General features: G+C 50.5%; 53 protein-coding genes, 1 other RNA gene, 2 pseudogenes and 1 other annotated feature (1 of these 57 only partly in view). Of the genes and pseudogenes, 21 read left to right on the forward strand and 35 right to left on the reverse strand.

The window, feature by feature from the left end; genetic code table 11:
• The 9 genes from sseD to spiC all read right to left on the reverse strand — a co-directional run.
• Positions 1 to 13, reverse strand: partial view of an SPI-2 type III secretion system translocon protein SseD gene (gene sseD / locus AAYN39_RS18440; RefSeq protein ID WP_000388328.1) — the 5' end (the start) only. 575 nt of this gene lie to the left of the window's left edge; 13 of the gene's 588 nt are visible here — the first part of the coding sequence; the start codon lies at positions 11 to 13; its stop codon lies off the left edge, out of view.
• A gap of 15 nt (positions 14 to 28) precedes the next feature.
• Complete coding sequence (gene sseC, locus AAYN39_RS18445) at positions 29 to 1,483, reverse strand: SPI-2 type III secretion system translocon protein SseC (RefSeq protein WP_001079758.1); 1,455 nt, start codon at positions 1,481 to 1,483, stop codon at positions 29 to 31.
• Positions 1,484 to 1,485: 2 nt separating this feature from the next.
• On the reverse strand, positions 1,486 to 1,959 hold the full coding sequence (gene sscA, locus AAYN39_RS18450; RefSeq protein WP_000711030.1) for a SycD/LcrH family type III secretion system chaperone SscA: 474 nt from the start codon (positions 1,957 to 1,959) through the stop codon (positions 1,486 to 1,488).
• Complete coding sequence (gene sseB / locus AAYN39_RS18455) at positions 1,956 to 2,546, reverse strand: SPI-2 type III secretion system translocon protein SseB (RefSeq protein ID WP_000094422.1); 591 nt, start codon at positions 2,544 to 2,546, stop codon at positions 1,956 to 1,958. The genes sscA and sseB overlap by 4 nt, the downstream gene beginning before the upstream one ends.
• Positions 2,547 to 2,552: 6 nt before the next feature.
• A complete protein-coding gene (sseA, locus tag AAYN39_RS18460) occupies positions 2,553 to 2,879 on the reverse strand; it encodes an SPI-2 type III secretion system chaperone SseA (RefSeq protein ID WP_000972855.1) in 327 nt (108 codons plus the stop codon).
• Between the two features lie 202 nt (positions 2,880 to 3,081).
• Positions 3,082 to 3,324, reverse strand: coding sequence for a YscE family type III secretion system co-chaperone SsaE (gene ssaE / locus AAYN39_RS18465; protein ID WP_000210204.1), 243 nt, complete (start codon positions 3,322 to 3,324; stop codon positions 3,082 to 3,084).
• A gap of 7 nt (positions 3,325 to 3,331) precedes the next feature.
• Positions 3,332 to 4,543: a SctD family type III secretion system inner membrane ring subunit SsaD gene (gene ssaD, locus AAYN39_RS18470; RefSeq protein WP_000323784.1), complete on the reverse strand. Its 1,212-nt coding sequence runs from the start codon at positions 4,541 to 4,543 to the stop codon at positions 3,332 to 3,334.
• Positions 4,524 to 6,017: an SPI-2 type III secretion system protein SpiA gene (gene spiA / locus AAYN39_RS18475; RefSeq protein ID WP_000261287.1), complete on the reverse strand. Its 1,494-nt coding sequence runs from the start codon at positions 6,015 to 6,017 to the stop codon at positions 4,524 to 4,526. Before spiA ends, ssaD begins: the two co-directional genes overlap by 20 nt.
• 1 nt (position 6,018) lies before the next feature.
• Positions 6,019 to 6,420 carry an SPI-2 type III secretion system protein SpiC gene (spiC, locus tag AAYN39_RS18480; RefSeq protein ID WP_001738217.1) on the reverse strand — a complete coding sequence of 134 codons (402 nt, stop codon included), beginning with the start codon at positions 6,418 to 6,420 and terminating at the stop codon, positions 6,019 to 6,021.
• 400 nt (positions 6,421 to 6,820) lie between these two features.
• On the opposite strand from spiC, the gene AAYN39_RS18485 reads away from it, so the two are divergent.
• The 4 genes from AAYN39_RS18485 (at position 6,821) to mlrB (ending at position 12,290) form a co-directional block, all read left to right on the forward strand.
• Positions 6,821 to 9,583 carry a two component system sensor kinase gene (locus tag AAYN39_RS18485; protein ID WP_001050755.1) on the forward strand — a complete coding sequence of 921 codons (2,763 nt, stop codon included), beginning with the start codon at positions 6,821 to 6,823 and terminating at the stop codon, positions 9,581 to 9,583.
• Between the two features lie 30 nt (positions 9,584 to 9,613).
• A complete protein-coding gene (locus AAYN39_RS18490; protein ID WP_000666335.1) occupies positions 9,614 to 10,252 on the forward strand; it encodes a two component system response regulator in 639 nt (212 codons plus the stop codon).
• Positions 10,253 to 10,430: 178 nt separating this feature from the next.
• Positions 10,431 to 11,159 carry a MerR family transcriptional regulator gene (locus AAYN39_RS18495; protein ID WP_000122320.1) on the forward strand — a complete coding sequence of 243 codons (729 nt, stop codon included), beginning with the start codon at positions 10,431 to 10,433 and terminating at the stop codon, positions 11,157 to 11,159.
• A 171-nt stretch (positions 11,160 to 11,330) separates the two neighbouring features.
• Positions 11,331 to 12,290, forward strand: a complete 960-nt coding sequence (gene mlrB, locus AAYN39_RS18500; protein ID WP_001060717.1) for a transcriptional regulator MlrB — start codon at positions 11,331 to 11,333, stop codon at positions 12,288 to 12,290.
• 95 nt (positions 12,291 to 12,385) lie between these two features.
• Here mlrB and fumD read toward each other — a convergent pair whose 3' ends face one another.
• The 3 genes from fumD to ttrS form a co-directional block, all read right to left on the reverse strand.
• The gene (gene fumD, locus AAYN39_RS18505; RefSeq protein WP_000165779.1) at positions 12,386 to 12,598 is read right to left on the reverse strand and encodes a fumarate hydratase FumD; all 213 of its coding nucleotides are present in this window, start codon (positions 12,596 to 12,598) and stop codon (positions 12,386 to 12,388) included.
• Positions 12,599 to 12,695: 97 nt separating this feature from the next.
• Complete coding sequence (gene ttrR / locus AAYN39_RS18510; protein ID WP_000190927.1) at positions 12,696 to 13,316, reverse strand: tetrathionate respiration response regulator TtrR; 621 nt, start codon at positions 13,314 to 13,316, stop codon at positions 12,696 to 12,698.
• Positions 13,291 to 15,069, reverse strand: coding sequence for a tetrathionate respiration histidine kinase TtrS (gene ttrS, locus AAYN39_RS18515; RefSeq protein WP_001214403.1), 1,779 nt, complete (start codon positions 15,067 to 15,069; stop codon positions 13,291 to 13,293). The genes ttrR and ttrS overlap by 26 nt, the downstream gene beginning before the upstream one ends.
• A gap of 181 nt (positions 15,070 to 15,250) precedes the next feature.
• Between ttrS and ttrB the strand changes: the two genes are divergently transcribed.
• The 10 genes and pseudogenes from ttrB to AAYN39_RS18565 all read left to right on the forward strand — a co-directional run bounded on the left by ttrB (position 15,251) and on the right by AAYN39_RS18565 (position 27,148).
• Positions 15,251 to 15,985: a tetrathionate reductase subunit TtrB gene (gene ttrB, locus AAYN39_RS18520; RefSeq protein ID WP_001523928.1), complete on the forward strand. Its 735-nt coding sequence runs from the start codon at positions 15,251 to 15,253 to the stop codon at positions 15,983 to 15,985.
• Positions 15,986 to 17,008, forward strand: coding sequence for a tetrathionate reductase subunit TtrC (ttrC, locus tag AAYN39_RS18525; protein ID WP_000149765.1), 1,023 nt, complete (start codon positions 15,986 to 15,988; stop codon positions 17,006 to 17,008).
• Entirely contained in the window at positions 17,001 to 20,063 is a 3,063-nt protein-coding gene (gene ttrA, locus AAYN39_RS18530) for a tetrathionate reductase subunit TtrA (protein WP_000002364.1), read from the forward strand. The genes ttrC and ttrA overlap by 8 nt, the downstream gene beginning before the upstream one ends.
• Positions 20,064 to 20,385: 322 nt before the next feature.
• Positions 20,386 to 21,604: pseudogene (locus tag AAYN39_RS18535) on the forward strand (PfkB family carbohydrate kinase).
• Positions 21,605 to 21,615: 11 nt separating this feature from the next.
• Positions 21,616 to 22,353 (forward strand): glutamine amidotransferase, encoded by a 738-nt coding sequence (locus tag AAYN39_RS18540; protein WP_000697190.1) that lies wholly within the window; start codon positions 21,616 to 21,618, stop codon positions 22,351 to 22,353.
• Between the two features lie 58 nt (positions 22,354 to 22,411).
• A complete protein-coding gene (locus AAYN39_RS18545) occupies positions 22,412 to 23,074 on the forward strand; it encodes an alpha/beta fold hydrolase (RefSeq protein WP_223229645.1) in 663 nt (220 codons plus the stop codon).
• Positions 23,075 to 23,121: 47 nt separating this feature from the next.
• The gene (locus AAYN39_RS18550) at positions 23,122 to 24,465 is read left to right on the forward strand and encodes an APC family permease (protein WP_000756081.1); all 1,344 of its coding nucleotides are present in this window, start codon (positions 23,122 to 23,124) and stop codon (positions 24,463 to 24,465) included.
• A gap of 401 nt (positions 24,466 to 24,866) precedes the next feature.
• Positions 24,867 to 26,279 carry a pyruvate kinase PykF gene (gene pykF / locus AAYN39_RS18555; RefSeq protein ID WP_000751447.1) on the forward strand — a complete coding sequence of 471 codons (1,413 nt, stop codon included), beginning with the start codon at positions 24,867 to 24,869 and terminating at the stop codon, positions 26,277 to 26,279.
• Between the two features lie 310 nt (positions 26,280 to 26,589).
• Entirely contained in the window at positions 26,590 to 26,826 is a 237-nt protein-coding gene (lpp, locus tag AAYN39_RS18560) for a murein lipoprotein Lpp (RefSeq protein WP_001082307.1), read from the forward strand.
• An 82-nt stretch (positions 26,827 to 26,908) separates the two neighbouring features.
• Complete coding sequence (locus AAYN39_RS18565; protein ID WP_001082326.1) at positions 26,909 to 27,148, forward strand: major outer membrane lipoprotein; 240 nt, start codon at positions 26,909 to 26,911, stop codon at positions 27,146 to 27,148.
• Between the two features lie 66 nt (positions 27,149 to 27,214).
• Here AAYN39_RS18565 and AAYN39_RS18570 read toward each other — a convergent pair.
• From AAYN39_RS18570 to sufA, 7 genes and pseudogenes are all read right to left on the reverse strand, one after another.
• Positions 27,215 to 28,215, reverse strand: a pseudogene (locus AAYN39_RS18570) (L,D-transpeptidase family protein).
• A 154-nt stretch (positions 28,216 to 28,369) separates the two neighbouring features.
• A complete protein-coding gene (gene sufE, locus AAYN39_RS18575; protein ID WP_000729470.1) occupies positions 28,370 to 28,786 on the reverse strand; it encodes a cysteine desulfuration protein SufE in 417 nt (138 codons plus the stop codon).
• Positions 28,787 to 28,798: 12 nt separating this feature from the next.
• A complete protein-coding gene (gene sufS / locus AAYN39_RS18580; RefSeq protein WP_000143859.1) occupies positions 28,799 to 30,019 on the reverse strand; it encodes a cysteine desulfurase SufS in 1,221 nt (406 codons plus the stop codon).
• On the reverse strand, positions 30,016 to 31,287 hold the full coding sequence (sufD, locus tag AAYN39_RS18585) for a Fe-S cluster assembly protein SufD (protein WP_000907921.1): 1,272 nt from the start codon (positions 31,285 to 31,287) through the stop codon (positions 30,016 to 30,018). Before sufD ends, sufS begins: the two co-directional genes overlap by 4 nt.
• On the reverse strand, positions 31,262 to 32,008 hold the full coding sequence (gene sufC, locus AAYN39_RS18590) for a Fe-S cluster assembly ATPase SufC (RefSeq protein ID WP_000948895.1): 747 nt from the start codon (positions 32,006 to 32,008) through the stop codon (positions 31,262 to 31,264). Before sufC ends, sufD begins: the two co-directional genes overlap by 26 nt.
• A 16-nt stretch (positions 32,009 to 32,024) precedes the next feature.
• Entirely contained in the window at positions 32,025 to 33,512 is a 1,488-nt protein-coding gene (gene sufB, locus AAYN39_RS18595; RefSeq protein WP_000089371.1) for a Fe-S cluster assembly protein SufB, read from the reverse strand.
• Between the two features lie 8 nt (positions 33,513 to 33,520).
• A complete protein-coding gene (gene sufA, locus AAYN39_RS18600; RefSeq protein WP_000418973.1) occupies positions 33,521 to 33,889 on the reverse strand; it encodes a Fe-S cluster assembly scaffold SufA in 369 nt (122 codons plus the stop codon).
• Positions 33,890 to 34,315: 426 nt separating this feature from the next.
• On the opposite strand from sufA, the gene AAYN39_RS18605 reads away from it, so the two are divergent.
• Positions 34,316 to 35,662 carry an L-cystine transporter gene (locus tag AAYN39_RS18605; protein ID WP_000261850.1) on the forward strand — a complete coding sequence of 449 codons (1,347 nt, stop codon included), beginning with the start codon at positions 34,316 to 34,318 and terminating at the stop codon, positions 35,660 to 35,662.
• A gap of 287 nt (positions 35,663 to 35,949) precedes the next feature.
• Here AAYN39_RS18605 and AAYN39_RS18610 read toward each other — a convergent pair whose 3' ends face one another.
• The 3 genes from AAYN39_RS18610 to AAYN39_RS18620 form a co-directional block, all read right to left on the reverse strand.
• Complete coding sequence (locus AAYN39_RS18610) at positions 35,950 to 36,138, reverse strand: YdiH family protein (RefSeq protein WP_001682019.1); 189 nt, start codon at positions 36,136 to 36,138, stop codon at positions 35,950 to 35,952.
• A gap of 98 nt (positions 36,139 to 36,236) precedes the next feature.
• Complete coding sequence (menI, locus tag AAYN39_RS18615) at positions 36,237 to 36,647, reverse strand: 1,4-dihydroxy-2-naphthoyl-CoA hydrolase (RefSeq protein WP_000637930.1); 411 nt, start codon at positions 36,645 to 36,647, stop codon at positions 36,237 to 36,239.
• Positions 36,644 to 39,700 (reverse strand): FAD-binding and (Fe-S)-binding domain-containing protein, encoded by a 3,057-nt coding sequence (locus AAYN39_RS18620; protein WP_000612899.1) that lies wholly within the window; start codon positions 39,698 to 39,700, stop codon positions 36,644 to 36,646. Before AAYN39_RS18620 ends, menI begins: the two co-directional genes overlap by 4 nt.
• A gap of 264 nt (positions 39,701 to 39,964) precedes the next feature.
• Between AAYN39_RS18620 and ydiK the strand changes: the two genes are divergently transcribed.
• The 3 genes from ydiK to aroD all read left to right on the forward strand — a co-directional run bounded on the left by ydiK (position 39,965) and on the right by aroD (position 42,194).
• Positions 39,965 to 41,083: an AI-2E family transporter YdiK gene (gene ydiK / locus AAYN39_RS18625; protein ID WP_000248612.1), complete on the forward strand. Its 1,119-nt coding sequence runs from the start codon at positions 39,965 to 39,967 to the stop codon at positions 41,081 to 41,083.
• Positions 41,084 to 41,265: 182 nt separating this feature from the next.
• An RNA gene (gene rprA / locus AAYN39_RS18630) (antisense sRNA RprA) lies at positions 41,266 to 41,373 on the forward strand.
• A 62-nt stretch (positions 41,374 to 41,435) separates the two neighbouring features.
• Complete coding sequence (aroD, locus tag AAYN39_RS18635) at positions 41,436 to 42,194, forward strand: type I 3-dehydroquinate dehydratase (protein WP_000860215.1); 759 nt, start codon at positions 41,436 to 41,438, stop codon at positions 42,192 to 42,194.
• A 99-nt stretch (positions 42,195 to 42,293) separates the two neighbouring features.
• Here the strand turns inward: aroD and ppsA are convergent, their stop codons facing one another.
• Complete coding sequence (gene ppsA / locus AAYN39_RS18640; RefSeq protein WP_000069332.1) at positions 42,294 to 44,672, reverse strand: phosphoenolpyruvate synthase; 2,379 nt, start codon at positions 44,670 to 44,672, stop codon at positions 42,294 to 42,296.
• A gap of 336 nt (positions 44,673 to 45,008) precedes the next feature.
• On the opposite strand from ppsA, the gene ppsR reads away from it, so the two are divergent.
• The 3 genes from ppsR (at position 45,009) to hemP (ending at position 47,392) form a co-directional block, all read left to right on the forward strand.
• Positions 45,009 to 45,842 carry a posphoenolpyruvate synthetase regulatory kinase/phosphorylase PpsR gene (ppsR, locus tag AAYN39_RS18645; protein ID WP_000370992.1) on the forward strand — a complete coding sequence of 278 codons (834 nt, stop codon included), beginning with the start codon at positions 45,009 to 45,011 and terminating at the stop codon, positions 45,840 to 45,842.
• 155 nt (positions 45,843 to 45,997) lie between these two features.
• Positions 45,998 to 47,044, forward strand: coding sequence for a 3-deoxy-7-phosphoheptulonate synthase AroH (gene aroH, locus AAYN39_RS18650; protein ID WP_001082192.1), 1,047 nt, complete (start codon positions 45,998 to 46,000; stop codon positions 47,042 to 47,044).
• 156 nt (positions 47,045 to 47,200) lie between these two features.
• Positions 47,201 to 47,392: a hemin uptake protein HemP gene (hemP, locus tag AAYN39_RS18655; protein WP_000089115.1), complete on the forward strand. Its 192-nt coding sequence runs from the start codon at positions 47,201 to 47,203 to the stop codon at positions 47,390 to 47,392.
• Between the two features lie 35 nt (positions 47,393 to 47,427).
• On the opposite strand, the gene selO is transcribed toward hemP, so the two are convergent.
• The 12 genes from selO to rpmI form a co-directional block, all read right to left on the reverse strand.
• Positions 47,428 to 48,870: a protein adenylyltransferase SelO gene (gene selO, locus AAYN39_RS18660; RefSeq protein WP_000175658.1), complete on the reverse strand. Its 1,443-nt coding sequence runs from the start codon at positions 48,868 to 48,870 to the stop codon at positions 47,428 to 47,430.
• A 61-nt stretch (positions 48,871 to 48,931) separates the two neighbouring features.
• Positions 48,932 to 49,645, reverse strand: coding sequence for an anti-FlhDC factor YdiV (gene ydiV / locus AAYN39_RS18665; RefSeq protein ID WP_000561998.1), 714 nt, complete (start codon positions 49,643 to 49,645; stop codon positions 48,932 to 48,934).
• 313 nt (positions 49,646 to 49,958) lie between these two features.
• A complete protein-coding gene (locus AAYN39_RS18670; RefSeq protein WP_001213259.1) occupies positions 49,959 to 50,423 on the reverse strand; it encodes an NlpC/P60 family protein in 465 nt (154 codons plus the stop codon).
• Positions 50,424 to 50,499: 76 nt separating this feature from the next.
• Positions 50,500 to 51,249: a vitamin B12 ABC transporter ATP-binding protein BtuD gene (gene btuD, locus AAYN39_RS18675; protein ID WP_000080607.1), complete on the reverse strand. Its 750-nt coding sequence runs from the start codon at positions 51,247 to 51,249 to the stop codon at positions 50,500 to 50,502.
• The gene (locus AAYN39_RS18680) at positions 51,249 to 51,800 is read right to left on the reverse strand and encodes a glutathione peroxidase (RefSeq protein WP_001181565.1); all 552 of its coding nucleotides are present in this window, start codon (positions 51,798 to 51,800) and stop codon (positions 51,249 to 51,251) included. Before AAYN39_RS18680 ends, btuD begins: the two co-directional genes overlap by 1 nt.
• A gap of 91 nt (positions 51,801 to 51,891) precedes the next feature.
• Positions 51,892 to 52,872, reverse strand: coding sequence for a vitamin B12 ABC transporter permease BtuC (gene btuC, locus AAYN39_RS18685; protein WP_000954986.1), 981 nt, complete (start codon positions 52,870 to 52,872; stop codon positions 51,892 to 51,894).
• Positions 52,873 to 53,074: 202 nt separating this feature from the next.
• Positions 53,075 to 53,374 (reverse strand): integration host factor subunit alpha, encoded by a 300-nt coding sequence (gene ihfA / locus AAYN39_RS18690; protein WP_001229266.1) that lies wholly within the window; start codon positions 53,372 to 53,374, stop codon positions 53,075 to 53,077.
• A gap of 4 nt (positions 53,375 to 53,378) precedes the next feature.
• On the reverse strand, positions 53,379 to 55,766 hold the full coding sequence (gene pheT / locus AAYN39_RS18695) for a phenylalanine--tRNA ligase subunit beta (protein WP_000672399.1): 2,388 nt from the start codon (positions 55,764 to 55,766) through the stop codon (positions 53,379 to 53,381).
• Between the two features lie 15 nt (positions 55,767 to 55,781).
• Complete coding sequence (gene pheS, locus AAYN39_RS18700) at positions 55,782 to 56,765, reverse strand: phenylalanine--tRNA ligase subunit alpha (protein WP_000018570.1); 984 nt, start codon at positions 56,763 to 56,765, stop codon at positions 55,782 to 55,784.
• A 62-nt stretch (positions 56,766 to 56,827) separates the two neighbouring features.
• Positions 56,828 to 56,951 (reverse strand) — a sequence feature (Phe leader region).
• Positions 56,902 to 56,946 (reverse strand): pheST operon leader peptide PheM, encoded by a 45-nt coding sequence (gene pheM, locus AAYN39_RS18705; protein WP_001386830.1) that lies wholly within the window; start codon positions 56,944 to 56,946, stop codon positions 56,902 to 56,904. Its footprint overlaps the feature before it by 45 nt.
• Positions 56,952 to 57,066: 115 nt before the next feature.
• Complete coding sequence (rplT, locus tag AAYN39_RS18710) at positions 57,067 to 57,423, reverse strand: 50S ribosomal protein L20 (RefSeq protein WP_000124850.1); 357 nt, start codon at positions 57,421 to 57,423, stop codon at positions 57,067 to 57,069.
• 50 nt (positions 57,424 to 57,473) lie between these two features.
• Positions 57,474 to 57,671, reverse strand: a complete 198-nt coding sequence (gene rpmI, locus AAYN39_RS18715; RefSeq protein ID WP_001124225.1) for a 50S ribosomal protein L35 — start codon at positions 57,669 to 57,671, stop codon at positions 57,474 to 57,476.

Genomic DNA, 57,671 nt, shown 5'->3' on the forward strand with positions numbered 1-57,671 from the left:
TACTCGCTTCCATATTTTTATCCTCAGATTAAGCGCGCCAGCCAGCTATTCTCGCCTGAACGCTACTATAGTGATCAATGGTATCTAATACACCTCTAAGCGCGGCACCGCTACCTTTATAAAGCCCCTCTAAGCGTTTTTGTTCTATCTTTTTTTGGTCATCCGTTTGTTGCATTATGAAATCCAGAAACCGTTGCTGAGTTATTAATTGCTCTATTTTCTTTTCAAGCTTCGCTTTTTCTGTGTTAACCATGCCAGTATTCATCTGATTGGCACCCTCGGTTGCACATCTGATAGCCTGTAAGCCTTTAAATGAACAATCCCTCAGTAAGGCATACAGGATTTTTTTGAACATATTGAAGAGAACTTTATTACGAAAATTTTTTAACAGAAACTTTTCCCCTTCTTGCGCATATTTTTCCAGGGCTTCTTTTACCGCTTCTTTTGCCATGGCTTTCACCCCCTCTTTCGTAAAACTTTTTCCCGCATTTTTTGTCATATTTTTTTCTACGTTACGAGAAAATTCGGCAGACTCCTCTTCCATCTCGCCCGGCGAAACCATTTCACGTTCAAGCGGCTCAAATTGTTTGGAAAAACTTTCGCTCACTTCTTCGCCAAACTTTTCAGCCAACGCCTCTATTTCTGCTTCCCCTGCACCAACCATACGCTCAACCATTTCCTCGCCAAAACCGGAGTCAAGCACTTTTGCAGCTGCGCCAGATAAACCTCTCGTCGCCATAAAAGCACGGCCAATCTGGAAAACATCCAGTGCCAGCGCGACGGCTTCACAACCAAATTGAATCTTACTTGTCACGTCAATAATCGCCTGACAGGTATCGTGGTCAGCACCGCACATCATTGCCGTTTCGGCTCCGGCTTTAACCATTCCTGCACAACCTGCGGCCATATAAGCTACGCCGCTAGCCATTTCTGCGGGATTACCGGACAGAAAACCTTCCACAACTTTTAAGGCGCCAATCACGGTTTCAAATATGCCGGTAATCCAGTCAAAAATAGCGCCAAAAATACCCGCTTTACGCGCTTTATCCTCCTGCTCTATCGCTTTCTGGATCTGCTCCTGATACTCCTTTACCTGCTTATTACGTAATGCATTTTGCACCTCAGTTGCCCGCTCAAGCTGTTGGCATAACGATTGAGCGTTATTACCAAAGACGTTGAGTATTAATGACGTCATCATCATTGATAAAACCGCGGGATTGGTCTGCAAAAAGTCAGGCAATGATGGACGCTTATGATTTCCGGGTACGGCATCAAGCAGTTGCTTCAACGCATTGCTTGCCTCCTGAAGACTAATTTTCCCGGATAGCAGACACGCGGCGTTGCCATCGCCAAAAGTAGAATTCACACGATGCTGGCGCTTTCCCAGCGAACCCGAGGAAACGCAACTGACATTGCTTAAGTGATGATGTGTTAAGGCGGTTACTCCTGCGGCGCTATCGCTATTACTGTGAATTCGATTCATTTTTAGCTCCTGTCAGAAAGCTGCTGTAACATCTTTTCTGCACGTAGTCGGAGGATTTGATGTTCACTGACCTCGCCGCAAATACGCACCACGGCTTTTAACGCTTTTATTGCATAACAGACGTTATCACACGCGAGATAGCATTCCGCTGCGGCCCATGGCGCCTGCGGCGCATCAATCTTAATTTGTGCCGCGCGTCCATAAGCGTATATCGCTTCCCCCCAATGTTTTTGAGCCTGGCAGCATTCCCCTAACCGAAACCAGTAGTCAAATGACCAGGCATCATATATCGTCAGCAATTGAAAAAGTCGCGCTGCGCCGGCGAATTCTTTTACCTCCATAAGCTGCATGGCATAGCGATACACAGTATTAAGCGGCTGTGTAACATCGTCATCCAACAACATACGCAGCGAGCCGCCACGCCGGAAAAATCGCATCGTGTCATGTGCCTGTTGTAGGGTCGGGTCTTTTTTCATGAATACGTTTTCTGCGCTATCATACTGGAAATTTCCCCCCACTTACTGATAAGCCCCGTCAGTTGGGTAAGGACAGCGTTAAGCTCCTGAGACATTTTTTGAATTGTTATCTGCCCTTGACTCATAAGATCGGTATTCCGGTTGGCGTCATTATCCAAAGCCGCTTTGATCGCCTGTAGGCCACCTTTATCCAGCTTCCCATGATCGCCATATTTAGCCATATAATCATCAATGGTCATACCATCGATGAGAATACCATTATCACGCATGTATTTAATTACATCCTCAGGCACCTCCTCTTTGGTTTTAGCATCCCCTTTGGCTGCTTTAGCAATCACCTCATCCATCTCATTTGACTTTTCCTGGGTATTTCTGGCACGTTCAGCGTTCTTCTGGACTTCAATAAATTTATTATTTGCGATAGCCTGAATAACCATAAGGAGAATAAGCAAAACACCATACCCTTCGGCAAACGGATTTTGCTGGGATAAGTCATCCTGGCTCCCGGTATCAGCGTTGCTGACGCCGAAGCTATTTTTAAACACAATAGGGTTTTGACTTCCCCATAAGATGTTTCCTGAAGACATTATGCTTTACCTTTTTGTTTTTCCTGACGGTATCTCCACCGGGGCTTGAGCATTAAGTTGTTTCAGTCGTACTTCAAGTTGTTTAAACAAACTTACTATTTTCTTTAAATCCTTCTCGGCCTCCTGGTTAACCCCGGCAACGCCTTGTGGAAATAGGTTATGAAGAATACTCTCTGTCTCTCTGCTCTTTTTGGGGCTCTCTGCCCTTTCAGCAAGCTGTTGACTCACCTTAGCCCGGATTTGGTGAAATTTTTTAAGACAGTGATTTAGCTGCATGTAACTTTGCTCTAAATCACGATATTCACTAAACGCAGCCTTTTTCTTTATCATCATTCCCCTCCATATACACGATAGATAATTAACGTGCTAACTAAGAGCCTGTCCCATTAGGGCTATTTTACTTGCCATTTTGAACCTGGGCAGTGCTCAAAATCCTCACGTACTACGTGTACGCTCCGGTTTTTGCGCGCTATCCGTGTCCAAACTGGCTGCGCCAATTAACGCCTGGTGGGATAGGCTCTAAGATATTTTTACTTTACTCTTGCTCACTCACTACAAGTGCGCTGTTATGGTAACGATAATAAATAATGTTGATGATATTTTCGGCCTGCTCGATCGCTTCAAGCAATAAGGTGTTTTGCTGATATTGCTGCGGATCCTGTAACCTACCGTTGTTCTCTTCTAACTGTTTCCGGGCAGCCCTTAATTGTAAAATTATGCCTTTGGCCTCTTCACGCGAATGAAGCAGCAAATCTTCTAACCGGGTCAGAGTTGTCATTTTCCACTCACTTAAAATCTAATGGATAGTTAATCAAAGTATCATTATGTTTAATCGTTACCACATCGGCACTCAGATGGACAATTTCTCCCCCATTGGGTAACAATGCCCCTACACGTAAACGCTCTTTATTCGTCAGTAATAAGTAATTACCATGGCGACTCTGTACAAAGCCAGCCACTGGCGCAGGCAGATACTTGCTTTCATCATGAGAAGGCGCAATATCCTGATAAATTAAAGAAAGAGCGGGGTCCTTTTTCTTTAATGCTGCTAACGTTTCTTGCAAAATGCGTTGATGAGATTCATCCAGTACACCACTGATAACAAAAGAGCGCCGCATTGGCGTAACATTGACAAGCCCCACTAAACCGTTCTCTATTATCGCAGAAATAATATCATCCCCCTGAGACTGATGAGAATGACTAATCTGCCAGTGCAATAACCCGGGAATATCTGCAAGTAATGGTTGAACCTTACGCCATTGCTGATCCATTTGTATATCATCATGAATTAACACGCTCCCCGGCCCTTCGCTGGATACTTCAGCATGCGGGTAACCCATTTTTATCAAAACATCCTGCACTTCTCGTATCAATAAGTCATCACAGATTACACCATCCCGATACATGACCCCCCATGATTCGAGAGTCGCTCTCACCTTTTGCATCTGTTCGCTTGACGAGCAATAACCGGACAACTGCAGGCTTCCATCTTCTTTCCATTGCGCCCGCACATAATGAATATTGCTTTTGTCTAATAAAAACTTAACCCGCAAAGGTAAGTCATTTACCGTTTCAGGCTGACCACTAATACTTAACAGGACACCCATTCCACCGATGAAAATCAAGAATACGCCAGCCAACCACCAGTACCCTGATCTGGAAACGGGTATTTGATAATCAGCAAGTTCACAATCCTGTTTACCAAACGCGATAGCCACTCCCGCAACCTGCAAAACCCCACTGGATGGTAGCGGCTTATTTGGATTAAATCTGCGGCCATTAACTCTAACTCTGGCTTTCCCGGCATCAACAAATAAACTATCTGCCTGTTCTCTCAGAATAATTTTTTCATTTATAGCCAGCGGAATACAAATATCGCATCCCTTCTCCCCCAGTGACAGGTTACCTTCATTCAGCCATACTTCCCGGCCTTGTAAAACGTGACCTAAAAAACGTATTTTCCAGGAACTCTTTGGATTAACCATGAGATATGCCATTATTTACTACTGAGGCTTTAATCAAAAAAAGCCTGATTACACTATGTACTTGAGTCGTATCATTGCGAAACAAATGACCTACGACAGGGATATCGCCCAATAAAGGGATTTTGTTTTGCGAGTGGATTTGTTTACCTTGTTTAAACCCTCCCAGCAATAGACTTTGTCCGGCCAATAATGTGGCTTGCGAAGCAATTTCAGAATTTTGCACTTCGGGTAGCGGATCTGTTTCGCTTTGCGTATCACTTTGTTGTCCATCCTGAATATTAAGATTAAGCATTATTTTTTGCGTGCCATTGTCATTTAACAAGCGAGGTGTAACGCGCAACAAAGAACCCGTAGTGATGGATTCAAGTTTAGCCACTTTTTCTCCCTGCAGTTTGGTATAGAAAGTAATATTTTTATCCAGCACAGCCTGGATATTATTTAAAGTCACCACAGATGGCTGGGAAAGTACATAAGCCTGAGAGCTTTTTTCCAGGGCATTCAAACGCACCATAAAGTTTGAGGTATCGCTGATTACCGTTGAAAAACCGCTAGCACCACCGTCATTCAAACCTGTATTGAACGCAATTTTCTTGCCACCCAGCGACACTGCCGTTCCCCAGTCGATGCCTAACTGGTTAATATCTCCAGCATTAACATCGATAATTTTCACCGAAATCTCTATCATCTGCTGGCGTTGATCTAATTCTGTGATGAGTTTCCGATACCCGGCCATATTGGCCGCATAATCACGAACGATCACTGCATTCTGGCGTGGGTCGGCAGCAAACATGGGCAATGCCTGTGTAGCGGGTGAACCATTGGTCGTCGATGACGCCGGTACGCTGGTTTTACTCATCTCACGCAATACACTCACGACCCCTGGAACCACGACGGACTGATCGCGATATTGGTATTGGGTATCCATCGCAGTGGCATACTTAAGCGTGTATATACTTACACTCACCGCACTGTCTTTTCGTTTGATTAACGCATTATCCAGCACTGAAGCTAATTGACTAATACGAGTCAGACAGCTGGGAACACCACTCACCTCCACAGCTCTGGTACCGGTAATTTCTTTAACCTCGCATCCCGGTGATGAAAGGATATTCTGGCTGCGTAAGTAATGAATGAACCGTCCAGTAGATAAAATATTGAAAGTGATAACCTGATGTTTTAATAACGATGCAGGATATACATATAACATGCTGCCATCAAACCAGGTTAGCAAATCATATTGTGCTGCCAGGTTATTCAAAATATCGACCGGTGGTCCAGGCGGAATTTTTCCACTAAATGTAGCTGTTATCAATGGGCTAATAGTAATAGCCGTATCATAGTTCTCTGAGAGCAGATGTAAAACCTCTGCTAATGGCATTTGTCTGGCATAAAGGGTGAAGTCATTACCTTTCCATGATAACTCATCACTCTTTGCTGTATTGAGTATAAATAGTAAAATTAAGATTAAACGTTTATTTACTACCATTTTATACCCCACCCGAATAAAGTTTATGGTGATTGCGTATTACATTTTTTAAAATGCAAGTTAAAGCCAGGTGTTTTTCTATCTCAATAGCAATAAGCTCAGAGCTACTACTTGTGGTATAATAACCGTTTAACCATCCCCCATCCGCTGTGAGCTGTATAGCATAGTCATGGACGTCCGGGTGTGCTGCAAGCAGTAGTGTCACATAGGCAAGACAAGGCTTAGGTAAGCTTTCCAGGTCATTTAAGAACAAAGAAATAGAAAATGCTTCTGAGAAAATTTCTCCTCTGGCAGGATGCCCATCAATAGTCATTATCCAGGATCGGCTATTACCTTCGGCCCTGATATCCTGAATTAATGGAATGCCTTTTAAAACTGCCAGCATGAATCCCTCCTCAGACATAAATGGGAGTTTCTATCAAATTCGCTCACAACCACATCCGTAAAAAGCCTGATTCACATTTATTTCGACTATACTCTTCTTGTACAATATCAGGATGCTGTCTACATATACCTTGTCACAGGCGATTCTATCATTCGGATTTTCCGATAAATTCACAATTACATTTTCAGCATAGACACAAAAACTTACAATTTGAAAAATTATTTATTAAATAAACTGTTACGATGTTTTTACATCGCTGCCTTATTAAAAAGTAATTGTAGTCATCGACTGGTTTATATATGAAGAAATTTATCTTCCTAATGATAACACCATCGATTAATCTTCTGATGAAACTATATGTACTGCGATAGTGATCAAGTGCCAAAGATTTTGCAACAGGCAACTGGAGGAAAGCATTATGAATTTGCTCAATCTCAAGAATACGCTGCAAACATCTTTAGTAATCAGGCTAACTTTTTTATTTTTATTAACAACCATAATTATTTGGCTGCTATCTGTGATTACTGCAGCTTATATATCAATGGTTCAGAAACGGCAGCATATAATAGAGGATTTATCCGCTCTATCCGAGATGAATATTGTACTAAGCAATCAACGATTTGAAGAGGCTGAACGTGACGCTAAAAATTTAATGTATCAATGCTCATTAGCGACTGAGATTCATCATAATGATATTTTCCCTGAGGTGAGCCGGCATCTTTCTGTCGGTCCTTCAAATTGCACGCCGACGCTAAACGGAGAGAAGCATCGTCTCTTTCTGCAGTCCTCTGATATCGATGAAAAAAGCTTTCGTCGCGATAGTTTTATTCTTAACCATAAAAATGAGATTTCGTTATTATCTACTGATAACCCTTCAGATTATTCAACTCTACAGCTTTTAACGCGAAAAAGCTTTCCTTTATACCCAACCCATGCCGGGTTTTACTGGAGTGAACCAGAATACATAAACGGCAAAGGATGGCACGCTTCCGTTGCGGTTGCCGATCAGCAAGGCGTATTTTTTGGGGTGATGGTTAAACTTCCTGATCTCATTTCTAAGAGCCACCTACCATTAGATGATAGTATTCGAGTATGGCTGGATCAAAACAACCACTTATTGCCGTTTTCATACATCCCGCAAAAAATACGTACACAGTTAGAAAATGTAACGCTGCATGATGGATGGCAACAAATTCCCGGATTTCTGATATTACGCACAACTTTGCATGGCCCCGGATGGAGTCTGGTTACGCTGTACCCATACGGTAATCTACATAATCGCATCTTAAAAACTATCCTCCAACAAATCCCCTTTACATTAACAGCATTGGTGTTGATGACGTCGGCTTTTTGCTGGTTACTACATCGCTCACTGGCCAAACCGTTATGGCGTTTTGTCGATATCATTAATAAAACCGCAACTGCACCGCTGAGCACACGTTTACCAGCACAACGACTGGATGAATTAGATAGTATTGCCGGTGCTTTTAACCAACTACTTGATACCCTACAAGTCCAATACGACAATCTGGAAAACAAAGTCGCAGAGCGCACCCAGGCGCTAAATGAAGCAAAAAAACGCGCTGAGCAAGCTAACAAACGTAAAAGCATTCATCTTACGGTAATAAGTCATGAGTTACGTACTCCGATGAATGGCGTACTCGGTGCAATTGAATTATTACAAACCACCCCTTTAAACATAGAGCAGCAAGGATTAGCTGATACCGCCAGAAATTGCACACTGTCTTTGTTAGCTATTATTAATAATCTGCTGGATTTTTCACGCATCGAGTCTGGTCATTTCACATTACATATGGAAGAAACAGCGTTACTGCCGTTACTGGACCAGGCAATGCAAACCATCCAGGGGCCAGCACAAAGCAAAAAACTGTCATTACGTACTTTTGTTGGTCAACATGTCCCCCTCTATTTTCATACCGACAGTATCCGTTTACGGCAAATTTTGGTTAATTTACTCGGGAACGCGGTAAAATTTACCGAAACCGGAGGGATACGTCTGACGGTCAAGCGTCATGAGGAACAATTAATATTTCTGGTTAGCGATAGCGGTAAAGGGATTGAAATACAGCAGCAGTCTCAAATCTTTACTGCTTTTTATCAAGCAGACACAAATTCGCAAGGTACAGGAATTGGACTGACTATTGCGTCAAGCCTGGCTAAAATGATGGGCGGTAATCTGACACTAAAAAGTGTCCCCGGGGTTGGAACCTGTGTCTCGCTAGTATTACCCTTACAAGAATACCAACCGCCTCAACAAATTAAAGGGACACTGTCAGCGCCGTTCTGCCTGCATCGCCAACTGGCTTGCTGGGGAATACGCGGCGAACCACCCCACCAGCAAAATGCGCTTCTCAACGCTGAGCTTTTGTATTTCCCCGGAAAACTCTACGACCTGGCGCAACAGTTAATATTGTGTACACCAAATATACCAATAATAAATAATTTGTTACCACCCTGGCAGTTACAGATTCTTTTGGTTGATGATGCCGATATTAATCGGGATATCATCGGCAAAATGCTTGTCAGCCTGGGCCAACACGTCACTATTGCCGCCAGTAGTAACGAGGCTCTGACTTTATCACAACAGCAACGATTCGATTTAGTACTGATTGACATTAGAATGCCAGAAATAGATGGTATTGAATGTGTACAATTATGGCACGATGAGCCGAATAATTTAGATCCTGACTGCATGTTTGTGGCGCTATCCGCTAGCGTAGCGACAGAAGATATTCATCGTTGTAAAAAAAATGGGATTCATCATTACATTACCAAACCAGTGACGTTGGCTACCTTAGCTCGCTATATCAGTATTGCCGCAGAATACCAACTTTTACGAAATATAGAGCTACAGGAGCAGGATCCAAGTCGCTGCTCAGCGCTACTGGCGACAGATGATATGGTCATTAATAGCAAGATTTTCCAATCACTGGACCTCTTGCTGGCTGATATTGAAAATGCCGTATCGGCTGGAAAAAAAATCGATCAGTTAATTCACACATTAAAAGGCTGTTTAGGTCAAATAGGGCAGACTGAATTGGTATGCTATGTCATAGACATTGAGAATCGCGTAAAAATGGGGAAAATCATCGCGCTGGAAGAACTAACCGACTTACGCCAGAAAATACGTATGATCTTCAAAAACTACACCATTACTTAATATTATCTTAATTTTCGCGAGGGCAGCAAAATGAAAGAATATAAGATCTTATTAGTAGACGATCATGAAATCATCATTAACGGCATTATGAATGCCTTATTACCCTGGCCTCATTTTAAAATTGTAGAGCATGTTAAAAATGGTCTTGAGGTTTATAATGCCTGTTGCGCATACGAGCCTGACATACTTATCCTTGATCTTAGCTTACCTGGCATCAATGGCCTGGATATCATTCCTCAATTACATCAGCGTTGGCCAGCAATGAATATTCTGGTTTACACAGCATACCAACAAGAGTATATGACCATTAAAACTTTAGCCGCAGGTGCTAATGGCTATGTTTTAAAAAGCAGTAGTCAGCAAGTCCTGTTAGCGGCATTGCAAACAGTCGCAGTAAACAAGCGTTACATTGACCCGACGTTGAATCGGGAAGCTATCCTGGCTGAATTAAACGCTGACACGACCAATCATCAACTGCTTACTTTGCGCGAGCGTCAGGTTCTTAAACTTATTGACGAGGGGTATACCAATCATGGGATCAGCGAAAAGCTACATATCAGTATAAAAACCGTCGAAACACATCGGATGAATATGATGAGAAAGCTACAGGTTCATAAAGTGACAGAGTTACTTAACTGCGCCCGAAGAATGAGGTTAATAGAGTATTAACCAGGGGCATCCGATGGTATTAAGCATTGGTCATATTTTGATGAGCCTTACGCCACGCAGTATTGCTCATCATCGACAAAATCCATACGGATGCCCTGGTATGCCGCACCATTTATCACTACCTTAGTCTTCATTTAATCATGATATAGTAGAATCCCCTTATTTAACGGGCTTTACCATGTCGTATTCTATCGGCGAATTTGCCAGACTATGCGGTATCAATGCCGCCACGCTAAGGGCATGGCAGCGACGCTATGGTTTATTGAAACCGCAGCGTACTGATGGCGGGCATCGCTTATACAGCGATGACGATATTCGACAAGCGCTTAGCATCCTCGACTGGGTGAGAAAAGGCGTACCGATAAGTCAGGTCAAACCCTTACTGTCGCGTCCGGTCATTCGCCTGGGCGATAACTGGATAACGATTCAGGAGACGATGCTTCAACATCTCCACGAAGGGCGAATTGACGCGCTGCGGCAGTTGATTTATGACTGTGGCCGGGAATATCCCCGCGCAGAACTGGTGACCCATTTATTGCGTCCGTTGCGCAGCAAAGTGTCCGCGCATCTTCCCGCCGTGATGACGCTGCGCGAAATATTGGATGGCATCATTATTGCCTACACCTCTTTTTGCCTTGAAGGCGACAGAAAAGCGCCTGGCAACAATGCTTTTATTAGCGGATGGCATCTCTCGGATCACTGTGAAATCTGGCTGGAAGCGTTGACTCGTACCGGACAAGAGCTGCGGCTCAATGTGCTTCCCTCTCCACCAGCCGTTCTGGCGCCCGAGCTGTTCGCCCAGAGAAAATGGTTCCTGGTGACCACCGGCAAGCTCACTGCCGGGCAGAAAAAACAGCTTGCCCAGTGGCGCAACGTGGTCGCTTCGCTGGAGGTTATCACACTATAAGCGCTGAAATAGATTTCTTCCCCTCATTCTATCTTATTGATATTTAAGTACATCAAAAAAATCTCCGCGAAAACTTAGACAAAAAAACAAAGTTGTGTAAGTTTTAAATCAGCGTGAGATAACATTTTGCGCCGTTGGCGTCAGTCGTCGTACTTTCAATAAGGGGGAATCATGAATAACAAACCCGTAGTCGGCATTAGCGGATGTCTGACTGGCGCCGCGGTACGCTTTGATGGCGGACATAAGCGTATGGATTTTGTCATGAACTCTCTGGCGCCGTGGGTGGCCTACAAACCGATCTGCCCGGAGGTGGCGATCGGCCTGCCCGTGCCCCGCCCTGCGCTGCGTCTTATCCAGACGACCTGTGGCGACATTCGGATGCGCTATAGCCATGCCCCGCACGATGACGTCACCGAGCGAATGAATGCCTTTGCCGATCGGTTTCTGCCAACAATAGGCGAACTGGCGGGGTTTATTGTGTGTGCGAAATCGCCCAGTTGCGGAATGGAGCGCGTTCGCCTGTATGATGAAAAGGGTAACAGGGGCCGCAAAGCTGGCACGGGGCTGTTTACCGCCGCGATGATGGACAAATATCCCTGGCTGCCGATAGAGGAAGATGGTCGCCTGCACGATCCGGTACTACGCGAGAATTTCATCGCACGTATCTTCGCGCTACATGAATTAAATGCGCTACGCGCGCAGGGCTTGAGTCGTCACAGTTTGCTCGCGTTTCATAGCCGATACAAACTTCAGCTTCTCGCCCACCACCAGGCCGGCTACCGCGAAATTGGCCCTTTCGTCGCGCGTCTGCATGAGTGGGACGATCTGGATGCCTTCTTTGTCCGATACAGAGAAAAACTGATGGCTATCCTGCGACACCCCGCTTCACGTAAAAATCACACCAATGTGCTGATGCATATCCAGGGCTATTTTCACCGCGCGTTGAACAGCAGGCAACGCGCGGAATTACGCGAGGTGATTCTCGGCTACCGGGCGGGCCGACTACCTATCCTGGCACCGTTAACGCTGCTGAAGCACTATCTGGCGGAACATCCGGATGACTATCTACGCAGCCAGAATTATTTTGAGCCGTACCCTGATACATTAGGGCTGCGCTTAGCCATCACCTGATAACCCTGCGCATCGCTAACGGCGGGTAACCAGCCCGCCATGGTGACAATCGCGACAATTCAAAGGCGATTTCGTTATTGCCACCCTGATAGCGGCTATGACCGCGCCAGAGCGTTAATCACGGTTTCCATAGCCTGTTTTTCTAACGCGCTACGTTGGATGCGTTGATTCGCCAGCGCGGTTCTTAACACGCCCGCAATAACAATATATTTAGGCTCCTGCCCCAGATCGCGCATTTCCAGCACGACCTTGCCCACCACCCGGCACATCTCGCGGTACAGTTCGTCATCTTTTGTCGGTTTTGTCATACGTTTTACTCGTCGCCAGCTCAAACCAACAGAATATAACAGTCTTCTCAATTAAACAAAATTTGATGCAAATCAAAGAAATAACGCAGTTTATTATTCATGGCTCATACGTTGTTCGTATTCTGGTCTCTGGCGAGGCCATTTTTTCGAAACGCCTAATCAGTTCCGCCAGGCTACCGGCCTGCATTTTTTCCATGACTCTGGCGCGGTGCACCTCTACGGTACGCACCGCGATATTCATCGCTTCCGCAATTTCACGGTTCATAAACCCTTTTGCCACCAGGCTGGCCAGCTCACGCTCTTTCGGCGTCAACTGCTGGTAACACAGTATAATCTCACGGCGCGCCACCGCTGCCGATGAAACCGTCAGCGCACGCTCCAGCGCCGCCTGTAGCGGTTTTACCGATACCGGTTTTTGCAGAAAATCGACGGCGCCGCGTTTCATCTGCTCCACGGCCATCGGTACATCGCCATGCCCGGTAAGAAAAACAACCGCCAGGGTACTTCCGCACTGGCGCAACGCATCATGAACGCCCTGCCCATCCAGTACCGGCATTCGCATATCCAGTAATACGACCCCGGCCTGATACAGACTGGCCTGCGCCAAAAAATCCGCCCCCTGCGTCCAGCATTTTACGTCATATCCCAGACTTTCCAGTAAAAACGCGCACGCGTTAGTGACCGCCGTATCATCATCCAGTAGATGAATTGTCGCCATCCCTGCCCCCATGTTCATGTAAGAAATGTATCGTGACCACCGTTCCCGACAGACCGTCCGGCGCGGTCTGGTTCCTGATGCTGATATCGCCCCGCCCATACCGCACCAGCCGCTGGCAAATCGCCAGCCCTAAGCCCATCCCCTCTTTACGGGTGGTCATAAACGGCTGAAACGCCTGACGTAATAGCGCCTCGTCGATTCCCCCGGCGTTATCCTGTAAAACAATACTGATGCCGTTTTCAGTGCGTTCAGCAACGACCCATAAATGGGTGGCGCCCGCCTGAGCCGCATTAAGAATGATATTCGCCAGCACCTGTTCCAGCAGCACTGACGGCAGCGTTACGCGCAGCGCAGCGCTAACCTCGGTATGCAGAGTCACTGTCGGAAATTGTTGCGCCATACGCAACAATTGCCAGACATGATCAATCGCCTCGCGAATGGCTATGGCCTTCCACGCTTCGGTTAGCACCGGGTTGCCCTGCGCCTGGCTGACCCAGTGACGCAGGTTACGCAGAGTATCCGCACCGCGTTGCGCCTGCTGGTCAATCTGCTCCAGCGCCGGCAGCAAGGGATGCTGTTCATCTGCAGCGCGCAGTCGAATCAGGCACCCCTGGGCATAATGTCGAATCGCGGAAAGCGGCTGATTAAGCTCATGGGCAAACCCGGAGGTCATTTCACCCAACACGCTCATTTGCCGGGCGGTTTCCAGCGCCCGCTCATGCTGATGAAGAACTACGCTATTACGTTCCAGTTGCTTTCCACGTCGACGCACCAGCAGCATGACCCAAATATAATTGAGCGTGAGCAACAGGAACGCCAAAATCACGCCGCCGACCATTAGCTGGTGCTGGATTAACCAACTTTTGACATCCAGCCACAGTCGACGCTGCTGAGGGTGCTGACGAACATCACGCAGCAACGCTTCCACCTGACTGGTCGACGCTGGCGCGCCCCAGTGAAATGACGCGGCGGCGGGCGCGTTGAATAGCGCTCGCGTTACGCGATCCGCCAGCGCATCGCTTACCGCAGGTAGCGCCGCGAACGACCAGTCAGGATATAACGGCGTACTGGTTAAGCAAGGCAGGGGCGTCGGTCGGGAAAGCAGCGCGATAAAGTCCTTTTTATTAATCAATCCTTCCTGATCCATATTTTCTAACAGGCACACTGGCACAATTGCCGCCTGCACCGCTTTTTCGCGCAGCATATAGATTAAGGCATCGCCAGGAAATCCGGTAAAACGAAGATGAAAATCGCGCTCCGGGCGTAAGCCCGCGTCGCTGAGCGCTTTATAGCCTAATAAATAGCCGCCAAACGCCTGAGCATCAATCGCGCCGACTGTCTTACCGATGAGATCATGCGCCGTGGTGATGCCGCTATCGCGCCGGGTCAAAATCACGCTGCCAATAACATTGCTCACCGCTTTCCCATCGCGCGTGGAACGCAGGGAAGCTAACCAGCGCAGCGGCGCATGGCTGTTCAGTTGGACAAATTGCGCCGGGTTGGTTATCACAAACTGCACGGTTCCCTGGTTAACGGCCTCCTGCATTTGATGCAGATCCAGCGGCTGGATGTGAAAGGTTTCGCCTGGAAGCTGTTGGCTTAATGTCTTTGCCAACGGTTGCCAGTGGCTACGCGTAGACGCCTCGCCGCGCATGGCCAAAATACCGATATTCCACGTCCCTGCCCACGCGCCATGACAAAGTAGCCCTACTGCCGCCAACACCGCCAGGCGCCTTACGGTTTTACCTCTCACCCCAATATCCCTGTCAATTATGTTGTTTTAGATCAACAACAAGCCGGGTATGTGGTTAACCACAATAGAGCGCACCCCGTCTCGATTTTTACACTGTAAATCATCAACATTTTTTATTCATTACACATGAACCAACATCGTGACAAATGTTTCATTGTTGGCAATGTGGACGGGAGTCAATATGGACAGCAGTAAACGGCAATTTCTCCAGCAGCTCGGCGTCCTGACCGCTGGCGCCTCGCTGGTTCCGCTGGCTGAAGCGAAATTTCCTTTTTCGCCGGAGCGGCATGAAGGCTCTCCCCGACACCGTTACGCCATGCTTATCGACCTGCGGCGTTGTATCGGCTGTCAGTCCTGTACCGTAAGTTGCACTATTGAAAACCAAACGCCGCAGGGCGCGTTTCGTACGACCGTGAACCAATACCAGGTCCAGCGTGAAGGTAGTCAGGAAGTCACGAATGTGCTGTTGCCGCGTCTGTGCAACCATTGCGATAACCCCCCCTGTGTGCCGGTCTGCCCGGTACAAGCCACCTTTCAGCGGGAAGACGGCATTGTGGTGGTGGATAACAAACGCTGCGTCGGCTGCGCCTATTGTGTCCAGGCGTGTCCTTACGACGCCCGATTTATCAATCATGAAACGCAAACTGCCGATAAATGCACGTTTTGCGTCCATCGTCTGGAAGCCGGACTGTTACCCGCTTGCGTAGAGTCCTGCGTCGGCGGCGCGCGTATTATTGGCGATATCAAAGATCCCCATAGCCGCATCGCCACCATGCTTCATCAACATCGCGACGCTATCAAGGTATTAAAGCCGGAAAACGGCACGTCGCCCCATGTTTTCTACCTGGGTCTGGACGACGCCTTTGTCACCCCATTAATGGGCCGTGCGCAGCCCGCGCTTTGGCAGGAGGTCTGAATGACGCATTCACTCATCATTGAAGAAGTGCTGGCTCACCCGCAGGACATTAGCTGGTTGCCGTGGGCGGTACAATATTTCTTTTTTATTGGCATTGCCGCCTGCGCCGCACTGTTTGCCTGTTATCTTCACTGGCGGAAAAAAGACGCCGCAACAGAAGAAAATCGGGCATTACTGATTGCCATTACCTGTGCGATTACCGCACCGCTGGCGCTGACGGCGGATCTGCACCAGACCGCCCGCGTCTGGCATTTCTATGCCTGGCCGACGCCCTGGTCGTGGATGCCCTGGGGAGCGTTGTTCCTGCCGCTGTTTACCGGATTTCTCGCTCTGTGGTTCCTGGCGCAGCAAATAAAACGATTATTCAATAAAAGTTACAACGTCACTAAATGGTTGGCGTTAGCCAGCGCGCTTTGCGCGGTGGGCCTGTTGATTTATACCGGCCGCGAAGTCTCCGTTGTGCTGGCGCGCCCAATCTGGTTTAGCTACGCCTTCCCCGTGGCGATGTTTCTTAGCGCCTTACAGGCGTTCTTCGCGCTGATGATTGTCGCCGCCCGACGCGACTCGGTAAGGCTGCCAAAAATACTGTGGGGACAACTCTGGACGCTGGCGGCGCTGGGGCTGGTTGTGGCCATGTGGGTCAGCGGCGATACGCTTTCCGGCACGGCAATCCGTCAGTGGATTACCGTCGCCCTGTCAGCCAAATATTACGCTGTCGGCTGGCTAGCGCTGTGGGTATTCACACTGCTGTTCTGTAGCCTGGCGCTACGTCATCCGTTATCGGAGCTAAGACGCGTCCTGCTGGTTCTGAGCGCGCTGGCGCTATGTTGGCTGATGCGCTGGACATTGTTGATTCAGGTACAAACCGTACCCAAGTTCAACGCGCAATTTAACCCTTACACGTTACCAGGCGGAACGGATGGCTGGCTGGCTATTCTCGGCACCTTCGGCCTGTGGATAGCGCTACTGATTAGTATTCGTGAAACGCTGAACGGACTCACCAGGAGATTACAACATGGCTAATTTAACCCGTCGTCAGTGGCTAAAAGTCGGTCTCGCCGTCGGTGGGATGGTCACTTTTGGTCTGAGCTACCGTGATGTGGCGAAACGCGCAATTGATGGCCTGTTAAACGGGACATCCGGCAAGGTAACGCGCGACCGCATCTTTGGCAACGCGTTAATTCCGGAGGCGCAGGCACAAACGCACTGGCAGCAAAATCCACAACAAACCATCGCCATGACGCAATGCTTCGGCTGTTGGACACAGTGCGGTATCCGCGCCCGGGTAAATGCCGATGGCAAAGTAATACGCATCGCCGGCAATCCCTATCACCCCTTGTCGCAGGAACACCCGATTGACTCGTCCGTCCCTTTTAGCGAAGCCATGGAGCAACTGGCGGGAGAAAGCGGTCTTGACGCCCGCTCAACCGCCTGCGCGCGCGGCGCCACGCTGCTGGAAAGCCTGTACAGTCCGCTGCGACTGCTTGAACCGATGAAACGCGTGGGTAAACGCGGCGAAGGGAAATGGCAGCGCATCAGCTTTGAGCAGCTTATTGAAGAAGTCGTGGAAGGCGGCGATCTGTTTGGCGAAGGTCATGTGGACGGACTGCGCGCTATTCATGCGCCGGATACGCCAATTGACGCAAAGCACCCCAGTTTCGGGCCCAAAACCAATCAGTTACTGGTCACGAATACCAGCGACGAAGGCCGCGATGCGTTTCTGCGTCGTTTTGCGCTAAATAGCTTCGGCAGCAAGAATTTCGGCGCGCATGGCGCCTACTGTGGACTGGCTTACCGGGCCGGCTCCGGGGCATTGATGGGCGATCTGGATAAAAACCCGCATGTCAAACCCGACTGGGAAAACGTGGAGTTTGCGCTCTTTATGGGCACCTCCCCGGCACAGTCCGGTAATCCCTTTAAACGCCAGGCGCGTCAGTTGGCGAGCGCCCGGCTGCGTGAGAATTTTCAATACGTCGTGGTCGCCCCCGCCCTCCCCTTATCAACGGTGCTCGCCGATCCTCGCGGTCGCTGGCAACCGGTCATGCCCGGCAGCGATTCGGCGCTGGCAATGGGGATGATCCGCTGGATCATGGATAATCAACGTTATAATGCTGATTATCTGGCGATTCCCGGCGTACAGGCGATGCAGCAGGCCGGCGAGCAAAGTTGGACCAACGCCACGCACCTGGTCATTGCGGATGAACTGCCGACGCTTGCCGGACAACACCTGACGCTGCGCCATCTTACGCCCGATGGCGAAGAGACCCCCGTCGTGCTGAATACCGACGGCGAGTTGGTCGATGCGTCCACTTGCCGACAGGCACGGCTTTTCGTGACGCAGTACGTTACGCTCGCCGACGGCCAACGGGTCACGGTGAAGAGCGGGTTGCAACGCCTGAAAGAGGCGGCAGAAAAGCTCTCGTTGGCGCAATACAGCGAACAGTGCGGCGTGCCGGAAGCGCAAATTATCGCGCTGGCGGAAACCTTTATCAGTCACGGACGTAAAGCTGCGGTCATCAGTCACGGCGGCATGATGGCCGGCAATGGGTTTTATAACACCTGGTCAGTCATGATGCTTAACGCGCTGATCGGCAACCTCAGCTTGTCCGGCGGCGTCTTTGTCGGCGGCGGCAAATTCAACGGCGTTAGCGACGGCCCCCGCTACAACATGAACAGTTTTGCCGGAAAAGTGAAACCGTCCGGGTTGAGTATTGCCCGTAGCAAAACCGCTTATAAAGCATCGGAAGAATACCGCGACAAAATTGCCGGCGGGCAATCCCCTTATCCAGCCAAAGCGCCATGGTATCCCTTTGTGGCAGGCCAGCTTACCGAACTGTTGACCTCCGCGCTCGAAGGCTATCCTTATCCGCTTAAAGCCTGGATTTCCAATATGAGCAACCCGTTTTACGGTGTTCCCGGTCTACGCGCCGTGGCGGAAGAAAAGCTAAAAGACCCTCGCCGACTGCCGCTCTTTATCGCGATTGACGCCTTTATGAATGAAACGACGGCGCTGGCGGATTACATTGTGCCGGATACGCACAATTTTGAGAGCTGGGGCTTTACGGCGCCCTGGGGCGGCGTAGCCAGTAAAGCCACTACCGCCCGCTGGCCGGTTGTCGCCCCCGCCACTCACCGAACGGCGGACGGGCAACCTGTCTCAATGGAAGCATTTTGTATTGCGGTAGCAAAACGGCTCCATCTGCCCGGCTTCGGCGACCGGGCGATAACCGATCCGCAGGGCAATACTTTTCCACTGAACCGGGCGGAAGACTTCTATCTGCGCGTAGCCGCTAATATCGCCTTTATGGGCAAGACGCCGGTCGCGCTGGCAAATCAGGAAGATATTTCGCTTACCGGCGTCAGCCGCATTCTGCCAGCAATTCAGCACACGCTTAAAGCTGATGAGGTCGGTCGCGTGGCGTTTATCTACTCGCGTGGCGGCCGGTTTGCGCCCGAAGATAGCGGCTATACGGAGCAACGGTTAGGTAACGCGTGGAAAAAACCCTTACAGATCTGGAATGCAGATGTCGCCGCCCACCGTCACGCCATCACCGGGGAGCGCTTCAGCGGTTGCCCGGTCTGGTATCCGGCGCGTCTGTCAGATGGTCGTGCGATTGACGACCAGTTTCCCATTGGACAGTGGCCGCTGAAACTGATTTCATTTAAATCAAATACCATGTCCAGCTCAACAGCCGTCATCCCGCGCTTACACCATGTGAAGCCAGCAAACCTGGTGGCGCTGAATCCGCAAGACGGCGAGCGTTATGGACTGCAACATGGCGATCGGGTACGGATCATTACGCCGGGCGGTCAGGTCGTGGCGCAAATCAGTTTGTTAAATGGCGTGATGCCAGGCGTCATCGCCATCGAACACGGATATGGCCACCGCGAGATGGGCGCAACGCAGCACTCTCTGGACGGCGTGCCTATGCCGTATGATCCACAAATCAGGGCAGGCATAAATCTTAACGATCTGGGCTTTGCTGATCCGACAAGAACCATTACCAACACCTGGCTCGACTGGGTTTCTGGCGCGGCGGTACGTCAGGGGCTGCCGGCAAAAATCGAGCGTATATAACCCCAGGGCCGGAGAGCGATATCGTCTTATTTCGTCGAGGGTAGCGACTGATAAGCGAATGCTGTCCGGCTGCATATACTCACTGAATCGTGCAAGCCCAACTATTTTACGTTCACCCCGTCATATTACATAGAAAATATATGACAACACTCACAAAACTATTTTCCCCTTCTGTAAGCAATTAATATTTAACACATTGGCTGCGCTTCTGATTATTGACATTCATTTGGGATTACTTCCGGTTGACCGCATAATCTGTGATTGAATTCACCGCATGACAATATTGCCATAAATACAATTCAACTCACTACCCGGAGGCAATATGTTTAAAGAAGAAAGACGTCATGCCATCATTAATTTACTGATAAAGGATAATAGTGTTAGCGTCAGTAAACTTTCAGACCTTTATAAGGTTAGCCAGGAGACTATTCGTTCCGATCTACGCTATTTCCAGAAATCAGGTATGCTTCAGCGTTGCTATGGCGGAGGGATTTTAAACCGTGACGCGCTGAGTAAGCTTATCACTGAAAATAAGATTGATATCTCCAGCACTATCGCCACGCCAATCCATCAGGATGCAAAACTGCACCGGGAAAACACAAAAAAAGCAGGCAAGGTGTGTGTTTTAGGCTCATTCAATATTGATGTTTCAGCAACCGTGCCGTGGTTTCCACAAAGCGGAGAATCCATTCTGGCCAGTCAATTTGGATTCTATCCTGGCGGTAAAGGAGCCAACCAGGCTTTAGCGGCAAACAATGCTGGTGCTGCGGCGCATTTTATTTTTAAAGTGGGCAAAGATCAGTTCAGCGCATTTGCTATGAATCATATTATTCAATCAGGCACCACCTCATACAGCGCGTATCAAACAGATAAAGCGCCCACCGGTAGCGCATTGATCTATGTCTCCGCCGTGGATGGCGATAATATTATCGCCATCTACCCTGGCGCCAATATGATGCTCACCACGCAAGAGATTAACGAGCAACACCGTTATATCGCCGAGTCTGACGTTATGTTAATGCAGCTCGAAACGAACATTGAAGCGTTGACTGAATTTATTCGCCTGGGCAAACAAGAAAATAAAATGATCATGCTGAATCCTGCCCCCTATACGAAACAGGTGACGCATTTATTATCTGATATTGACATCATCACGCCGAATGAAACTGAAGCCTCTTTTTTATCCGGCGTAACCATTACTGATATTAATGATGCGAAAAAAGCCGGAAATATTATTCTGCAATCCGGGGTGAAAAAAGTCATCATTACCCTTGGCGCCCGTGGTTCTCTGCTCTGTGAGCACGCCCGCACGTTGTATATTCCTGCGTGGAGCGCCGTGGTAAAAGATGCCGCCGGACGCTTTTAATGGCGCCTTAGCCGCCGCGCTGGCGCGACAAGCAGATATGGTCGCAGCCATTCAATATGCCTCCGCTTTCGCTTCTCTGGCGGTGGAACAAGTCGGTGCGTCGAGTATGCCTCAGCACTTGCAGGTTTTACATCGAATGCGTACCCAATCTAATAAAGTCATTCACATTAATTAACAGGTGACATAATGAAAATCTTATTTATTGGCGAATCCTGGCACATTCATATGATTCACTCTAAAGGTTTTGATAGCTTTACATCGAGCAAATACGAAGAAGGCGCAGACTATTTATTATCCTGCTTACGCCAGGGTAATATCGATGTGGACTACATGCCTGCCCATATTGTGCAAACTCGTTTTCCACAAACCGCCGAAGCATTAGCCTGCTATGATGCGATCGTCATCAGTGATATCGGTAGCAATACGTTCCTGTTACAAAACAGAACCTTTTATAATATGGACATTATTCCTGATGCATTACAACTTATCGCCGATTATGTTGCTGAGGGCGGCGGTCTGTTAATGATCGGCGGGTATTTATCCTTTACGGGAATAGAAGCAAAAGCCAATTATAAAAATACGGTTCTGGCGGAGGTATTGCCGGTTGATATGCTGGATGTAGATGACCGCGTAGAACTACCGCAAGGATGTAAAGCAGTAAATACTGCGGTAAAACATGTTATTACCCAGCCATTTAGCGAATGGCCGCCGCTGTTGGGCTATAACAAGCTTATCGCCAAAGAAAATAGTCAGGTCCTTGCTGAAATTAATGGCGATCCACTGTTAGTTATGGGTACTTACCATAAAGGGAAAGTATGTTGCTTTGCCAGTGATTGTTCGCCGCACTGGGGAAGTCCGCAGTTTCTGCAATGGGAACATTACGCCACCTTCTGGTGTAATGTTTTACACACAATAAAAAAATAATATTACCCAGGCGAATATAAATTTCGCCTGCCCTGCCACACACTGAGTCATTAAGAATATGAATGATACTTATCTCTATGGCGAAATGTTTTCTGAAAACATATTGACAAGCTATCGGATTTATGGCGACAGAAAATCATTACTCACGCCGCTCATTATCCTTCATGGCGGCCCTTCTGGCGGCTTTGATTATTTATTAAATTATCGCCGTCTGGCTGATGACGGGCGCATGGTAATATTTTACGATCAATATGGTTGCGGTCGTTCAACGCATTTTCCTCATGCCGACGCGTCTTTCTGGACTATTGCGCGTTATCTCCGTCAATTAACCCAATTAATTCATCACCTGGGTATTGGGCACGGGTATTCGATACTGGGACATTCCTGGGGCGGAATGCTTGCCGCAGAGCACGCCTGCTTACAGCCTGCCGGGCTTCGCGGGACGATACTGGCCAGTTCGCCGCCGACCCTACGGGTTATCACATTTTATGGGGAACCAATGAACTGGCGGCAAATGGCAAACTTGCCGACTGGGATATTACGCCCCATTTGTGCCAGATACGCTGTCCTGTTCTGGTACTACGCGGCGAAAACGATCAGGCAACCGAGCGCGTCGTCTCTCCGCTGCTCTCTCACATTTCAGACTGCCGCGCGGTCACTATTCCTGGCAGCAGCCATAACCCGCATGAAGAAAATATCGCGCCCTGCCTCGCAGAGGTAAGCGCGTTTTTACGCGATCTGGCATAAAAAGCCATTAAGATATTTATCATGAAAAAAGTCAAAAAATTGTCTCTTACCGATTTAGTGCTTTATGGTCTGGTGTTTATGGTGCCTATCGCACCAGTCTCTCTTTATGGCGTCGTTTATAATCTTTCGCACGGTATGGTTGCGCTGGTTTATATTATTGGCGCTATCGCGATGTTTTTTACCGCGTACAGCTACTCTACCTTATCGCAGCATATCTCCTCGTCGGGTTCGGCCTATGCGTATGCTGGCGTATGCATTAATCCCGCCGTAGGGTTTCTGACCGGATGGATATTACTGCTGGATTATCTTTTGTTCCCTACGCTCGTAGCGGTGCTGGGCGGTGTCGCGGTCCACGCTATTTTACCGCAAATCCCGGTCTGGGTCTGGCCGTTGATTTATGTGGCTATTGGCACCGGAGTCAACTATCTCGGGATACAGCAAACGGCGAAATTCGATAAGTTACTGGTCTTTATTCAACTCGGTATTCTGGCGATTTTCGTGCTACTCATTATCCGTCTGATGATGCAGGACAGTAGTCAGATAACGCTTTCCTTCCGGCCTTTTTTCGATTCACAGTGGTTCACCCCTGGGCTCATCGCAACGGCGATTTCGGTGGCTGCGCTGAATTTTCTCGGCTTTGACGCTATCAGTACATTAAGTGAAGAAAGCGAAGGCGGGGGACGCGCCGTCAGTAAAGCAACACTGTTGGCGTTAGTTTTGGCGACGGTACTGTTTATTATCGTTGTGGCGTTTGCGGCGTTCGCCACCGGTAACGTCGACCGCTTCGCGGAAGGTAATGCGACGAATGAAGCATTTTTCACCATTGCCGGCAACGTTGGCGGTATCTGGCTCAAAGTGGCGTTTTCCATCATTGTGGCGTTTGTGTGCGCCGTCGGCAACATTATTACCGCGCAAACGGCGGTGTCCAGAGTGTTATTTTCAATGGGGCGCGACCGAATGTTGCCCGCCTTCCTCGCTCACGTCCATACCACGCGTAAAACGCCGGATTATGCCATTCTGTTTACCGGCGGCGTCACCCTGCTGCTCAGCTACCTGTTTTCCGGCAAGATTGAATCTATCTCCACGCTGGTGAACTTTGGCGCGCTTTTCGCTTTTTTTGTCGTGAACCTGTGTGTGTTTATCCTGTTCAATTTCCGGATGAAAGCCCAGCGGCGCATTTTCGCCCATGTCATTTCGCCGATCATGGGGATGATCGTCATCGGCTACGTCTGTTTAAACATGAACATTCACGCTCTGATACTCGGAATTAGCTGGGCGGCGATCGGGATAGCGATACTGTGCTACCGAAAAGCATACAACCAAAACATCGCCATCGACCTGGAAGGCAAAAAGTTGCTCGATTGACATTATGCGCAACAACACCAGCTGTTGCGCAACGCCGCCCCTGTTCGGGCGGCGTCATCGCCAGCGACATCGTAAACAGCGTAATAACAAACCGTTGTGGATCTGCACAGATGTCTTTTGAAACAGGGTTTTCATTTTCCTTTTTTGTAAATTTCAGCGTATAATGCGCGCCAATTGTCTCTTGAATGGTTTCAGCGCATTGGACTGTAAAACTCAACGACTAAAATTATCCCCTTCCCGTTGGGCTGAAACGCGAGCACACATTCCTCTGCACGCTCTTTCGATGTCACCTATCCTTAGAGCGAGGCATCATCACTTTAGCAACACAGGCTTAGCTTACGGGCCGTGCGCGCCCGAAGCCAGATTTCCATATCCTCCTCAACTTAAAGACTAAGACTGTCATGAAAAAGACGAAAATTGTTTGTACTATCGGTCCGAAAACCGAATCCGAAGAGATGTTAAGCAAAATGCTGGACGCGGGCATGAACGTGATGCGTCTGAACTTCTCTCATGGCGATTATGCAGAACACGGTCAGCGTATCCAGAACTTGCGCAACGTGATGAGCAAAACTGGTAAAAAAGCTGCTATTCTGCTTGATACTAAAGGACCAGAAATCCGCACCATTAAACTGGAAGGCGGTAACGACGTTTCGCTGAAAGCGGGCCAAACCTTTACTTTTACCACCGACAAATCCGTGGTCGGTAATAATGAAATCGTTGCCGTCACCTATGAAGGCTTCACCAGCGACCTGAGCGTTGGCAACACCGTCCTGGTTGACGATGGTCTGATCGGTATGGAAGTGACCGCCATCGAAGGCAATAAAGTCATTTGTAAGGTGCTGAACAACGGCGATCTGGGCGAGAACAAAGGCGTTAACCTGCCGGGCGTTTCTATTGCTCTGCCGGCGCTGGCTGAAAAAGACAAACAGGACCTGATCTTCGGTTGCGAACAGGGCGTTGACTTTGTTGCTGCGTCCTTTATCCGTAAACGTTCTGACGTTGTCGAAATTCGCGAGCATCTGAAAGCCCACGGCGGCGAAAACATCCAGATTATCTCTAAGATCGAAAACCAGGAAGGCCTGAACAACTTCGATGAAATTCTCGAAGCTTCCGACGGCATCATGGTTGCGCGTGGCGACCTGGGCGTAGAAATCCCGGTTGAAGAAGTGATCTTTGCGCAGAAAATGATGATCGAAAAATGTATCCGCGCACGTAAAGTCGTGATCACCGCGACTCAGATGCTGGATTCTATGATCAAAAATCCGCGTCCGACCCGCGCAGAAGCAGGCGATGTTGCAAACGCCATCCTCGACGGTACGGATGCGGTTATGCTGTCCGGCGAATCCGCAAAAGGGAAATACCCGCTGGAAGCCGTTTCTATCATGGCGACCATCTGCGAACGTACCGACCGCGTCATGAACAGCCGTCTGGACTACAACAACGACAGCCGTAAACTGCGCATTACGGAAGCGGTATGCCGCGGCGCGGTAGAAACCGCCGAAAAATTGGAAGCGCCGCTGATCGTGGTAGCGACCCAGGGCGGTAAATCCGCTCGCGCCGTGCGTAAATACTTCCCGGACGCCACCATCCTGGCATTGACCACCAATGAAGTGACCGCCCGTCAGTTAGTACTGAGCAAAGGCGTGGTATCGCAGCTGGTGAAAGAAATCAATTCTACTGATGATTTCTACCGTCTGGGCAAAGATGTCGCCCTACAAAGCGGCCTCGCCCAGAAAGGCGACGTCGTAGTGATGGTCTCCGGCGCGCTGGTTCCAAGCGGCACCACTAACACCGCCTCTGTTCACGTACTGTAATAATTGTTGTGTGAATTAATTTGTTTAAAAAAGCGCCCTTCCGGCGCTTTTTTTATTTAATCGATAGCCACTATTAATAAAAAAATCAAATCGGATTTTACTATCTAATTGCGGATTATCTAAGAAGAATCCGATGGAAGCCCCCTGTTTTCTTTCGGTTTTTTAGGGACTTTCATGCATTTCGATGCTTCTTTGAGCGAACGATCAAAAATAAGTGCATTCCCATCAAAAAAATATTCTCAACATAAAAAAGTTTGTGTAATACTTGTAACGCTACATGGAGATTAACTCAATCTAGAGGGTATTAATAATGAATCGTACTAAACTGGTACTGGGCGCGGTAATCCTGGGTTCTACTCTGCTGGCTGGTTGCTCCAGCAACGCTAAAATCGATCAGCTGTCTTCTGACGTTCAGACTCTGAACGCTAAAGTTGACCAGCTGAGCAACGACGTGAACGCAATGCGTTCCGACGTTCAGGCTGCTAAAGACGACGCAGCTCGCGCTAACCAGCGTCTGGACAACCAGGCTACTAAATACCGTAAGTAATAGTACCTGCGTAATAAAAATGGCGCACATCGTGCGCCATTTTTTTTACCTATATAACCACACAAAATATAAGGTTATTGTTATGAACCGCACTAACAAACTGATCTTAGGTGCAGTAGTTCTGGGTTCCACGTTACTGGCAGGTTGTTCCAGCAACGCTAAAATCGATCAGTTGTCTTCCGATGTACAGACGCTGAGCGCTAAAGTTGATCAACTGAGTAATGACGTAAATGCAATGCGTTCCGACGTTCAGGCTGCTAAAGACGACGCAGCTCGCGCTAACCAACGTCTGGACAACAAAGTATTCCGCATCTGTAAATGATTTGACGCATGATATAAAATGGCGCACATCGTGCGCCATTTTTTTGTCCGTCATTTACTGCGAAGGCTACTGCGTCGCGCGCGTTTGCCCCTCTTCCCCGACAAAACCGTTCTGAGCGGATTCGACTGCGGTCGTATTTACCGCTGGCGTCTGTCCGGCGCTCACGCTGACAGGATACCCGGCTCGCCGGTATAGCGCCTTATCGACCAGGCGACTATCCACCCCTTGCGCGTTTCTGAACGCGGTAAATTCCGCAGGCAACACATAGGGCATCGTCTGCACGTTTTGCTCTTCTTCCGGCGATAGCGGCCTGTGTACCTCTACATAACGAATGCCATTCGGCTCGACAGAGAATTTCACCGGCTGGTTAATCACTTTTACCGGCGTCCCCGTTCTGACCTGCGCAAATAACGCTTTGATGTCCGGCGCGTTCATGCGAATGCAACCGGAACTCACGCGCAGACCTACGCTATCCGGCGCGCTGGTGCCATGAATGAGATATTCCCCATTACCGTGCGCCAGACGCAGCGCATAGCGTCCCAGCGGGTTATTTGGCCCGGCAGGGATCACCGGCGGCAGCGTGATCCCCCGCTCAAGCGAACGTTGGCGTATGCCTGCCGTCGGCGTCCACGTCGGGTTGGGGATCTTTTGCCCTATCCGGGTGTCCATGACGGGAGTTTCCAGTCCCTGCAAACCGATGCCGATGGGATACACCTGAACGCGGTTTTCTCCCGGCGGGTAAAATACAACCGTAGCTCCGCGAGGTTGACGATGACGCCTTCCCTGGGCGCATCCGGCAATAGCATCTGCGAGGGAATGGTAATTAGCGTACCGGGCTTAGGCACCGGCGCAATCGTATTGTTCGCTTCAAGGATGAGCATCGCCGCCGTATCAAAACGCCGGGCGATAGCCTGCAGGTTTTTATCACCTTCCTGTACGGTATAGGTTTGATTCTGACCAATAAGACGGCTGCCTTCTGGCGGTAATGGATAATCAACCGCCCAGGCTGCCTGTAACGCGCTATACGCGCCGATAATAGTTAGCGTAATGAAAGACGCACGTTTCATACCAAACCTCCTGTATTCCTGGTGATGCCCTCTGCGACGGCTGGTAGCGCTTCGCTTATCAGAACAACAAAATATACGCTCTGTCCACTCTGGATAAAGCGACGTCGCCGTCCGACAAAGGATTTGACATCAGGTAGAACGCTGTCTGTATAGTTTAGCTAAGAGTGGCGGCCTTAGCGCGAATTGCGCGAATCATTGCTTCCAGCCCCTGAGAACGAGAAGGTGTGAGGTGTTGCGTAAGCGCCATTTTTTCGAACCATGGCCGGACATCAAAATGCACAATATCCTGCGCCGTCATCTGGTGGTACAAAATAAATACCACCGCCATAAGGCCTTTAACGATCGCCGCGTCGCTGTCGCCCTGCAATTCGATAATGCCATTGGCGTTTCGCCGCATCACGATCCACACCTGGCTCTGACAGCCATGAATCGTATTTTGCGGATTGCGATCCTGCGGATTTAACTCCGCCAGGCGCTGCCCCAACTCAATAATATATAAATATTTCTCTTCCCAATTAGCGCAACGCGTAAAGTTACGCAGCAATTTTTCTTTATCCGGTAGCGCAGCCATAAAACCTCACTGTTATCCCAATAAGCGGTGGATACGCGTTAATCCTGCCACCAGTCGGTCCACTTCTTCATGGGTGTTATACATCGCCAGCGAAGCCCGGCACATTGCCGGCACGCCATACCAGGCCATGAGCGGCATTGCGCAGTGATGCCCCGTTCGTACCGCGATACCGTAATTATCAAGAAAGCTGCCGACGTCGTAAGCGTGGTGTTTACCCAGATTAAACGCGATGACGCCCAACCGCTGCGCCGGGCCATATAGCGTGATATCAGGCACCTGCGCCAGTTGCTCCAGCGCATAGCGCATCAGCATCTGCTCATAATCGCCAATCTTATCCAGTCCCAGCGACGTCACATAATCAATCGCCGCGCCGAGACCGATGATGCCGCCAGTATTCGGCGTTCCCGCCTCAAAACGCCAGGGCGCTTTCGCCCATGTCGTTCCCTGCGTCAGGCTGACGGTCGAGATCATCGACCCGCCCCCTTCCCACGGCGGCATTTCTTGCAGCAACGCCTCTTTAACATACAGAATGCCGATGCCGGTCGGCCCGTAAAGTTTATGGCCGGAGAAAACGTAAAAATCGCAGTCCAGCGCCTGGACGTCAACAGCATGGTGCATCACGGCCTGGGCGCCATCCACCAGCACTTTCGCCCCATGCTGGCGCGCCAGCGCAATCATGTCCGGCAGTGGGTTTTCCGTCCCCAGCACATTAGATACATGGGTAATGGCCAGCAGTCGGGTCCGGTCATCGAACAGCGCAGCTAAGGTCTCCAGCCGCAGCGTACCGTCAGGATGCAATGGGATCACGCGCAGTTCAGCGCCTTTGCGCTCGCACAGCATCTGCCAGGGAACGATGTTGGCGTGATGCTCCATCTCGCTGATGATAATGTTATCCCCGGCGCGAATATTTTCCGTTCCCCAACTGTTGGCGACAAGGTTAATGCCCTCCGTCGTACCGCGCACGAACACCAGTTCTTCTGCGGAGCGGGCGTTAATAAACCGCGACGCCTGCTTACGCACATTCTCCATGCTTTCGGTCGCCTGCGCGCTTAACGTATGGATACCCCGATGTACCGCAGCATAGCCGTGACGGTAGAAGGCAGATTCAGCATCAATCACCTGATTAGGTTTTTGAGCGCTGGCTGCGCTGTCCAGGTAAGCCAGCGGCAGGCCGTTAACTTCACGCTGCAGTATGGGAAAATCCGCCCGTACTTTTTCTACAGGAAATGTCATACCAGGCCTCCGGGCAGTCGCTGGCCGATTCGCGCCAGCACCTGCTGTTTAAGGGCGCTATCATGGATAGCTTCCGTTAACTCTGCGGCAAACGCGTAAAGAATCATGTGCCGCGCCTCCTGCTGCCTGATGCCGCGTGATTGCAGATAAAACATCTGCTCATCGTCAATACGCCCGATCGTCGCGCCGTGGCTGCACTTCACGTCATCGGCATAGATCTCTAATTGCGGTTTGGTATCGACTTCAGCCAGTTTCCCCAACAATAGGTTATTATTGGTCATCTGGCCGTCGGTTTTAATGGAGTGTTGCGCCACGTTAATCAGGCCATTAAAGACCGCGCGTCCTTTGTCGCTGACGATGGTCTTGTGCAACTGGCGGCTGTTACAGTAGCCTTTGTTATGTTCCAGCCATGTCCGCGTATCGCAGACTTCATTTTTCACTGGCATCGCCAGACTATTCAGTCGAAGCGTCGCGTTTTCGCCATTCAGTTGTGAGCTGCTGTGGTGACGTAGTACTGCGGCGCCCAGCAGAAAACTGTGGCTAAACGCCGAGGCGTCTGTCGCCAGCAGAAGATCGTTATGCGCAAAGTGATAGCTGGACGCATTTTCAAACGCCAGTTTGATATGACGCAGTTGCGCATTGTCTGCAACGTTCATCGTCAGACGCGCGCCGGTAAAATGTTTTGCCGCTGTAAGGCTGACATAATGCTCAATAACCGTCGCTTCCGCGCCTTCTGCCAGCGTCAGATGGTGGCGATAATGCGCGGTATTCAGCTCGTCGCTATCCACGCCCTGCGTGATATGCATTAACAGTAGCGGCCTGGTCGGACGCTGATTTCGCCGTACCTGTATATACGTGACACATTGCGCCAGGCTTTCCGTCAGATGCAGAAAAACCTCGGGATGTACCGGCGCGGCAAGCGTCTGGCGCTCATCTCTGACGCTAACGTCAAATCCGCTGTTTTGCGTGCTATCACTGAGCTCTGGCATAAACCGTCCGTCGACAAACACCAGCCGCACGGCATCGATTTGCAGCGCCAGCGCATCACGCTGGGCGGCGCTGATAGTCGCACACTGCTGGATAAACTGGCTATGGGTTAAGCCCTCCAGCGGCGTGTATTTCCAGTCTTCATGTTTACGCGTCGGCAATCCCAGACGTAACATCTGTTGGAAATGTTGTCTTGCCTGCTCAGTTCGAATTTCTCCTTTTTCTTCAAAGAGATGCTGCCATTGCTGTAGCGCTTTACTGCTGTTCGGTAAGCCAGCCATAACCCTGCTCCTCCAGTTGTTTGACCAGAGTAAAATCGCCGGAACGGACAATTCGCCCCTGATAGAGGACATGGACGTAATCAGGCTTGATGTAGTCCAGTATGCGCTGATAGTGGGTCACGATAATAAAAGCGCGTTTATCGTCGCGTAACGCGTTGACGCCTTCCGCCACAATTTTCAACGCATCGATATCCAGTCCGGAGTCCGACTCATCAAGAATGCACAGTTCCGGTTCCAGCACCGCCATTTGCAAAATATCATTGCGCTTTTTCTCCCCGCCGGAAAAACCGACGTTTACCGAACGGGTCAGCAAATCTTCCGGCATTTTCAGCAATGCGATCTTTTCTTCCATCAGATCCTGAAAATCAAAGCGATCCAACGACGCCTGCCCTCGATAGGCGCGCACGGCATTCAGCGCGGTTTGCAGGAAAAACTGGTTACTGACGCCGGGGATTTCTACCGGGTACTGGAAGGCCATAAAAATCCCTTCGCCCGCCCGTTCCTCCGGCGACAGTTCAAGCAGATCTTTACCTTTGAACGTAACCGAGCCGCCGGTGACCTCATAATCTTCACGTCCCGCCAGGGTGGCGGAGAGCGTGCTTTTCCCGGAACCGTTCGGCCCCATAATGGCGTGAACTTCGCCGGGGCGAATATCCAGATTCAGGCCACGCAAAATCGCCTTTTCTTCCACACTGACCTGTAAATCTTTAATGCTTAACATGGGTTTTCCTTCATCATTAACCGACGCTGTGCTCAAGGCTAATCGCCAGCAGTTTTTGCGCTTCAACGGCGAACTCCAGCGGCAGTTCCGAGAAAACGTCTTTGCAGAAACCGTTGACGATCATCGAAATAGCGTCTTCTTCGCTGATGCCGCGTTGCAGACAATAGAAAAGCTGATCTTCACCGATGCGTGATGTCGTCGCCTCGAGCTCCAGCTGCGCGCTGTTATTGCGGCATTCAACATACGGGAACGTATGCGCGCCGCAGTCCGCGCCAATCAACATGGAGTCGCATTGGGTGAAATTTCGGGCGTTGGTTGCCGTCGGCATAATTTTTACCAGCCCACGGTAGCTGTTCTGGCTGTGGCCGGCGGAAATGCCTTTTGAGATAATGGTTGAGCGCGTGTTTTTACCGATATGGATCATTTTGGTGCCGGTGTCAGCCTGCTGATGTCCACTGGTCAGCGCAACGGAATAGAACTCGCCGATAGAATTATCACCGCGCAGAATGCAGCTCGGGTATTTCCAGGTAATCGCCGAACCGGTTTCCGACTGGGTCCACGACATCTTGCTGTTTTCCCCTTCGCACAACGCCCGCTTGGTCACAAAGTTCAGAATGCCGCCCGTGTTGTTGTCGCCCGGGAACCAGTTTTGTACGGTGGAATATTTTACTTCAGCATCTTTATGGATGATGACTTCCACTACCGCGGCGTGGAGCTGATAACTGTCGCGTACGGGCGCGGAGCAGCCTTCGATATAACTCACATAGCTGCCTTCATCCGCCACCAGAATCGTGCGCTCAAACTGACCGGTTTTCTCAGCGTTAATGCGAAAATAGGTGGATAACTCCATTGGGCAACGCACGCCTTTGGGAACATAGATAAATGTCCCATCGGAAGCGACTGCCGCATTCAGCGCGGCAAAAAAGTTATCGTTCCCCGGCACGACGGTGCCAAGATATTTCCTGACCAGGTCAGGGTGATCGTGTATCGCTTCGCCAAAAGAACAGAAAATAATGCCCTGTTCCGCCAGTTTTTCACGGTATGTGGTCGCTACGGAGACCGAGTCAAAAATCGCATCAACGGCGACCTCTTTCCCTTCGCGAACCGGAACGCCAAGTTGCTCGAAAGCGTCTTCAACCTCTTTACTCAAAAAGGTATTCGCGCCCGTTTGCTGTACGGCTCCCGGCTGGGAAACGCAGCTATCGTCGCAGTTTCCGCATGATGGCGCAGAGTAATAGCTGTAGTCCTGATAGTTCAGTTTATCGTAATGCGCTTTCAGCCAGTGCGGTTCATCCATGTCCAGCCAGGCTCTATAGGCATTGAGGCGAAATTCCAGCATCCAATCAGGTTCGTTACGCTTTGCGGAAATCGCACGCACCACCTCTTCGCTGATGCCTTTTGCCAGTTCATCAGTGGGTAATTGCGTGAAAAATCCTTCTTTGTAATTAAGGCGTCCGCCTGTCCAGATGCCGACCTCTTCCGTTGCTTCAGTATTACGAGACATAGTACCGCCTATACCCCAAAACTTTCGCCGCAGCCACATTCATTCTGGGCTTTGGGGTTATGAAATTTAAATAACTGGTTCAGCCCTTCCTGTACGTAATCCACTTCTGTTCCGTCAATAAAAGGCATCGCCTGTAACGGTGCGAAAAGCTTTGCGCCTTCGGCTTCAAAAACCAGATCGTCTTTATCCGGCTCCCGAACGGTATCCAGAACATAGCCAAATCCGGCACATCCCGTCTGTTTTACGCTTAACCGCACGCCCAACATGCCCGGCTGCTTTGCTGCCAGTTCACGTATGTGCGCTGCCGCCGCTGGCGTTAGCGTCAGCCCTTGCCAGGGGAAGTCCTCCGGGTTAAACGTGCCTGAATGCAATTCCATAGAGTTACCTCGCGTTCTAAATCACCAGGATATAACAGCATGTTAGTGATAATGATTATCACTTCAACCCCTTAACCGCAGGGGCTTTCCAACAAATGGTCATATTGAGCGCCTTTTATTAAGCATAGACCCTGTCCGCCAGGTCATACGACAGACAAAAAACCACTTAACTTTTTGATAAGTAATGATTTATAAGACATTAACCGTTCTGGCAGGTCAAAAACGAAAAGATGTATAGAAAATGACTATTTAATTAATAGGCTGTCGACATTGCCGGGCGGCGAGGTCAGAACCCCATTTTTTGTATGGATACCTGGCGTTGCGCTCTTTATAATCCGCTGCGGTTCTATAACTCAGTTTGAGCTATAGGTTTATGTAAACTCTTTCCGGCATTTCAGGTGCTGAATGAGGCAAGAGGCTTAAAATATGGTTGTTACGCTCGCGTATATCGCACTTTTTTTGGTTTTCTCGTGGGCCATCTTGAGAATTAATCAAAAAAGCGATTCCCTGTCGAAAAGCGTTTTTATCGCTATCTTTTTAGGGGCTGTTATTGGTTTATCCCTGCATTTTATTTCAGCAAATCACACTAAAACCATTATCGAATGGTACAGCATCGTCGGCAATGGCTACGTCCATCTGTTAAAACTGGTCGCTATACCGCTAATTTTTATTTCTATTCTTTCCGCCATCAATAAACTGGAAAATAGCGCCGGCATCGGAAAAATGTCGCTGACGATCGTCGGATGCATGTTATGCCTGGTGATGGTTGCCGGTTTTATCGGATTACTGACCGCTCATATACTGGGGCTTGACGCCAGCGCTTTTGTGCACATGCCGTCAATGTTAACTACAGAAGAAGTCAATAAGACTGCCGCGGTGTCGATTCCCCAGTTAGTGACATCGCTGATCCCGACAAATATTTTTCTTGATCTTACGGGAGCCAGAAGTGTTTCCGTTATCGGCATCGTTATCTTCACGCTAATAGCGGGGATCGCCCTGTTAAAGGTCAAAAAAGAGGCGCCGGAAGAAGGTCAGAAATTAAGCGCAGGCATTAACGCTATCCAGATCTGGGTCATGAAGATGGTACGTATCGTTATTGCATTAACGCCCTATGGCGTCATGGCATTAATGACCACCGTATTTTCATCATACCGCCTTGAACAATTCGCCAGCTTACTTGGTTTTATCGGCGCCTGTTATATCGCGATTTTCATGATGTTTATCGTGCACGCCATCTTGCTGATCCTCAGCGGTAATAATCCAGCGCATTATTTCAGAATGGTCTGGCCCGTCTTAACCTTTGCGTTTGTCTCCCGCAGCAGCGCAGCCTCTATTCCGCTGGCCATTTCCGCCCAGGAAAAATTTGGCGTACAAAGCACCATTGCCAATATTTCCGCCTCGTTTGGCTCCAGTATGGGGCAAAATGGCTGCGCCGGGATTTATCCGGCTATTATGGTAGCGATGATTGCGCCCACCATCGGCATCGATCCGCTCTCGCTGCATTTTCTGGCCGCGATGTTGCCTGCCATTGCGCTAGGGTCTATTGGCGTAGCCGGCGTCGGCGGCGGTGGTACGTTCGCGGCGCTGATTGTCCTGTCGACGTTGAATTTTCCCGTTGCGCTGGTCGGTATTTTTATTGCCATCGAACCTATCGTTGATATGGCCCGCACGGCTCTGAACGTTAACGGATCGATGATGTCAGGTGTGCTGGCTAACCGTATTTTGAATAATAATAGGGCTGACGACATGCCAGCGGTTATTGACAGACCTTAGTTTTTTACGCGCCCGGAAAAGAAAAACCCTTAAGTCTGTTCAATACAGGCTTAAGGGTTCCGGCCCCATCCGGCGCTTATCTCCGGCACTCTTAATGGCTTAGCTCTTGAAGGGGCATAAGAATAATCTCATAAAGAGAGCGCACCTTTTTAGCACAAATGGCGATCTGTATTTTTTTTACACAAAATCAAGGGGGTTATCTATTACCGGGGGACAGTGTCTGGTGAGATTGCCTGGTAACATAGCCGGATGGCGGCTAACGCCTTATCCGGCCTACACAGACTCTATTAATGCACGCCCAACCGCCAGGCGAAATAGATCTCTTCTTTCAGTTCGGTTGCAGAGAGGGTGAGGAGATCGGCAAACTCTAACTCCAGCTGTTTTAAACGCTTCAAATACTGCGCGGGAGAAAGTTCGGTTTTATCACGGCGTAAAAATTCAATCGCCAGTTGGGTTGGGTCTAAATCAATAGACATATCATCCTCGCTTATGTGTAAACGTGCACAGTATATCACCTTTTTCTGCGCACATTTTGACCAAAAGCAATATGCATCACACTTTTATGGTGACAACGTCACACAATCGCCGTAGTAAGGCGCGAAGAACAGCACAGACGTCCCTGTTCATCAAAGATCTCTATCTGCCAGACCTGATGGCGAGCCCCGGTATGCAACGCTTTACAGACGCCTCGTACGCGCCCCTGACGCGCCGACCGTACATGGTTGGCATTCACCTCCAGCCCCACCACCTTTTGCTCCCCCTGCGTACACAGATAGCCTGCGACCGAGCCGATACTTTCCGCCAGCACCACAGACGCTCCGCCATGCAGCAAGCCGAACGGCTGTTTGGTGCGATGATCGACGGGCATTGTCGCTTCCAGCGTATCGTCCCCAATACGCTCAAAGCGGATATCAAGCAGGCCAACCATATTCCCTTCCCCCATCGCATTAAGCGCATCGAGGGTCACTTCACGTTTCCAGATCAACCTATAATCTCCAGTAATGCCTGCAACGGGTGACGCACGCCCGTACCTTCAATGCGTTTAACCTGGCTTCGGCAGGAATAGCCGGTTGCCAGGCAGCGGTTTCGCGGTAGACGTTGCATCGCCTGATGCCAGGATAGCTCATAAATTCCCAGCGAATTTTTATGATTGGTGAGTTCATGTCCATAAGTGCCCGCCATACCGCAGCAGCCTACGCTGACATTTTCCAGCTTCGCGCCAAAATGGGCAAAGATGGCGGCCCACTGCGCAGGCGCGCCGGGTAAAGCCGTGACTTCCGTACAATGACCAAAAAAGTACCACGGTTCACCGCTTACCTCGACGGACAGTCTTGCATTTATTTCCTGCGCCAGCCATTCATTCACCAGCAACACATGAAAATCGCCGCGCTGTTCGCCCAGCGCCAGTTTATATTCGTCGCGATAACACAGGACCAGCGCCGGATCGACGCCCACTATTGGCATCCCCAACGCGGCGATCCGATTAAGGAACTCAGAGGTTTTTTTCGCCGTTTTCGCAAAGCGATTAAGAAAACCTTTAATATGCTGCGCCTTACCATTCGGCGAGAACGGTAACAATACCGGCCTCCTGCCCAGTTTTTCCGCCAGGCGGATAAAGTCCGCTACGACCCGAGCGTCGTAGTAGCTGGTAAACGGATCCTGAACTACCAGTACCGTTTTCGCTTTTTGCTCGGCGCTCATGCGCTCCAGTTGCTCAAGCGTCATATTGGCAGACGGATGGCCCACCAGTTGCTGTTGCAATGAAGGGGCAGAAAGCAGAGGTAAATCCACCATACCGATATGTTTTTTCGCCAGATTACGAACCACCGGTTGGTTAATAAAAAAGTTAAAGGTCTTTGGCGCACGCGCCATCAGCGGCGCGTAGGTCTCGACCGTCGCCACCAGATGATCGCGTACCGGGCGCAGATAACGCGTATGGTAAAGCTGTAAGAAACGTGAACGAAACTCCGGAACATCGATTTTAATCGGACACTGGGTCGTACAGGCTTTACATGCCAGACAGCCGGACATGGCCTCTTTAACTTCATGGGAAAAGTCATACTCGCCTTTGCGTTTGTGCCAACTATTCCGGGTGCGGGCAATCAGCGTGCGCAAGCTGGCGCGTTTTTCCGGCAGCTCCTTTTCCAGCTTCAACGGATCGACGCCGCGATCGGCCAATAGACGGAGCCATTCCCGCACCAGCGTCGCCCGCCCTTTCGGCGAGTGGATCCGGTTAAGGCTAATTTTCATCGACGGGCACATCGGGCTTTTCGCATCGAAATTAAAGCACAGGCCGTTACCATTACACTCCATAGCGCCGCGCCAGGTCTGCCGCACCGCCAGCGGGATTTGCCGATCCCAGGTGCCGCGTTTTACCGCATCCACCTTCATCATCGGCGCCTCTATCCCCTGCGGCGGACAGATTTTACCCGGGTTAAGTCGATTATGCGGATCAAAAGCCGCTTTTATTTTGCGCAGCTCGCCATACAGGACTTCGCCGAAAAAGGCCGGGCTGTATTCCGCACGGAAACCTTTTCCATGTTCGCCCCACAACAACCCGCCGTATCTGGCGGTCAGCGCGACGACCTCATCGGAGATCTGTTTCATCAACAGTTCCTGCTGCGGATCGCACATATCCAGCGCCGGGCGCACATGCAGCACCCCGGCATCCACGTGGCCGAACATGCCGTAACTTAAGCCATGACCATCCAGCAGAGCGCGAAATTCGGCGATGTAATCGGCCAGATGTTCAGGCGGCACACAGGTATCTTCCGCAAAAGGAATCGGTTTGGCAGCGCCTTTCGCATTACCCAGCAGCCCTACCGCTTTTTTACGCATCGCGTAAATACGCTCAATACCCGTCAAATCGGTACAAAGTTGCCAGCCGATCACGCCCGCTTCCGCACGCGCCATCAGGCCATCCAGTCGGTGGCACAGCGCCTCGACCTGTCCGTCAATAAGCGCTTCATCATCACCCGCGAATTCCACGATATTCAGGCCAAGCATCTCTTTATCCGGCACATCGGTAATCAATTCGCTAACGGAGTGCCAGACAATATCTTCCCGCGCAAGGTTAAGGACTTTGGAATCGACCGTCTCGACGGATAAGGCGCGCGCGTCAACCATAAAAGGGGCGTTACGCAGCGCGGAATCAAAGGAGTCGTATTTTACATTCACCAGACGGCGGACTTTGGGTATCGGGGTAATATCCAGCCGGGCTTCAGTAATAAACGCCAGCGTCCCTTCCGACCCCGTTAAGATGCGGGTGAGATCGAAGCGGGTCATGTCATCGTTAAAGACGTGGCGTAAATCGTAGCCTGTCAGGAAGCGATTGAGCTTTGGAAAGCTATCGAGGATAAGTTGACGGTTTTCCAGGCAGGACTGATAGACGGTCTGATAGATGCGGCCTGGCGTCGTCGTGTTTTCACCCAGCGTCCGGGCAAGATCTACGGGCATCGATTGCGTGTCAAGGATATCGCCCCCCAACAATACGGCCCGTATGCCTAAGACGTGATCTGACGTTTTTCCATAGACCAGCGAACCCTGACCAGAGGCATCGGTATTAATCATACCGCCAAGCGTGGCGCGATTACTGGTGGAAAGTTCCGGCGCAAAAAAATAGCCATACGGCTTTAACGCTTGATTAAGCTGATCTTTTATCACTCCCGCCTCTACCCGCACACATCCCTCTTCAGGATTAATTTCAATAATGCGGTTCATATAGCGGGACATATCAACAATAATGCCCTGGTTTAGCGCCTGGCCATTCGTGCCAGTACCGCCGCCTCGCGGGGTAAATATCAGCGACGTAAAGCGCGGCTCCGCCGCCAGACGGGCAAGAAGCGCGACATCCGCCGTAGAACGGGGAAACACAACAGCATCGGGAAGAAGCTGGTAGATACTGTTATCGGTCGACATTGTCAGACGGTCGGCATAGCTGGTTGCCGTATCGCCCGTAAACCCTTGCTGCTCCAGCGCCTGCAAAAAATTGAGCACCAGCTGAACGACGCCGGGTGCCTGAGAAATTTGTGGAATCATTATATTGACCTTTTCCTGCGGTCTATGTTGTGAACGGTGGCGCCCAACCCGGCGAGCGCGAGCGGTCTACGCACAGGAAGGGATGCTTAATCGTTTGCGTGTTGCGTTATTTGTTGTATCACATTTTTTTCCTGTGCGCCCAACAGAATTACATGCAGAATCGGCCTGTTAAAAACCGCTGAAATTGCTCATCATTATAGGGTGTGGTTTGCATGTTCACGTCGCGCCAACGTTCTGGCGCAAAGACAAAGGTGAAAAGTATTTATGGTAAATGTTCGTCAGCCCAGGGATATTGCGCAAGTGCTGCTATCGGTGCTGTTTTTAGCCATCATGATTGTGGCCTGTTTGTGGATAGTACAGCCTTTTATTTTGGGGTTTGCATGGGCAGGTACGATTGTTATCGCGACCTGGCCCGTTTTGCTGAAATTACAAAAAATATTGTGGGGCCGCCGCTCGCTTGCCGTACTGGTCATGACGCTGCTGTTAGTGCTGCTCTTCGTTATTCCCGTCGCCTTGCTGGTGAACAGCATTGTCGATGGTAGCGGCCCGCTCATCCATGCAGTGACCGGCGGCGATATGACGCTACCCGATCTGGCATGGTTAAATAATATTCCGTTAGTTGGCGCCAAACTGTATGCCGGATGGCATAGCCTGCTGGATATGGGCGGTAGCGCTATTATGGCGAAAGTGCGGCCTTATATCGGCACAACCACGATCTGGTTTGTCGGTCAGGCGGCGCATATCGGACGCTTTATGATGCACTGCGCCCTGATGCTGTTGTTTAGCGCCCTGCTTTACTGGCGCGGCGAACAAGTGGCGATGGGTATACGCCATTTTGCCTGTCGTCTCGCGGCTAAACGCGGCGATGCGGCGGTTCTGCTGGCTGCCCAGGCGATCCGCGCCGTGGCGCTTGGCGTGGTGGTCACCGCGCTGGTACAGGCGGTACTTGGCGGCGTCGGGCTGGCGATTTCCGGCGTGCCTTACGCTACCCTGTTGACGGTAGTGATGATCCTTTCGTGCCTGGTTCAGTTGGGGCCGTTGCCGGTATTGATTCCAGCCATTATCTGGCTTTACTGGACAGGCGACACCACCTGGGGCACCGTGCTGCTGGTTTGGAGCGCCGTCGTCGGCACTCTGGATAACGTGATTCGCCCGGTACTCATCCGCATGGGCGCCGATTTACCGCTGCTTCTGATCCTTTCCGGGGTAATCGGCGGCCTGATTGCATTCGGTATGATTGGTCTGTTTATTGGACCGGTGCTTCTGGCCGTGACCTGGCGTTTGTTCTCCGCATGGGTACATGAAGTTCCGGCGCCGACGAATGAACCAGAGGAGATCCTTGAAGAGCTGGATGACATCGAGGAAGCCAACAAGCAGTCATAATCCCGTCGGGCGGCATTGCCGCCCGATGCTTTAGCGACGTTTATCAATTCAACGCACACCCCATTTTGATTCGCCCGTCTGTTCCCCGCCGCATCTCATTTCTGTCGCAAATCCGTTACAGTTTTTAAACTATTGAGACGAATCTGATCGACGCAAAAAGTGCTCATGCCTACTATTAGCACACGGTTATAAATCAACACATTGATTTATAAGCATGGAAATCCCCTGAGTGAAACAACGAATTGCTGTGTGTAGTCTTTGCCCGTCTCCTACGATGGGCTTTTTTTTTTACTTCAAGCGGCCAGCCTCACCGTTCATAATGGCGAGAAGAAAAAAAACTGACAGGACACGCATGAAAACCGTCACCGTAAAAAATCTTATCATTGGCGAAGGGATGCCCAAAATTATCGTGTCGTTGATGGGAAGAGACATCAATAGCGTGAAAGCGGAGGCGCTGGCCTACCGCGAAGCTACATTCGATATTCTGGAGTGGCGCGTGGATCACTTTATGGATATCGCATCGACTCAATCCGTTCTTACCGCTGCGCGTGTTATCCGCGATGCGATGCCTGACATTCCGTTACTGTTTACTTTCCGCAGCGCCAAAGAAGGCGGCGAGCAGACAATAACCACTCAGCATTATCTCACGCTTAATCGTGCCGCAATCGACAGCGGCCTGGTCGATATGATCGATCTTGAGCTATTTACCGGTGATGCTGACGTTAAAGCCACTGTCGATTATGCCCATGCGCATAATGTTTATGTCGTGATGTCTAACCACGATTTTCACCAGACGCCGTCCGCAGAGGAAATGGTTCTGCGGCTACGTAAAATGCAAGCACTCGGCGCGGATATTCCCAAGATTGCCGTTATGCCGCAAAGCAAGCATGATGTATTAACGTTACTCACTGCCACGCTGGAGATGCAGCAACATTACGCCGACCGTCCGGTAATTACTATGTCAATGGCGAAAGAGGGTGTCATTTCACGTCTGGCAGGGGAAGTGTTTGGCTCTGCCGCCACGTTTGGCGCGGTGAAGCAGGCTTCAGCGCCGGGGCAAATCGCCGTAAATGATCTACGCAGTGTATTAATGATTCTGCACAACGCCTGATCCGGCATTATGCAGGCGTCGGGCAACTTACGCCCTATCCGGCCGACACAACATGTTTCTTGTGCAGGCCGGATAAGCATAGCGTTATCTGGTCGCGGTTTACTTCTTCAGTTCCGCCAGACTCAGCCAGGTCTGCACCACGGTGTCCGGGTTCAGCGACAGGCTGTCGATCCCCTCTTCCATCAGCCAGGCGGCAAAGTCTTCATGGTCGGACGGGCCCTGGCCGCAAATTCCAACATATTTGCCCTGTTTTTTCGCCGCGCGGATCGCCATCGATAGCAGCGCTTTCACCGCGTCGTTACGCTCGTCAAACAGTTCAGACACCACGCCGGAATCGCGATCCAGCCCCAGCGCCAGCTGCGTCATGTCGTTAGAACCAATCGAGAAGCCATCAAAATACTCGAGGAACTGTTCAGCCAGCAAGGCATTGGACGGAATCTCGCACATCATGATGATCTTCAGCCCGTTCTCGCCGCGTTTAAGTCCCTGGCGCGCCAGCTCTTCGATGACCGCTTTCGCCTGGTCGACCGTCCGCACGAACGGGATCATGATTTCGACGTTGGTAAGGCCCATATCGTTGCGCACGCGTTTCACCGCTTCGCATTCCAGCGCAAAACAATCGCGGAAACTTTCTGCGACGTAACGACCCGCGCCGCGGAAGCCCAGCATCGGGTTTTCTTCATGCGGCTCATAACGTTCGCCGCCGACCAGGTTGGCGTATTCGTTGGACTTAAAGTCAGACAGGCGAACGATAATGCGTTTCGGGTAGAAGGCGGCGCCTAACGTCGCGATCCCTTCCGTCAGTCGACCAACGTAAAATTCACGCGGCGAGTCAAACCCTTTCATCATCTCACGAATGTCGTTTTGCAGCGCGGCATCCTGGTCGTCAAACTCCAGCAACGCGCGCGGGTGAACGCCAATCATACGGTTAATGATGAATTCCAGTCGCGCCAGACCTACGCCTTCATTCGGCAGGCAGGCAAAGTCAAATGCCCTGTCCGGGTTGCCGACGTTCATCATGACCTTCAGCGGTAGCTCTGGCATGGTATCTACGCTGGAGCTTTTTACGCTGAAATCCAGCATGTCGGCATACACATAACCGGTATCACCTTCCGCACAGGAGACGGTTACTTTTTCGCCATCTTTCATGCGTTCGGTGGCGTCGCCGCAGCCGACTACCGCCGGAATGCCCAATTCGCGGGCGATAATCGCCGCGTGACAGGTGCGCCCGCCACGGTTAGTGACAATCGCCGCCGCTTTTTTCATGATCGGTTCCCAGTCCGGGTCGGTCATATCGGTGACAAGCACATCGCCAGGCTCAATACGGTTCATTTCGCCGATATCGTGAATAACTTTTACCGTACCTGCGCCGATACGATGCCCAATGGCACGACCTTCGGCAATGATTTTCCCCTGCGCATGTAACGTATAACGCTCCATCACCTGGCCACGAGAGCGCACGGTTTCCGGACGTGCCTGCACAATAAAGAGCTTACCGGTATGACCGTCTTTCGCCCATTCGATATCCATCGGACGACCATAGTGCTGCTCAATCTGCACCGCTTGTTTCGCCAGTTCCTGCACTTCTTCGTTGGTGAGCGAGAAAATGTCGCGCTGTTCCTGCGGCACATCCTCAATCTTCACTTGCTTACCGTGCTCCTGGGTGGCGGCGTAAACCATGCGGATTTTTTTCGACCCCATGGTGCGGCGTACGATGGCCGGACGGCCTGCCGCCAGGGTTGGCTTATGGACATAAAATTCATCCGGGTTAACCGCGCCCTGCACCACCATTTCACCCAGTCCCCATGCCGAGGTGATAAAGACCACCTGGTCAAAGCCGGATTCGGTATCGATAGAGAACATCACCCCTGACGAGGCGAGATCGGAGCGAACCATCCGCTGCACGCCAGCGGAAAGCGCTACGCCGCGATGATCATATCCCTGGTGAACGCGATAAGAGATGGCGCGATCGTTAAACAGAGAAGCAAATACGTGTTTCACTGCCACCAGTACCGCATCGAAGCCCTGAACGTTAAGAAACGTTTCCTGTTGACCCGCAAACGAAGCATCTGGCATGTCTTCCGCCGTGGCGGAGGAACGCACGGCAAAAGAGGCATTTTCATCATCCGACGAAAGCTGCGCATAGGCATCGCGGATGGCGTTTTCCAGCGCCGGCTGGAAAGGAGTGTCGATAATCCACTGGCGGATCTGCGCGCCCGCTTTCGCCAGCTGGGAGACATCATCAATATCTGTCTTATCCAGCAGCTCATAAATGCGCTGGTTTACGCCGCTTTGATCCAAAAACTGGTTAAACGCATCGGCAGTGGTTGCAAAACCATTCGGAACGGATACGCCCATGCCGGAAAGGTTAGTAATCATTTCACCCAGGGAGGCATTTTTGCCCCCAACTCTGTCTACATCATTCATGCCGAGTTGGTTATACCAAAGCACCAGCGGTGACGAGCCATTGTTGGACATCGAACAATCCTTTTGTGATAAATGAACGAGTTTAAGAAACACATAGTTGCGTATTTATCCTGGCATACTTAAACCCGCGAAAAAAACGGTGAATCGTTCAAGCAAATTTATTTTTTCATTTTTTCAGATTGTTTACGTAGTTGCGCAAACCCGCGCATAGCACGGCATTCCCTTAATCACTCCCGGCATAAACTGCGTTTCAAGGAAATGAAACACACTTTTCATTAATTATAAAAAGTGCCTGTCATTTTATAAAATAAGCGACAAGTTATACGTTTCCCGTTACTTTTAATTTATGCTTTCAGATAATTATGTTTACTCTTCAGGATGAACAGAATGGATAATGTTGTTGATCGCCATGTTTTCTATATTTCTGATGGTACCGCCATCACCGCCGAGGTCCTGGGTCACGCGGTTATGTCGCAGTTTCCGGTGACGATCAGCAGCATCACGCTGCCATTCGTGGAAAACGAAAGTCGCGCCCGCGCCGTCAAAGACCAAATTGACGCCATTTATCAGCAAACCGGCGTTCGCCCGCTGGTGTTTTACTCGATTGTTTTACCTGAAATTCGCGCCATCATCTTGCAGAGCGAAGGCTTCTGCCAGGATATCGTCCAGGCGCTGGTGGCGCCGCTTCAGCAGGAGATGAAACTGGATCCGACGCCGATCGCTCATCGTACTCATGGGCTTAATCCGGGTAACCTGAACAAGTATGACGCCCGTATTGCCGCTATCGATTATACCCTGGCGCATGATGATGGCATTTCATTGCGCAACCTCGATCAGGCCCAGGTCATTTTACTTGGCGTTTCGCGCTGTGGAAAAACGCCCACCAGTCTCTATCTGGCAATGCAATTCGGTATTCGTGCGGCTAACTACCCTTTCATCGCCGATGATATGGATAATTTGACGCTGCCCACATCGTTAAAACCGCTACAACATAAACTGTTCGGCCTGACAATTGACCCTGAACGCCTGGCGGCAATTCGCGAAGAACGCCGTGAAAACAGTCGCTATGCCTCGTTGCGTCAGTGCCGCATGGAAGTGGCGGAGGTCGAAGCGCTGTATCGTAAGAATCAGATCCCCTGCCTGAACAGCACCAATTATTCCGTTGAAGAGATAGCCACCAAGATTCTCGATATTATGGGGCTTAACCGCAGGATGTACTAGTAAACTAGTTTAATGGATTGGTTTTTGTTATCATGCCGTTCTGCCTGCGAGGTGTGACACGCCTCGCACTTGAAATCAGCAGGGATTGGTTTATCGTGATGCCCATCACTTCCCGGTAGTCCTGCCGTTGAAACAACAAATTTCTGAGACTTGTAATGAACAGAACCGACGAACTCCGTACTGCGCGTATCGACAGCCTGGTAACACCAACCGAACTCGCGCAGCGGTATCCTGTATCGTCCTCCGTCGCCAGTCACGTTACCGACTCCCGACGCCGGATAGAAAAGATTTTAAATGGTGAAGATCCACGGCTACTGGTCGTCATTGGCCCCTGTTCGATTCACGATCTGAATGCTGCCATGGAATACGCGACGCAGCTCCAGGCACAACGCCAAAAGCATCAGGCGCGTCTGGAAATCGTCATGCGCACCTATTTTGAAAAACCGCGCACCGTCGTGGGATGGAAAGGCCTGATTTCCGATCCCGACTTGAATGGCAGTTACCGCGTCAATCATGGGCTTGAACTGGCGCGTCGCTTGCTATTGCAGGTGAACGAACTGGGAGTACCGACCGCCACAGAATTTCTTGATATGGTCACCGGCCAGTTTATTGCCGATCTGATCAGTTGGGGAACGATTGGCGCGCGTACCACCGAAAGCCAAATCCATCGGGAAATGGCTTCTGCGCTCTCTTGCCCGGTCGGCTTTAAAAATGGTACGGATGGCAATACCCGCATTGCCGTTGATGCTATTCGCGCCTCCCGCGCCAGTCATATGTTTCTCTCGCCGGATAAAGACGGACAGATGACTATCTACCAAACGAGTGGCAACCCGTATGGGCACATCATCATGCGCGGCGGTAAAAAACCGAACTACCACGCTGAAGATATTGCCGCCGCCTGCGACACGTTGCATGAATTTGATCTGCCGGAACATCTGGTCGTCGACTTCAGCCACGGCAACTGTCAAAAACAGCATCGCCGCCAGTTGGACGTATGTGATGATATTTGCCAGCAGATTCGTAATGGCTCCACGGCAATTGCCGGGATTATGGCAGAGAGTTTTTTACGGGAAGGCACGCAAAAAATTATCAGCGGTCAACCGTTAATCTATGGTCAATCCATTACCGATCCCTGCCTGAACTGGGAAGATACGGAAGTTCTGTTGGAAAAACTTGCCGCGGCGGTAGACAGCCGCTTTTAATAGCTCGCCCATCCTGCCGGGATGGGCGTTTCTTCGATGCGTTACCCACCCTTTTCTCTACGCGCGCGTATATCACTCCACAGAATTAGCACTTGCTGTTATCGCATTAATTATTGATAATAATAATCATTGTGAGTTTGATTATTAATAAATAACATGTCGCGTATGGATAACACCGAGCTGCCTCACCCTAAGGAAATAGACAATGAAACGCTTCTCCCTGCCGCTGAACGGCGCGTCAACAGTCAGGCGCTATTAGGTCCGGACGGCAAAGTCATTATCGATCACAACGGTCAGGAGTATCTGTTGCGCAAAACTCAGGCCGGTAAGCTACTGTTAACCAAATAGCGCTCCCGCCAGCAGACGATTCTGCTGGCATCTGGCTAACTTGAACAACTGACCTCCAGCCGCTTTCCCCACTCCGGCGGTCGGCTGGCATAGTCATCATCTCGATCGGTAAAAGGTTGACGTAAAACTTCATGCAACCGATGCAGTTCCGCCATGTCTCCTTGTTCAGCCGCATCTATCGCGCGTTGCGCCAGCCAGTTGCGCAACACAATCGCAGGATTCACGCGTTGCATCTGCTGTTGGCGCAGCGCGTCATCCACCGCCTCTGTGCGCAATCGCGCCCGGTAGCGGTCGAACCAGGCATCGAACGCCGCGCGATCGATAAACGTATCCCGCAACGGCGAGGAGGCGCTCTGTTGCTCCGTATGGCTTAACATCCGAAATGTACGGGTATAATCACTCCCTTCGCGCGCCATCAGACTAAACAATTCATTCAGTAAAGCGTTATCGTCTTTTTGCTCGGTAAAGAAGCCCAGCTTCTGGCGCATTCGCTGCCCATAGTGCGTTAACAACGCGTCCTGGTAACGATCCAGCGCTCTGTTTAACGCGTCGATCTCAATAAAAGGGGTTAACGTCTGCGCCAGACGTTGTAAATTCCACAGCGCCACCGACGGTTGATTATCGAAGCGGTAACGTCCCTGATGATCGGAATGGTTACCAATGAAGCCGGGATCGTAGTCGTCGAGAAAACCAAAGGGGCCATAGTCGATGGTCAGCCCCAGAATCGACATGTTATCCGTATTCATAACGCCGTGCGAAAAACCGACGGTTTGCCACTCGGCGATGAGTCTTCCGGTACGCGCCGCCACCTCTTCAAACCACAAAGCATATTTTTCCGCTACATCCTGCCATTGCGGCCAGTAATGACGAATAGCGAAATCAGCCAGTTGCTGAACTTTTTCCGGCTCACGGCGGTAATAGAAATGTTCGAAATGACCAAAACGCATATGACTTTGTGCCAGACGCATTAACATCGCGCCCGTTTCCTGCGTCTCTCGCTGAACCGGCGTATCGCTGGCTACGATAGATAACGCGCGCGTAGTGGGAATACCCAGATAATGCATAGCTTCGCTGGCAAGACTTTCTCGTATGGTTGAACGCAGGACGGCGCGTCCATCTCCCATTCGCGAATAGGGTGTTAATCCGGCGCCTTTCAGATGCCAGTCGAGGGTCGAGCCATCCGCCAGGAGCTGTTCGCCCAGCAAAATACCGCGTCCGTCGCCGAGTTGTCCCGCCCAGATGCCGAACTGATGCCCGCTATATACCTGCGCGACAGGCGACATACCGGGTAATAAGGTTTCGCCGCCCCAAACGCCAGCGCCATTGGTAGCGTCAAATAACGAAGCGGGAATGGCTAACTGCTGCGCCAGTTCGTCGTTATACCAAATCAGTCGCGCATTTTTTAACGGTGTGGGTAAAAGCGCGGTATACGTTGCTGGCAATTCATCGCGCCAACGGGCAGTAAAAGACAGGGTCATAGGGCCTCCTGTCTTCAGTGTAGACGGTTAATCACCGGTTAAACACCGGCAAACAGAAAGGTTATCGCTGAACGAGTTTAATGAGCTGGCTTACCGGCACCGGAGGCCATAGTCCGCCCTGGAATGCGCTAAACCCCAATGGCGCTGCGCGCGCAAACATCGCCTCAGTATCAATACCGGCAATCATCAGCGACTCGCAGCTGGAGGAGATCTGGGCAACAATAGCGTGCATGAATGGTTCGAATGAGATCATTTCAGCTCGCTGCTGAATAAAATTTTTATCCAACATGACTCGTTTGAAAAGCCCATCGAAAATAGCTTTAGTCGACGCCTCGCCTGCCCCAAAATTTGCCAAAATTAATGGGAAATGCATTGCCAGATTAGCTAACGTTTCATTGTTTTTGCCCTGGTTTAACCCAGGATAATTCTCATTTATAGCTACTTCAAAAAACGGAAAGCGCGCTGCCCGGGAAAAAAGTTCGCTATCTAATAATAATAAGTCACTAATTGCAGGCGGTAAATTAAGCCATGCAATAAGTTTATGCTGAATAAAAAAGTGCTGACAGGTTTCTAACAACGCCAGTTTTTCAACAAACAGACAGTATTGTTCCTCCACCGAAAGGCGAGGCGCTACCAACTCAGTCGGCATCCGCACGGCGCCGTCTTCAGCGGCAAACGTTGCAATAATCTCTAAACCAACAAGCCGAGCGTTTTCATCCATGACGGGAAGGAAAAAGAGTTCGGAATGGTAAAGCTCATCAAGTGAAGCAATCATTACGCCAGTCCCATGGTTAGGGCGCTATTCACCATCCAGTCACTACGGACGGAAACAGACGTAACTTCAGATACTAATTGAAGCGTCATCATTTTTCTTGTTTACCGGTGAACCGGTTCCTTTTTTTAACTTACTCTGATTATAAACCAATATCCAATGTTGTACTTTTAACAGGGCGTGAGCACGCCCGTTTTTAATAAAAGTACGTTTGTAAATGCTACGGTTATATCATTATATATGATGACAACAGATGTCATAAGTTCAACTGGCGATATGTTAAAAATAGACTATAAAATTTATATCGTCTGCGAGGTTAAATTCGCCGTGCCTGCCAGAAGTTTTTTCGCCAGTACACATTATCCAGCGATGAACGCATCACGCCACGACTGGTAGAGGCATGAATAAACTCATTATTTGTATCGTAAATACCAACATGTAAACCACTTTCGCCCGAACCGGTTTTAAAGAAAACCAAATCTCCGGGCAGCAATTCATCTTTATCGATTCTGGTGCCGATTTTTGATTGTTCACGCGTATCACGAGGCAACTGCAAATCAAACTTGTCGCGCATAGTGACTACCACAAAGCCGGAACAGTCCACGCCTCTGCGACTCATGCTGCCGTAGCGGTATGGCGTACCGCGCCAGGACTGCAACTGATCGTTCAGACCCGCAATGACGGTAATGGAGTCTGATAATCTGGCATTTGGCGCCGGTGCCCGATGAGTACTGCATCCTGCCAGGAACAATGCTGTGATAACAAGAAGCCAAAAACGCATGCCGCAACAATCCTCTGTTTTTATTTTGGTATTAATTTAGCGTCGAAATTACCTGCTTTTCAAGAAACGATTTTACTTAAGTGGCCGAAATGAGCATTGGATGCCCCTCGACGTCGAGTCGTCGAAAGCGCAAACCGTAGGCTTGCGCCAGATAAGAGGGGGTGAGCACCTCTTCCCGGCGGCCGCAGGCAATGAGTTTACCGCGCTTTAGTAACCAGGCTTTATGCGCATGGCGCAGCGTGTGGTTCAGATCGTGGCTACTCATCACAATCGCAATTCCTGCCTGACATAAATGATGTAATACCCGATCCAGAGCGTTTTGTTGCGCAACATCGAGACTGTTCATCGGCTCATCAAGCAGCAATAATTGACCGACCGGATTAGCGTCGGGATGAATTTGTAGTACAACGGCAGCAAGGCGAACGCGCTGCCACTCGCCACCGGAAAGCTGATTCACGCTTCGCCCCAGTTTGTCGCCCAATCCAAGCATATCGGCCACCTCGTTAAGCTGCCCGGTTCGCGTTTTATCAGGTTGATGCAATGTCAGGTAATGCCAGACCGGCATGGCGAACGGCGGATTTTGCTGTTGCGCAAGATAAGCGCGGTGTTGGGCAAGCGTTGCCGTCGCCCATGCCTCCAGCGGCGCTCCGCCAAACCTGATGCTCCCCTCGCCGGAGGTTAACCCCGCCATACGCGCCAGTAGCGTGCTTTTCCCGGCGCCGTTCGGCCCGACAAGATGAAGGATCTCTCCTGCGCTTACTTCGCCGGAAAGCGGCCCCAGGCGGGTGCTCTCGGCGACGTCCTTTAATTGCATCAATTGAGACATTATTTTGCCAACGCGATTTTTATGCTTTCCATCACAATAGGATCTTCAGGCGTCATATCCGGCGAAAAACGCTGTACCACCTGACCATCCCGGCCTACCAAAAATTTTTCAAAATTCCACAGAATATCATCCGGATAGAGTGGCGTACGCCCTTTGCTTACCATCCGTTCGTAAAAGCCGCTCTTCTCCGGCGCGACTGCCGTTGGCGCAGCGGCTATCAGTTTTTGATACAGCGGATGGCGCGCGTCGCCATTCACATCAATTTTACTGAACATCGGGAACGTGACGCCCCAGGTGCTGGCACAATAGGTTTTAATCTCCTCTTCGCTGCCTGGCTCCTGCCCCATAAACTGGTTGCAGGGAAAACCCAACACGACAAACCCCTGATCTGCCCACGCCTTCTGGATATTTTCCAACTGTTCATATTGCGGCGTCAGGCCACATCTGGAGGCGACGTTTACAATGAGCAGCACTTTTCCGGCGTATTTTTCAAGTGTAGTGACCTCTCCATCAATCGTCGTAACGTGAGTATTAAGAAGCGAGTTTTGCATGGTGTCTCCCTGATGTCGGTAGAATAGCGGGTTTCATCGTTAGCCTTTAATCATAGACTGCGAATGATGAAAGCAGTTGTTTACCGATGCGCTAACGCGCGGATTTGAGTAGCAGCCAGATAAACACTGGTGCCCCCAATGTGGCGGTGACCACCCCGATAGGCAGTTCAGCCGACGCCAGCGCCAGTCGGGCGACCACATCAGCCAATAGCAGGGCGATAGCCCCGGCCAGCGCGCAGCCGGGAAGTAAAACCCGGTGATCGGTTAAACCACATAAGCGCAGGATGTGCGGAATAACCAGACCGATAAAACCAATCGCCCCCGCCATCGCCACGCTGACGCCCACCATCCAGCCGGTGGCGATGACCAACAAATTGCGCCAGAGCCACAGCGGCAGGCCAAGCTGCCGCGCCGAGGTTTCCCCTAGCGCCAGCATATTCAGCGGTTGCGACTGGCAACATATCCAGATCAGTACCGGGATGAGCGCAATCATTAGCCAGCTCTGCTGCCAGTCAACGCCGCCAAATCCTCCCATCATCCAGTACATTAATTGCCGCAGATCGAAAGAGGTGGAAAAATAGATAGCCCACGTCATCAGCGCGCTACAGATAATGCCCAGCGCGACGCCCGCCAACAACAAGCGGCTGGTAGAGAGATGGCGACGCGCAAAACGCAGCAGGATTAACGTAATAATGAGCGCGCCGGCTATAGCGCACAGCCCCAGCGCCCATCCTGGCAGTTGCCCCTGCCCCAGTAAGACGGCGGCAATAAGCCCAACACCGGCCCCATTCGAAACGCCGAGCAGACCCGGTTCAGCAAGTGGGTTTTCAAACAGCGCCTGCATCACGGCGCCAGATAGCGCCAGCGCAGCGCCAACCAGCAATACCGCAAGCGTGCGGGGAAGGCGAATTTGCCAGACAAACAGTTCCCCCCGGGCGCTTAACCAGTCACCGGGGGCAATCCACTGTTCGCCTGCGCATAAGCTCAGAAGTGTAGCCAGTAGCACCAGCAGTGACAGGCTCAGAAGCCAGCGAACGTTTCGTCGCTGTTGTTGGCGGGCAAAAGTCAGCATGTTATCCATTCAGCTGAAAAGAGGTAGCGTGATTTTACGGTGGGTATCCTTTACTTGAAAGAAAAAAGGCCGCAATGCGGCCTTTTTAGTTATACGGGTCATCTTTCAGGCTGACAAATACGCTGTCATCCCGCTGATCTACTTTCGGGATGGCAGCGTATCTGCCGCAATACACTCTGATGGATGTTATGCCTGGATCTGATTACTCTTCTTTGGGCGAAGCGTTTTCGACCCGGCTCTTTAACTTCTGCCCGGGTCTGAAGGTCACCACGCGCCGTGCTGTAATAGGAATATCTTCACCCGTTTTCGGGTTACGCCCCGGACGTTGATTTTTATCACGCAGATCGAAGTTACCAAAACCAGAGAGTTTCACCTGCTCACCGTTTTCCAGAGCACGACGGATCTCTTCGAAAAACAGTTCAACCAGTTCTTTGGCATCCCGCTTGCTAAGCCCAAGCTTATCAAACAGATATTCTGACATTTCAGCTTTTGTAAGCGCCATAGGTTCAATCCCTCAATGATGCCTGGAATCGCTCTTTTAATGCCTCTACACATTTGGCGACGGTAGCGGCAATCTCCTCTTCTTCGAGTGTACGGTTGGTATCCTGAAGGATCAGGCTGATAGCGAGGCTTTTATAACCCTCCGCAACACCCTTACCGCGGTACACGTCAAATAAGTTTACGCCAACTACCTGATTTACGCCAACTTTCTTACATTCGGATAAAATATCCGCTGCGGGAACGTTTTCTGCAACAACAACCGCAATATCGCGACGGTTGGCCGGGAAGCGTGAAATCTCCCGCGCCTGCGGCACGATACGGTCTGCGAGCTTATTCCATTCCAGTTCAAACACCAGCGTACGACCATTCAGATCCAGTTTACGTTCCAGTTCAGGGTGAACAACCCCAATAAAACCAATACGTTCATCTTTCAGATAAATCGCCGCAGACTGTCCCGGATGCAGAGCCGGATTCATCTCCGCCTTAAACTGGATATCACCCAGTTTGCCGGTTAAATCCAATACTGCTTCCAGATCGCCTTTCAAATCATAGAAATCAACGGTCTCTTTTGCCAGGTTCCAGTGCTCATCATAGCGGTTACCGCAAATCACGCCAGCCAGCATCAGATCCTGTCGAATACCCAGATTGGCTTGTGTATCCGGAACGAAACGTAAACCGGTTTCAAAAATACGCACGCGATTCTGCTGACGGTTTTGGTTATAGACCACCGTCGCCAACAATCCGCTCCACAGAGACAGACGCATCGCCGACATCTCAACGGAGATAGGGTTTGGCAGCAGCAGCGCTTCTGCGCCTGGATGGATGAGCTGTTGTACTTTAGGATCGACAAAGCTATAGGTAATCACTTCCTGATAGCCTTTGTCGTTCAGCATGGTTTTAACCCGCTTCAACGACAGATCGGCTTCACGGTGCGTTCCCATGATTAAACCGGCCTGGATTGGCTCGTCCGGAATATTGTTATAGCCGTAAACGCGGGCCACCTCTTCCACCAGATCTTCTTCAATCTCCATATCGAAACGCCAGGTCGGCGCCACGGCTTTCCACTCGTCCTGCCCTTCGGTCACTTCACAGCCCAGACGACGCAGAATATCACTGACCTGCTCATCCGCAATATGATGCCCGATCAGGCGATCCAGTTTACTGCGACGCAGAGTAATGGTGGCGCGTTTCGGCAACGTTGCTTCGTTGCTCACATCAATTATCGGACCCGCATCACCGCCACAGATATCAAGAAGCAGACGAGTAGCGCGCTCTATCGTTTTATATTGCAGCGCCGGGTCCACCCCGCGCTCGTAGCGGTGAGACGCATCGGTATGCAGACCGTGGCGGCGAGCGCGACCGGTGATAGACAGCGGATTAAAGTACGCACACTCCAGCAGCACATTTTGCGTTTCGCCGTTCACGCCGGAATGTTCGCCGCCAAAAATACCGGCTATCCCCAGCGCCTTATGGTGATCGGCGATCACCAGCGTGTCCGCATTTAACGTCGCTTCGCTACCGTCCAGCAGGACGACGGTTTCACCCTCTTTTGCCATCCGCACGACAATACCGCCATCAATGCGATCTTTATCGAAAGCATGCATTGGCTGACCCAGTTCGAGCAGCACATAGTTCGTGACGTCAACCACCGCATCGATGGAGCGAATACCGCAGCGACGCAGTTTCTCTTTCATCCACAGCGGCGTCGGCGCGTTAACATTGATACCTTTTACCACCCGGCCAAGATAGCGAGGACACGCATCAACAGCCTCTACCGTAATCAGCAGCGTATCGCTGATGGTTGCCGTAACCGGCGCCATTTCAGGCTCCTGGAGCGGCGCTTTGTTCAGTACCGCCACATCACGCGCAACGCCGATGATACCTAAGCAATCCGCACGGTTCGGCGTGACGCTAATTTCGATGGTATTGTCGTCAAGCTTCAGGTATTCACGGATGTCGGTACCCAACGGCGCATCCGCCGGCAGTTCGATAATGCCGCTGTGATCGTCGGAAATCCCCAGTTCGGAGAAGGAGCACAGCATCCCTTCAGACGGTTCGCCGCGCAGTTTCGCCGCTTTAATTTTGAAATCGCCCGGCAGAATAGCGCCAATAGTGGCCACCGCTACTTTCAGCCCCTGACGACAGTTTGGCGCGCCGCAGACGATATCCAACAGGCGTTCTCCGCCGACGTTGACTTTCGTTACACGCAATTTGTCAGCGTTCGGATGCTGGGCGCACTCAACCACTTCCCCAACCACAACGCCATTGAAGCTTCCCGCGACCGGCTCAACGCCGTCTACTTCCAGGCCAGCCATCGTAATCTGGTTAGCCAACGCATCGCTATCAATTGCCGGGTTAACCCACTCGCGTAACCACAGTTCGCTGAATTTCATTGTTTTATCCTGCCTTTATTTAAACTGTTTAAGGAAACGCAGATCGTTTTCGAAGAATGAACGCAGGTCGGTGACGCCGTAACGCAACATGGTCAGACGTTCCATCCCCATACCAAAAGCGAAGCCAGAATAGATTTCCGGATCGATACCGACATTACGCAGCACATTCGGATGCACCATCCCGCAGCCCAGCACTTCCAGCCATTTGCCGTTTTTACCCATCACATCCACTTCCGCAGAAGGTTCGGTGAACGGAAAATAAGAAGGACGGAAGCGAATCTGCAGATCCTCCTCAAAGAAATTACGCAGGAAGTCGTGCAGCGTACCTTTGAGGTTGGTGAAGCTGATGTTGGTATCAACAATCAGACCTTCCATCTGATGGAACATCGGAGTATGCGTCTGGTCGTAGTCATTACGGTATACACGGCCCGGCGCAATAATACGGATCGGCGGTTGCTGCGCTTTCATCGTCCGGATCTGGACACCAGACGTCTGGGTCCGCAGCAGACGGGTCGCGTCAAACCAGAAGGTATCATGATCGGCGCGGGCCGGGTGATGACCCGGAATGTTTAACGCATCGAAGTTATGGTAGTCATCTTCGATTTCCGGGCCAGTCGCCACGGTAAAACCAAGCTCGCCGAAGAAACTTTCAATACGGTCAATGGTACGCGTGACCGGATGCAGACCGCCGTTCTCAATACGGCGTCCCGGCAGGGAGATATCGATAGTTTCAGCGGCCAGACGAGCGTTAAGCGCTGCGCTTTCCAGCTCGGCTTTACGCGCGTTAAGCGCCTGTTGTACCTGCTCTTTCGCGGCGTTAATGACTGCCCCGGCTGCCGGACGCTCTTCCGGCGGCAGATCGCGTAGGGTCGTCATCTGAAGGGTTAAATGCCCTTTCTTGCCCAAATATTCGACGCGTACATTGTCTAACGCGGCAACATCTGACGCCTGGTTAATGGCGGCCGCTGCATTGGCAACCAGCTCTGCGAGATGTGACATGGTTTTCCTCATTGTGTCGGTGAAGACACCGGTTCATTGGACGTAATCTCTCGATTTCAGATACAAAAAAAGCCTCCATCAGGAGGCTTTTTTACGCTGTTTTTCGTTTCGTTTTTCACGCGCTAGCCTCCTGGGATCAGGTGCTAAAGTAAAAAAAGAAACGGAAAATAGCAGCGTTCATGCTTGCGTTACCTTATGTGGTAAAACCGAATATCCTTTATTGAAAAGGGTTACAGGTCAATTGTCAACTCACTGAACAGTAAATAAAAGAGAGGGAGCCAGGCTCCCTCTTTTCACTGGCTTATGCCAGAGCTGCTTTCGCTTTTTCAACCAGCGCGGTGAACGCGACTTTGTCGAATACGGCGATATCAGCCAGGATCTTACGGTCGATTTCAACAGAGGCTTTTTTCAGGCCGTTGATGAATTTGCTGTAAGAAATACCGTTCTGACGTGCTGCTGCGTTGATACGCGCAATCCACAGTTGACGGAACTGACGCTTACGTTGACGACGGTCACGGTAAGCATACTGACCAGCTTTGATAACTGCCTGGAAGGCAACGCGGTATACGCGAGAACGCGCACCGTAGTAGCCTTTGGCTTGTTTCAAAATTTTCTTGTGACGTGCGCGTGCAATTACACCACGTTTTACGCGAGCCATATGTGCTCTCCTGTATCTATTCTAATTAAAAAGTTAAAAACGTTAACGGCTTATGCGTACGGCAGGCACGCGATAACCAAGCCCAGATCGCCTTTAGAAACCATGGCTTTCGGACGCAGGTGACGTTTACGTTTAGTCGCTTTTTTGGTCAGAATGTGACGCAGGTTAGCGTGCTTGTGCTTAAAACCACCTTTACCGGTTTTTTTGAAGCGCTTAGCAGCACCGCGTACGGTCTTAATTTTTGGCAT

This window comes from Salmonella sp. K21076 (genome assembly GCF_039650795.1).
Lineage (GTDB): Bacteria > Pseudomonadota > Gammaproteobacteria > Enterobacterales > Enterobacteriaceae > Salmonella > Salmonella enterica.

Excerpts from the sequence above, each read along its gene's own strand:
- sufC (WP_000948895.1), bottom strand. The coding sequence starts at position 32,008 with ATGTTAAGCATTAAAGATTTACAGGTCAGTGTGGAAGAAAAGGCGATT.
- ssaD (WP_000323784.1), bottom strand. The coding sequence starts at position 4,543 with ATGGCATATCTCATGGTTAATCCAAAGAGTTCCTGGAAAATACGTTTT.
- btuD (WP_000080607.1), bottom strand. The coding sequence starts at position 51,249 with ATGTCTCAATTGATGCAATTAAAGGACGTCGCCGAGAGCACCCGCCTG.
- aroH (WP_001082192.1), top strand. The coding sequence starts at position 45,998 with ATGAACAGAACCGACGAACTCCGTACTGCGCGTATCGACAGCCTGGTA.
- sseB (WP_000094422.1), bottom strand. The coding sequence starts at position 2,546 with ATGTCTTCAGGAAACATCTTATGGGGAAGTCAAAACCCTATTGTGTTT.
- ttrB (WP_001523928.1), top strand. The coding sequence starts at position 15,251 with ATGGACAGCAGTAAACGGCAATTTCTCCAGCAGCTCGGCGTCCTGACC.
- AAYN39_RS18680 (WP_001181565.1), bottom strand. The coding sequence starts at position 51,800 with ATGCAAAACTCGCTTCTTAATACTCACGTTACGACGATTGATGGAGAG.
- AAYN39_RS18670 (WP_001213259.1), bottom strand. The coding sequence starts at position 50,423 with ATGCGTTTTTGGCTTCTTGTTATCACAGCATTGTTCCTGGCAGGATGC.
- AAYN39_RS18545 (WP_223229645.1), top strand. The coding sequence starts at position 22,412 with ATGAATGATACTTATCTCTATGGCGAAATGTTTTCTGAAAACATATTG.
- AAYN39_RS18605 (WP_000261850.1), top strand. The coding sequence starts at position 34,316 with ATGGTTGTTACGCTCGCGTATATCGCACTTTTTTTGGTTTTCTCGTGG.
- sseA (WP_000972855.1), bottom strand. The coding sequence starts at position 2,879 with ATGATGATAAAGAAAAAGGCTGCGTTTAGTGAATATCGTGATTTAGAG.
- ppsA (WP_000069332.1), bottom strand. The coding sequence starts at position 44,672 with ATGTCCAACAATGGCTCGTCACCGCTGGTGCTTTGGTATAACCAACTC.
- sufD (WP_000907921.1), bottom strand. The coding sequence starts at position 31,287 with ATGGCTGGCTTACCGAACAGCAGTAAAGCGCTACAGCAATGGCAGCAT.
- sufE (WP_000729470.1), bottom strand. The coding sequence starts at position 28,786 with ATGGCTGCGCTACCGGATAAAGAAAAATTGCTGCGTAACTTTACGCGT.
- AAYN39_RS18550 (WP_000756081.1), top strand. The coding sequence starts at position 23,122 with ATGAAAAAAGTCAAAAAATTGTCTCTTACCGATTTAGTGCTTTATGGT.
- AAYN39_RS18565 (WP_001082326.1), top strand. The coding sequence starts at position 26,909 with ATGAACCGCACTAACAAACTGATCTTAGGTGCAGTAGTTCTGGGTTCC.
- mlrB (WP_001060717.1), top strand. The coding sequence starts at position 11,331 with ATGAATAACAAACCCGTAGTCGGCATTAGCGGATGTCTGACTGGCGCC.
- rpmI (WP_001124225.1), bottom strand. The coding sequence starts at position 57,671 with ATGCCAAAAATTAAGACCGTACGCGGTGCTGCTAAGCGCTTCAAAAAA.
- pheT (WP_000672399.1), bottom strand. The coding sequence starts at position 55,766 with ATGAAATTCAGCGAACTGTGGTTACGCGAGTGGGTTAACCCGGCAATT.
- pheS (WP_000018570.1), bottom strand. The coding sequence starts at position 56,765 with ATGTCACATCTCGCAGAGCTGGTTGCCAATGCAGCGGCCGCCATTAAC.
- ihfA (WP_001229266.1), bottom strand. The coding sequence starts at position 53,374 with ATGGCGCTTACAAAAGCTGAAATGTCAGAATATCTGTTTGATAAGCTT.
- spiC (WP_001738217.1), bottom strand. The coding sequence starts at position 6,420 with ATGTCTGAGGAGGGATTCATGCTGGCAGTTTTAAAAGGCATTCCATTA.
- pykF (WP_000751447.1), top strand. The coding sequence starts at position 24,867 with ATGAAAAAGACGAAAATTGTTTGTACTATCGGTCCGAAAACCGAATCC.
- ydiV (WP_000561998.1), bottom strand. The coding sequence starts at position 49,645 with ATGATTGCTTCACTTGATGAGCTTTACCATTCCGAACTCTTTTTCCTT.
- AAYN39_RS18620 (WP_000612899.1), bottom strand. The coding sequence starts at position 39,700 with ATGATTCCACAAATTTCTCAGGCACCCGGCGTCGTTCAGCTGGTGCTC.
- sseC (WP_001079758.1), bottom strand. The coding sequence starts at position 1,483 with ATGAATCGAATTCACAGTAATAGCGATAGCGCCGCAGGAGTAACCGCC.
- spiA (WP_000261287.1), bottom strand. The coding sequence starts at position 6,017 with ATGGTAGTAAATAAACGTTTAATCTTAATTTTACTATTTATACTCAAT.
- ttrR (WP_000190927.1), bottom strand. The coding sequence starts at position 13,316 with ATGGCGACAATTCATCTACTGGATGATGATACGGCGGTCACTAACGCG.
- selO (WP_000175658.1), bottom strand. The coding sequence starts at position 48,870 with ATGACCCTGTCTTTTACTGCCCGTTGGCGCGATGAATTGCCAGCAACG.
- AAYN39_RS18540 (WP_000697190.1), top strand. The coding sequence starts at position 21,616 with ATGAAAATCTTATTTATTGGCGAATCCTGGCACATTCATATGATTCAC.
- ppsR (WP_000370992.1), top strand. The coding sequence starts at position 45,009 with ATGGATAATGTTGTTGATCGCCATGTTTTCTATATTTCTGATGGTACC.
- aroD (WP_000860215.1), top strand. The coding sequence starts at position 41,436 with ATGAAAACCGTCACCGTAAAAAATCTTATCATTGGCGAAGGGATGCCC.
- rplT (WP_000124850.1), bottom strand. The coding sequence starts at position 57,423 with ATGGCTCGCGTAAAACGTGGTGTAATTGCACGCGCACGTCACAAGAAA.
- ydiK (WP_000248612.1), top strand. The coding sequence starts at position 39,965 with ATGGTAAATGTTCGTCAGCCCAGGGATATTGCGCAAGTGCTGCTATCG.
- fumD (WP_000165779.1), bottom strand. The coding sequence starts at position 12,598 with ATGACAAAACCGACAAAAGATGACGAACTGTACCGCGAGATGTGCCGG.
- sscA (WP_000711030.1), bottom strand. The coding sequence starts at position 1,959 with ATGAAAAAAGACCCGACCCTACAACAGGCACATGACACGATGCGATTT.
- sufA (WP_000418973.1), bottom strand. The coding sequence starts at position 33,889 with ATGGAATTGCATTCAGGCACGTTTAACCCGGAGGACTTCCCCTGGCAA.
- AAYN39_RS18495 (WP_000122320.1), top strand. The coding sequence starts at position 10,431 with ATGTCGTATTCTATCGGCGAATTTGCCAGACTATGCGGTATCAATGCC.
- ssaE (WP_000210204.1), bottom strand. The coding sequence starts at position 3,324 with ATGACAACTCTGACCCGGTTAGAAGATTTGCTGCTTCATTCGCGTGAA.
- hemP (WP_000089115.1), top strand. The coding sequence starts at position 47,201 with ATGTCGCGTATGGATAACACCGAGCTGCCTCACCCTAAGGAAATAGAC.
- AAYN39_RS18490 (WP_000666335.1), top strand. The coding sequence starts at position 9,614 with ATGAAAGAATATAAGATCTTATTAGTAGACGATCATGAAATCATCATT.
- sufB (WP_000089371.1), bottom strand. The coding sequence starts at position 33,512 with ATGTCTCGTAATACTGAAGCAACGGAAGAGGTCGGCATCTGGACAGGC.
- ttrC (WP_000149765.1), top strand. The coding sequence starts at position 15,986 with ATGACGCATTCACTCATCATTGAAGAAGTGCTGGCTCACCCGCAGGAC.
- sufS (WP_000143859.1), bottom strand. The coding sequence starts at position 30,019 with ATGACATTTCCTGTAGAAAAAGTACGGGCGGATTTTCCCATACTGCAG.
- ttrA (WP_000002364.1), top strand. The coding sequence starts at position 17,001 with ATGGCTAATTTAACCCGTCGTCAGTGGCTAAAAGTCGGTCTCGCCGTC.
- btuC (WP_000954986.1), bottom strand. The coding sequence starts at position 52,872 with ATGCTGACTTTTGCCCGCCAACAACAGCGACGAAACGTTCGCTGGCTT.
- AAYN39_RS18485 (WP_001050755.1), top strand. The coding sequence starts at position 6,821 with ATGAATTTGCTCAATCTCAAGAATACGCTGCAAACATCTTTAGTAATC.
- lpp (WP_001082307.1), top strand. The coding sequence starts at position 26,590 with ATGAATCGTACTAAACTGGTACTGGGCGCGGTAATCCTGGGTTCTACT.
- AAYN39_RS18610 (WP_001682019.1), bottom strand. The coding sequence starts at position 36,138 with ATGTCTATTGATTTAGACCCAACCCAACTGGCGATTGAATTTTTACGC.